At 66.6% G+C, this 54988-nt stretch carries 52 protein-coding genes and 2 tRNA genes (2 of these 54 only partly in view); 33 read left to right on the top strand and 21 right to left on the bottom strand.

Going from position 1 to position 54988, the window contains the following annotated elements; all coding sequences use genetic code 11:
- From ABNQ38_RS30130 to ABNQ38_RS30110, 5 genes are all read left to right on the top strand, one after another.
- Window positions 1–929, top strand: partial view of a 2-dehydropantoate 2-reductase gene (locus ABNQ38_RS30130; protein WP_377810975.1) — the 3' portion only. 100 nt of this gene lie to the left of the window's left edge; only the last 929 of its 1029 coding nucleotides appear in the window; the start codon falls outside the window, past its left edge; it ends in the stop codon at window positions 927–929.
- 73 nt (window positions 930–1002) lie between these two features.
- Window positions 1003–1497, top strand: coding sequence for a CBS domain-containing protein (locus ABNQ38_RS30125; protein ID WP_377810974.1), 495 nt, complete (start codon window positions 1003–1005; stop codon window positions 1495–1497).
- A 152-nt stretch (window positions 1498–1649) separates the two neighbouring features.
- The gene (locus tag ABNQ38_RS30120) at window positions 1650–2819 is read left to right on the top strand and encodes a Re/Si-specific NAD(P)(+) transhydrogenase subunit alpha (protein ID WP_377810973.1); all 1170 of its coding nucleotides are present in this window, start codon (window positions 1650–1652) and stop codon (window positions 2817–2819) included.
- A gap of 13 nt (window positions 2820–2832) precedes the next feature.
- Window positions 2833–3252: an NAD(P) transhydrogenase subunit alpha gene (locus ABNQ38_RS30115; protein ID WP_377810972.1), complete on the top strand. Its 420-nt coding sequence runs from the start codon at window positions 2833–2835 to the stop codon at window positions 3250–3252.
- A gap of 4 nt (window positions 3253–3256) precedes the next feature.
- A complete protein-coding gene (locus tag ABNQ38_RS30110) occupies window positions 3257–4651 on the top strand; it encodes an NAD(P)(+) transhydrogenase (Re/Si-specific) subunit beta (RefSeq protein ID WP_377810971.1) in 1395 nt (464 codons plus the stop codon).
- Between the two features lie 71 nt (window positions 4652–4722).
- Here ABNQ38_RS30110 and uraD read toward each other — a convergent pair whose 3' ends face one another.
- On the bottom strand, window positions 4723–5235 hold the full coding sequence (gene uraD, locus ABNQ38_RS30105; protein WP_377810970.1) for a 2-oxo-4-hydroxy-4-carboxy-5-ureidoimidazoline decarboxylase: 513 nt from the start codon (window positions 5233–5235) through the stop codon (window positions 4723–4725).
- An 11-nt stretch (window positions 5236–5246) separates the two neighbouring features.
- The gene (gene puuE / locus ABNQ38_RS30100; RefSeq protein WP_377810969.1) at window positions 5247–6164 is read right to left on the bottom strand and encodes an allantoinase PuuE; all 918 of its coding nucleotides are present in this window, start codon (window positions 6162–6164) and stop codon (window positions 5247–5249) included.
- Window positions 6165–6352: 188 nt separating this feature from the next.
- Here puuE and uraH point away from each other — a divergent pair, with 188 nt between their 5' ends.
- A complete protein-coding gene (uraH, locus tag ABNQ38_RS30095) occupies window positions 6353–6703 on the top strand; it encodes a hydroxyisourate hydrolase (protein ID WP_377810968.1) in 351 nt (116 codons plus the stop codon).
- A gap of 123 nt (window positions 6704–6826) precedes the next feature.
- Window positions 6827–8596 (top strand): glyoxylate carboligase, encoded by a 1770-nt coding sequence (gene gcl / locus ABNQ38_RS30090; RefSeq protein ID WP_377810967.1) that lies wholly within the window; start codon window positions 6827–6829, stop codon window positions 8594–8596.
- Window positions 8597–8678: 82 nt separating this feature from the next.
- Here gcl and ABNQ38_RS30085 read toward each other — a convergent pair whose 3' ends face one another.
- Entirely contained in the window at window positions 8679–9503 is an 825-nt protein-coding gene (locus ABNQ38_RS30085) for a hypothetical protein (RefSeq protein WP_377810966.1), read from the bottom strand.
- 262 nt (window positions 9504–9765) lie between these two features.
- On the opposite strand from ABNQ38_RS30085, the gene ABNQ38_RS30080 reads away from it, so the two are divergent.
- Together ABNQ38_RS30080 and ABNQ38_RS30075 are read left to right on the top strand one after the other, a co-directional pair.
- Window positions 9766–10686, top strand: coding sequence for a LysR family transcriptional regulator (locus ABNQ38_RS30080; RefSeq protein WP_377810965.1), 921 nt, complete (start codon window positions 9766–9768; stop codon window positions 10684–10686).
- A 215-nt stretch (window positions 10687–10901) separates the two neighbouring features.
- A complete protein-coding gene (locus ABNQ38_RS30075; RefSeq protein WP_377810964.1) occupies window positions 10902–12617 on the top strand; it encodes a PAS domain S-box protein in 1716 nt (571 codons plus the stop codon).
- Between the two features lie 40 nt (window positions 12618–12657).
- On the opposite strand, the gene ABNQ38_RS30070 is transcribed toward ABNQ38_RS30075, so the two are convergent.
- A complete protein-coding gene (locus ABNQ38_RS30070) occupies window positions 12658–13491 on the bottom strand; it encodes an IclR family transcriptional regulator (protein ID WP_377810963.1) in 834 nt (277 codons plus the stop codon).
- Between the two features lie 129 nt (window positions 13492–13620).
- On the opposite strand from ABNQ38_RS30070, the gene ABNQ38_RS30065 reads away from it, so the two are divergent.
- From ABNQ38_RS30065 to ABNQ38_RS30035, 7 genes are all read left to right on the top strand, one after another.
- A complete protein-coding gene (locus ABNQ38_RS30065) occupies window positions 13621–14475 on the top strand; it encodes a GntR family transcriptional regulator (protein ID WP_377810962.1) in 855 nt (284 codons plus the stop codon).
- Between the two features lie 43 nt (window positions 14476–14518).
- A complete protein-coding gene (oxc, locus tag ABNQ38_RS30060) occupies window positions 14519–16282 on the top strand; it encodes an oxalyl-CoA decarboxylase (protein ID WP_377810961.1) in 1764 nt (587 codons plus the stop codon).
- 45 nt (window positions 16283–16327) lie between these two features.
- Complete coding sequence (gene frc / locus ABNQ38_RS30055; protein ID WP_109048363.1) at window positions 16328–17602, top strand: formyl-CoA transferase; 1275 nt, start codon at window positions 16328–16330, stop codon at window positions 17600–17602.
- Between the two features lie 260 nt (window positions 17603–17862).
- Window positions 17863–19062 (top strand): ADP-forming succinate--CoA ligase subunit beta, encoded by a 1200-nt coding sequence (gene sucC / locus ABNQ38_RS30050; protein WP_377810960.1) that lies wholly within the window; start codon window positions 17863–17865, stop codon window positions 19060–19062.
- 1 nt (window position 19063) lies between these two features.
- Window positions 19064–19954, top strand: coding sequence for a succinate--CoA ligase subunit alpha (gene sucD, locus ABNQ38_RS30045; RefSeq protein ID WP_377810959.1), 891 nt, complete (start codon window positions 19064–19066; stop codon window positions 19952–19954).
- Between the two features lie 124 nt (window positions 19955–20078).
- Complete coding sequence (locus ABNQ38_RS30040; protein ID WP_109050104.1) at window positions 20079–20996, top strand: IclR family transcriptional regulator; 918 nt, start codon at window positions 20079–20081, stop codon at window positions 20994–20996.
- A 422-nt stretch (window positions 20997–21418) separates the two neighbouring features.
- Complete coding sequence (locus tag ABNQ38_RS30035) at window positions 21419–22417, top strand: NAD(P)H-quinone oxidoreductase (protein ID WP_377810958.1); 999 nt, start codon at window positions 21419–21421, stop codon at window positions 22415–22417.
- A gap of 18 nt (window positions 22418–22435) precedes the next feature.
- On the opposite strand, the gene ABNQ38_RS30030 is transcribed toward ABNQ38_RS30035, so the two are convergent.
- The 3 genes from ABNQ38_RS30030 to ABNQ38_RS30020 form a co-directional block, all read right to left on the bottom strand.
- Window positions 22436–23920, bottom strand: a complete 1485-nt coding sequence (locus ABNQ38_RS30030; RefSeq protein ID WP_377810957.1) for a hypothetical protein — start codon at window positions 23918–23920, stop codon at window positions 22436–22438.
- Window positions 23921–23932: 12 nt separating this feature from the next.
- Complete coding sequence (locus ABNQ38_RS30025) at window positions 23933–24652, bottom strand: BON domain-containing protein (RefSeq protein WP_377810956.1); 720 nt, start codon at window positions 24650–24652, stop codon at window positions 23933–23935.
- A gap of 108 nt (window positions 24653–24760) precedes the next feature.
- Window positions 24761–25603, bottom strand: a complete 843-nt coding sequence (locus tag ABNQ38_RS30020; RefSeq protein ID WP_377810955.1) for an N-acetylmuramoyl-L-alanine amidase — start codon at window positions 25601–25603, stop codon at window positions 24761–24763.
- Between the two features lie 257 nt (window positions 25604–25860).
- Between ABNQ38_RS30020 and ABNQ38_RS30015 the strand changes: the two genes are divergently transcribed.
- Window positions 25861–26028 carry a hypothetical protein gene (locus tag ABNQ38_RS30015; RefSeq protein ID WP_199235334.1) on the top strand — a complete coding sequence of 56 codons (168 nt, stop codon included), beginning with the start codon at window positions 25861–25863 and terminating at the stop codon, window positions 26026–26028.
- A gap of 197 nt (window positions 26029–26225) precedes the next feature.
- Here ABNQ38_RS30015 and ABNQ38_RS30010 read toward each other — a convergent pair whose 3' ends face one another.
- Entirely contained in the window at window positions 26226–27056 is an 831-nt protein-coding gene (locus tag ABNQ38_RS30010) for a class I SAM-dependent methyltransferase (protein WP_377810954.1), read from the bottom strand.
- 168 nt (window positions 27057–27224) lie between these two features.
- Window positions 27225–27611 carry a hypothetical protein gene (locus ABNQ38_RS30005; protein WP_109449699.1) on the bottom strand — a complete coding sequence of 129 codons (387 nt, stop codon included), beginning with the start codon at window positions 27609–27611 and terminating at the stop codon, window positions 27225–27227.
- Window positions 27612–27833: 222 nt separating this feature from the next.
- Here ABNQ38_RS30005 and purU point away from each other — a divergent pair, with 222 nt between their 5' ends.
- Complete coding sequence (gene purU / locus ABNQ38_RS30000; protein WP_098737504.1) at window positions 27834–28700, top strand: formyltetrahydrofolate deformylase; 867 nt, start codon at window positions 27834–27836, stop codon at window positions 28698–28700.
- Between the two features lie 28 nt (window positions 28701–28728).
- Here purU and ABNQ38_RS29995 read toward each other — a convergent pair whose 3' ends face one another.
- Window positions 28729–29532, bottom strand: a complete 804-nt coding sequence (locus ABNQ38_RS29995; RefSeq protein ID WP_377810953.1) for a response regulator — start codon at window positions 29530–29532, stop codon at window positions 28729–28731.
- 948 nt (window positions 29533–30480) lie between these two features.
- Between ABNQ38_RS29995 and ABNQ38_RS29990 the strand changes: the two genes are divergently transcribed.
- Window positions 30481–30984 (top strand): hypothetical protein, encoded by a 504-nt coding sequence (locus ABNQ38_RS29990; RefSeq protein WP_376962661.1) that lies wholly within the window; start codon window positions 30481–30483, stop codon window positions 30982–30984.
- Window positions 30985–31339: 355 nt separating this feature from the next.
- A complete protein-coding gene (locus tag ABNQ38_RS29985) occupies window positions 31340–32974 on the top strand; it encodes an AMP-binding protein (protein ID WP_377810952.1) in 1635 nt (544 codons plus the stop codon).
- Window positions 32975–32979: 5 nt separating this feature from the next.
- On the opposite strand, the gene ABNQ38_RS29980 is transcribed toward ABNQ38_RS29985, so the two are convergent.
- Together ABNQ38_RS29980 and ABNQ38_RS29975 are read right to left on the bottom strand one after the other, a co-directional pair.
- Window positions 32980–33843: a ChbG/HpnK family deacetylase gene (locus ABNQ38_RS29980; RefSeq protein WP_377810951.1), complete on the bottom strand. Its 864-nt coding sequence runs from the start codon at window positions 33841–33843 to the stop codon at window positions 32980–32982.
- Between the two features lie 84 nt (window positions 33844–33927).
- Window positions 33928–34878 carry a DMT family transporter gene (locus tag ABNQ38_RS29975; RefSeq protein ID WP_377810950.1) on the bottom strand — a complete coding sequence of 317 codons (951 nt, stop codon included), beginning with the start codon at window positions 34876–34878 and terminating at the stop codon, window positions 33928–33930.
- A gap of 399 nt (window positions 34879–35277) precedes the next feature.
- On the opposite strand from ABNQ38_RS29975, the gene ABNQ38_RS29970 reads away from it, so the two are divergent.
- From ABNQ38_RS29970 to ABNQ38_RS29940, 7 genes are all read left to right on the top strand, one after another.
- A complete protein-coding gene (locus tag ABNQ38_RS29970; protein WP_377810949.1) occupies window positions 35278–36876 on the top strand; it encodes an ABC transporter substrate-binding protein in 1599 nt (532 codons plus the stop codon).
- A gap of 238 nt (window positions 36877–37114) precedes the next feature.
- Window positions 37115–38125 (top strand): ABC transporter permease subunit, encoded by a 1011-nt coding sequence (locus tag ABNQ38_RS29965; RefSeq protein ID WP_109050116.1) that lies wholly within the window; start codon window positions 37115–37117, stop codon window positions 38123–38125.
- Between the two features lie 9 nt (window positions 38126–38134).
- Window positions 38135–39058 (top strand): ABC transporter permease subunit, encoded by a 924-nt coding sequence (locus ABNQ38_RS29960; RefSeq protein WP_377810948.1) that lies wholly within the window; start codon window positions 38135–38137, stop codon window positions 39056–39058.
- Between the two features lie 4 nt (window positions 39059–39062).
- Window positions 39063–40052 (top strand): ABC transporter ATP-binding protein, encoded by a 990-nt coding sequence (locus tag ABNQ38_RS29955; protein WP_377810947.1) that lies wholly within the window; start codon window positions 39063–39065, stop codon window positions 40050–40052.
- Complete coding sequence (locus ABNQ38_RS29950) at window positions 40052–41065, top strand: peptide ABC transporter ATP-binding protein (RefSeq protein WP_377810946.1); 1014 nt, start codon at window positions 40052–40054, stop codon at window positions 41063–41065. The genes ABNQ38_RS29955 and ABNQ38_RS29950 overlap by 1 nt, the downstream gene beginning before the upstream one ends.
- Before the next feature lie 105 nt (window positions 41066–41170).
- The gene (locus ABNQ38_RS29945; RefSeq protein WP_109050120.1) at window positions 41171–41659 is read left to right on the top strand and encodes a YajQ family cyclic di-GMP-binding protein; all 489 of its coding nucleotides are present in this window, start codon (window positions 41171–41173) and stop codon (window positions 41657–41659) included.
- A 182-nt stretch (window positions 41660–41841) separates the two neighbouring features.
- Window positions 41842–42249 carry a hypothetical protein gene (locus ABNQ38_RS29940; RefSeq protein ID WP_377810945.1) on the top strand — a complete coding sequence of 136 codons (408 nt, stop codon included), beginning with the start codon at window positions 41842–41844 and terminating at the stop codon, window positions 42247–42249.
- Window positions 42250–42303: 54 nt separating this feature from the next.
- Here ABNQ38_RS29940 and ABNQ38_RS29935 read toward each other — a convergent pair whose 3' ends face one another.
- The gene (locus ABNQ38_RS29935) at window positions 42304–42519 is read right to left on the bottom strand and encodes a hypothetical protein (RefSeq protein ID WP_377810944.1); all 216 of its coding nucleotides are present in this window, start codon (window positions 42517–42519) and stop codon (window positions 42304–42306) included.
- A gap of 386 nt (window positions 42520–42905) precedes the next feature.
- Here ABNQ38_RS29935 and oxlT point away from each other — a divergent pair, with 386 nt between their 5' ends.
- Window positions 42906–44201 carry an oxalate/formate MFS antiporter gene (oxlT, locus tag ABNQ38_RS29930; RefSeq protein WP_377810943.1) on the top strand — a complete coding sequence of 432 codons (1296 nt, stop codon included), beginning with the start codon at window positions 42906–42908 and terminating at the stop codon, window positions 44199–44201.
- A gap of 13 nt (window positions 44202–44214) precedes the next feature.
- Here oxlT and ABNQ38_RS29925 read toward each other — a convergent pair whose 3' ends face one another.
- From ABNQ38_RS29925 to ABNQ38_RS29915, 3 genes are read right to left on the bottom strand one after another with little or no spacing between them, the layout of a single operon-like run.
- On the bottom strand, window positions 44215–45105 hold the full coding sequence (locus ABNQ38_RS29925) for a S49 family peptidase (RefSeq protein ID WP_377810942.1): 891 nt from the start codon (window positions 45103–45105) through the stop codon (window positions 44215–44217).
- A 58-nt stretch (window positions 45106–45163) separates the two neighbouring features.
- A complete protein-coding gene (locus ABNQ38_RS29920; protein WP_377810941.1) occupies window positions 45164–45934 on the bottom strand; it encodes a tRNA1(Val) (adenine(37)-N6)-methyltransferase in 771 nt (256 codons plus the stop codon).
- Window positions 45931–46137 carry a DUF2007 domain-containing protein gene (locus ABNQ38_RS29915; protein WP_109449728.1) on the bottom strand — a complete coding sequence of 69 codons (207 nt, stop codon included), beginning with the start codon at window positions 46135–46137 and terminating at the stop codon, window positions 45931–45933. Before ABNQ38_RS29915 ends, ABNQ38_RS29920 begins: the two co-directional genes overlap by 4 nt.
- Before the next feature lie 117 nt (window positions 46138–46254).
- On the opposite strand from ABNQ38_RS29915, the gene ABNQ38_RS29910 reads away from it, so the two are divergent.
- The 3 genes from ABNQ38_RS29910 (at window position 46255) to ABNQ38_RS29900 (ending at window position 47791) form a co-directional block, all read left to right on the top strand.
- Complete coding sequence (locus ABNQ38_RS29910; protein ID WP_377810940.1) at window positions 46255–47271, top strand: polyprenyl synthetase family protein; 1017 nt, start codon at window positions 46255–46257, stop codon at window positions 47269–47271.
- 145 nt (window positions 47272–47416) lie between these two features.
- Window positions 47417–47493 (top strand) — tRNA-Pro (locus tag ABNQ38_RS29905).
- 221 nt (window positions 47494–47714) lie between these two features.
- Window positions 47715–47791: transfer RNA gene (locus ABNQ38_RS29900), tRNA-Pro, on the top strand.
- 73 nt (window positions 47792–47864) lie between these two features.
- On the opposite strand, the gene ABNQ38_RS29895 is transcribed toward ABNQ38_RS29900, so the two are convergent.
- The 3 genes from ABNQ38_RS29895 to ABNQ38_RS29885 form a co-directional block, all read right to left on the bottom strand.
- Entirely contained in the window at window positions 47865–48269 is a 405-nt protein-coding gene (locus tag ABNQ38_RS29895) for a carboxymuconolactone decarboxylase family protein (RefSeq protein ID WP_377810939.1), read from the bottom strand.
- A 172-nt stretch (window positions 48270–48441) separates the two neighbouring features.
- Window positions 48442–49230, bottom strand: a complete 789-nt coding sequence (locus ABNQ38_RS29890) for a metallophosphoesterase family protein (RefSeq protein WP_377810938.1) — start codon at window positions 49228–49230, stop codon at window positions 48442–48444.
- Window positions 49231–49328: 98 nt separating this feature from the next.
- On the bottom strand, window positions 49329–50783 hold the full coding sequence (locus ABNQ38_RS29885) for a tetratricopeptide repeat protein (protein WP_377810937.1): 1455 nt from the start codon (window positions 50781–50783) through the stop codon (window positions 49329–49331).
- Window positions 50784–50937: 154 nt separating this feature from the next.
- On the opposite strand from ABNQ38_RS29885, the gene ABNQ38_RS29880 reads away from it, so the two are divergent.
- Window positions 50938–52200, top strand: a complete 1263-nt coding sequence (locus tag ABNQ38_RS29880) for an ABC transporter substrate-binding protein (RefSeq protein WP_377810936.1) — start codon at window positions 50938–50940, stop codon at window positions 52198–52200.
- Window positions 52201–52376: 176 nt separating this feature from the next.
- On the opposite strand, the gene ABNQ38_RS29875 is transcribed toward ABNQ38_RS29880, so the two are convergent.
- On the bottom strand, window positions 52377–53021 hold the full coding sequence (locus ABNQ38_RS29875; RefSeq protein WP_377810935.1) for a trimeric intracellular cation channel family protein: 645 nt from the start codon (window positions 53019–53021) through the stop codon (window positions 52377–52379).
- Window positions 53022–53106: 85 nt separating this feature from the next.
- Window positions 53107–53667 carry a hypothetical protein gene (locus ABNQ38_RS29870; protein ID WP_377810934.1) on the bottom strand — a complete coding sequence of 187 codons (561 nt, stop codon included), beginning with the start codon at window positions 53665–53667 and terminating at the stop codon, window positions 53107–53109.
- A 178-nt stretch (window positions 53668–53845) separates the two neighbouring features.
- On the opposite strand from ABNQ38_RS29870, the gene ABNQ38_RS29865 reads away from it, so the two are divergent.
- On the top strand, window positions 53846–54988 hold the start of the coding sequence (locus ABNQ38_RS29865) for a heavy metal translocating P-type ATPase (RefSeq protein ID WP_377810933.1). It continues 1299 nt past the right edge of the window; 1143 of the gene's 2442 nt are visible here — the first part of the coding sequence; the start codon lies at window positions 53846–53848; the stop codon falls past the right edge of the window.

The raw sequence follows: 54988 nt of genomic DNA, 5'->3' as shown, positions 1-54988 counted from the left end.
ATCTGGCGGCGATGCGCGAAAACGGCGTCACCTTGCTGATGGGGGAGGAGAAGACCGTCGTCCACCCCCGCTGCACTGACAACCCGGCCGAACTCGGCCCGCAGGATTATGTGATCGTCGCGTTGAAGGCCCACTCCGTCCCCGGTGTCGTGCCTGCGATGCAACCGCTTCTCGGTGACCACACCGCCGTCGTCACCGCGGTCAACGGCATTCCCTATTGGTATTTTTACGGCACCGGCGGCGAGTTCGACGGCCGCACGCTGGAAACCGTCGATCCGGGTTCGGTCCAATGGAACGGGCTGGGTCCCCAGCGCGCCATCGGCTGCGTCGTCTATCCGGCGACCGAGGTGGTGGAGCCGGGCGTCATCCAGCATGTCTATGGCGACAAATTCTCTCTCGGCGAGCCGGACGGGTCGAAGTCGGACCGCGTCGTCGCCCTGTCGAAGGCGATGGAGGCCGGCGGCCTGCGCGCGCCGGTGCTGGACCGCATCCGCGACGAGATCTGGCTGAAGTTGTGGGGCAACCTCTGCTTCAACCCGATCAGCGCGCTGACCCACGGCACGCTGGAGGTCATCTGCGGCGATGCCGACACCCGCGCCGTCGCCAAGGCGATGATGCTGGAGGCCAAGGACATCGGCGACAAGCTGGGTGTCCATTTCCGCGTCGATGTGGAGCGCCGCATCAACGGCGCCGCCGCGGTGGGTGCGCACAAGACCTCGATGCTCCAGGATCTGGAACGCGGCCGGCCGATGGAGATCGACCCGCTGCTGTCGGTGGTGCAGGAGATGGGCCGCATGGTGGGCGTGCCGACGCCGACCATCGATGTCGTGCTGGCGCTGGTGAAGCAGCGCGGCGAGACCGCCGGCTGCTACAGCCGGCCGCAGCCCGCGGCTGCCGCCCGCACGCCGGAAGCGGTGGCGGCCCAATAAGCAAGTCAGGCGACGCGGCCGGCGCAAACCCAGACAGGGTCCGCGCCGGCCGCCTCAAGGGGGGTGGAGCGTCATGAAGGTCGAGGACATTCTCCGCAAGAAGGGCACGCGCATCGGCATGGTGCGCATCAACGAAACGGTTTCCACCGCGCTGCGCCTGATGAAGGCGGAGAACACCGGCGCGCTGGTGGTCAAGGACGTCTGCCGCACCGAAGGCAACACGGTGGTCGGCGTCATTTCCGAACGCGATGTCGTCCGCGCCCTGGTCGACCGCGGTCCCGGCATCCTGGAGCAGGCGGTTTCGGCGCTGATGACGCGCGATCCCTATTGCTGCAGCCCGTCGGACTCTGTCCGTCATGTGCTGAGCCTGATGGACGAACACGGCATCCGCCATGTCCCGGTTCTGGAAGGCTCCACCCTGGTCGGCGTCGTCAGCGTCCGTGACCTGATCCGCCGCCAGTTGGAAGAGCTGTCGGGCGAGGGGCTGCCGGTGGCCGCCACGGCTGCTGCCACAGCCGCCGCCACGGCCGCCGAGAGCTGGGACTTCCCGGTCGTTGCCAACCAGTGAGTGCTGCGGGTGGGGCCGGCGCATGTCCGCTGCCCCACCTGCGTTGCCGCTTCGGCGCTTGCCCGCCCTGATCCGGCCCTGACCGGGAGCCTTGACCCAGGGGTGGGCCGATTATCGCCCGCCGCCAAGGCCGGCCTTCGAAAGCAAACGACATGAAGATCGCGATACCCAGGGAGCGCCGCCCGGGCGAGCGCCGCGTCGCCGCGTCTCCCGAAACCGTCAAGAAATTCAAAGCCCTCGGTCTGGACGTGGTGGTAGAGAGCGGGGCCGGTCTCGGCTCCAGCATCACCGATGCAGCCTATGAGGCGGCGGGGGCCGCCATCGCCGCCGATCAGGCTTCGGCGCTGGCCGATGCCGACATCGTCTTGAAGGTTCAGCGTCCGCTGATCGCTTCCGAGGGCGGTGAGGACGAACTGGCGCTGATCCGCAAGGGTGCGCTGCTGTTCGCCATCCTCAATCCCTACAACAGCCGCGACCATGTGAAGGCCTACGCCGATGCCGGCGTGAACGCCTTCGCCATGGAGTTCATGCCGCGCATCACCCGCGCCCAGGTCATGGATGTGCTGTCCTCCCAGGCCAACCTCGCCGGCTACAAGGCCGTCGTCGATGCCGCCAGCGAGTATGGCCGCGCCTTCCCGATGATGATGACCGCCGCCGGCACCGTGCCGCCGGCCCGTGCCTTCATCATGGGCGTCGGCGTTGCCGGCCTCCAGGCCATCGCCACCGCCAAGCGCCTCGGCGCCATCGTCTCGGCCACCGACGTGCGCCCGGCGGTGAAGGAGCAGGTCCAGTCGCTGGGCGGCAGCTTCGTCGCTGTCGAGAACGACGAGTTCAAGCAGGCCGAGACCGTCGGCGGCTACGCCAAGGAGATGTCGGACGACTACAAGCGCCAGCAGGCCGCCCTGGTTGCCGAACACATCAAGAAGCAGGATCTCGTCATCACCACGGCGCTGATCCCCGGCCGCAAGGCGCCGATCCTGGTGACGGCGGAGCATGTGGCGTCGATGAAGCCGGGCTCGGTGATCATCGATCTGGCGGTGGAGCAGGGCGGCAACGTCGAGGGCGCCAAGCTGGGCGAGGTGGTGACCACGGCCAACGGCGTGAAGATCGTCGGCCATGCCAACTATGCCAGCCGCATCGCCGAGAGCGCGTCGCTTCTCTACGCCAAGAACCTGCTGGCACTGCTGACGTCGCTGCACGGGAAAGACTCCGGCGTGGCCGTCAACTGGGACGACGAGATCGTCAAGGCCATCGCGCTGACCCGCGACGGCGCCATCGTGCATCCTGCCTTCGCGGACGCCCGCGAAGCGCAACCCGCGTGAGGAGGCGGATCCCATGGAACACCCGGATCCCGCAAGCAACATCGCCGCCTTCCGCCAGACCCTGGCGGCCCTGACCAACCAGGTCGACGCGCTGGCCGTGCAGGTGGCGCAGCTGTCGCCGGTCCCGGTTGCCGAGGCGGCCAGCCACGGCAGCTTCTTTGTCACCGGTTTGACGGTGCTCGTGCTGGCCTGCTTCGTCGGCTACTACGTCGTCTGGCGCGTCACTCCGGCCCTGCATTCGCCGCTGATGGCCGTCACCAATGCCGTGTCGTCGGTCATCATCGTCGGCGCGCTGGTCGCCGCCGGTCCGGCCGGTTTCGGCTTCTCCAAGGTCCTGGGCTTCCTCGCCGTCATCCTGGCATCCGTCAATATCTTCGGCGGCTTCCTCGTGACCCAGCGCATGCTCTCCATGTTCAAGAAGAAGGGCAAGTAAGACCATGGAAACCTTGTCGGCCCTTCTCTACCTCGTCGCCTCCATCTGCTTCATCATGGCGCTGCGCGGGCTCTCCAGCCCGGAGACCTCGCGCCAGGGCAACATTTACGGCATGGTCGGCATGACCATCGCCATCCTGACCACGCTGGCCTCGCCCATCGTCCAGTCCTACTGGATGATCGTGCTCGGCATCGCCATCGGCGGCGCCATCGGCTATGTGGTGGCCAAGAAGATCGAGATGACGGCGCTGCCGCAGCTGGTCGCCGCCTTCCACTCGCTGGTCGGTCTCGCCGCTGTCTTCGTGGCGCTCGCCGCCTTCTACTCGCCGGAGGCCTACGGCATCGGCATCCGCGGCGCCATCGCCAAGGGCTCGCTGATCGAAATGGCGCTCGGCACCGCGGTCGGTGCGATCACCTTCACCGGCTCCATCGTCGCCTTCGCTAAGCTCCAGGGCCTCGTCACCGGCAAGCCGCTGGTCTTCCCGATGCAGCATCCGCTGAATGCGGCGCTCGGCGTGCTGACCGTCCTCCTGATCGGCTGGCTGGTGCAGTCGAACGCCGATGCCGCGATGTGGCTGATCGTCGTCGTGGCGCTGGCGCTGGGCTTCCTGCTGATCCTGCCGATCGGCGGCGCCGACATGCCGGTGGTCATCTCGATGCTGAACAGCTATTCCGGCTGGGCGGCCTGCGGCATCGGCTTCACTTTGCAGAACAATCTGCTGATCATCACCGGTGCGCTGGTGGGCTCCTCGGGCGCGATCCTGTCCTACATCATGTGCAAGGGCATGAACCGCTCGATCTTCAACGTCATCCTCGGCGGCTTCGGCGGCGAGAGTGCCGCGGCCGGCGGTCCCGCCAAGGGTCCGCAGGGCTCGGTCAAGGCCGGCTCGGCCGAGGATGCCGCCTACATCATGAAGAACGCCCAGTCGGTGATCGTGGTGCCGGGTTACGGCATGGCGGTGGCCCAGGCCCAGCATGCGCTGCGTGAGATGGCCGACAGCCTGAAGCATGAGGGCGTGGACGTGAAGTACGCCATCCACCCGGTGGCGGGCCGCATGCCCGGCCACATGAACGTGCTGCTGGCCGAGGCCAACGTGCCCTACGACGAGGTGTTCGAACTGGAGGACATCAACCGCGACTTCGGCACGGCGGATGTCGCCTTCGTCATCGGCGCCAACGACGTGACCAACCCGGCGGCCAAGACCGATCCGACGAGCGCCATCTACGGCATGCCGATCCTCGACGTGGAGAAGGCCAAGACGGTGTTCTTCATCAAGCGCGGCATGGCTGCCGGCTATGCCGGCGTCGAGAACGAGCTGTTCTTCCGCCCCAACACCATGATGCTGTTCGGCGACGCCAAGAAGGTCACCGAAGAGGTCGTCAAGGCGATGGAAGCGTAACGACGGATTGCTAAAAGAAAGCGCGCCGCTCCGGCTGGGGCGGCGCGCTTTCTTCGTTTTCGGATCCGGCGTTATCCCGTCACCAAATCGTCCAGCCGGAAGCCGGCGATCTTGTAGATCTCCTCCAGTGCCCGGCCGAACTCCACCTCCGGCTCGTTCGCCACGCGCTCGCGCATCGCCGCCAGGATCTCCTGCTTGCTGCTGAAGCGCACCGCCATGATGAAGGGGAAGCCGAAGCGCTCGCGGTAGGCGCGGTTCAGGTCGCGCTGCTCCTGGGCCTCCGCCTCGGTCAACTCGTTCAGGCCGGCCCTGGCTTGTTCGGTCTGCGAGAAGGCGGTCAGGTTGGCCGGGCGGCTGGCGCGGTCGGCAAGGTCGGGGTGGGACAGGATCAGCGCGCGCTGCCGCTCCGTCCCTGCCGCGCGCACGATGCCGGTCATCGCCGCGCGCAAGCCGGCGGCATCGGCGAAGGGTCGTTTGTCCCAGGCGGTGTCGGCCACCCAGGGGCTGTCCTCGAACACGGCACCCAGCGCCGCGACGAATTCGGCGCGGTCCATCCGGTTCAGATTGTCCAAGCTGTAGGGCATCTGCTGCGCTCTCACTTCGCGGTGTAGGGGTGTTCGGCGATCCAGTGGCGGGCGATGTCGAGCCGCGTCGCCACCCACGCCTTGTCATGGCTGCGCACATAATCGAGGAAACGGGCCAGCGCCGCCGCGCGGCCTGGACGTCCGACCAGACGGCAGTGCAGGCCGATGGACATCATCTTCGGCGCCGTTTCGCCTTCCGCATAAAGCGTGTCGAAGCTGTCCTTCAGGTAGGCGAAGAACTGGTCGCCGCTGTTGAAGCCCTGGTTCGTCGCGAAGCGCATGTCGTTGGCGTCGAGCGTGTAGGGCACGATCAGCTGCGGCCGGCCATGGCTGTCGTCCCAATAGGGCAGATCGTCGGCGTAGGAATCGGCGTTGTAGAGGAAGCCGCCCTCCTCGGCGACCAGCCGCCAGGTGTTGGGGCTGCACCGCCCGAGATACCAGCCGAGCGGACGGGAGCCGGTCACGCGGGTGTGGACCTCGATGGCGCGCAGCATATGCTCGCGCTCCACCTCCGCCGGCAGATGCTGGTAGTCGATCCAGCGCCAGCCATGGGTGGCGATCTCCCACCCCGCGGCCTTCATCGCGGCGACGACTTCGGGATTGCGCTCCAGCGCCATGGCGACGCCATAGACGGTGACCGGCAGGTTGCGCTCGGTGAACAGGCGGTGCAGCCGCCAGAAGCCGGCGCGGGAGCCGTATTCGTAGATCGACTCCATGTTCATGTGGCGGGCGCCGGGGATCGGCTGGGCGCCGACGATCTCCGACAGGAAGGCCTCCGACGCGGCGTCGCCGTGAAGGACGCAGTTCTCGCCGCCCTCCTCATAATTGATGACGAACTGCACCGCCACCCGGGCGCCGCCCGGCCAGTTGGCCTGCGGCGGGGTGGCGCCATAGCCGATCATGTCGCGGGGATAAGCGGTGCCGGTCATCGTCGTCTCGCCCTTTTCGCGCTGCGGTCGAAGCGGAACCTACGCTAAGCCATTGGCGGCAGGGGGTTCAACCGGCCGATTGCCTTCCGGCGGCCGAAGACAGTTTCCGGATCTGGACGGGTGGGCAGGGCAGGGCGGATGCGCTTAAGCTGGGACTCCGAACTCGCACCGTCGCGGAGACCGCACCCATGGGCCGCCTGACCACCCACGTCCTCGACATCGCCGCCGGCCGTCCGGCGCCGGGCATGCGCATCCGCCTGACCTCGCTCGACACCGGTGCCGTTCTCGGCGAGTTCACAACGAATGCCGACGGACGGCTCGACGCCCCGGCGCTCCAGGGCGAGGATTTCAAGATCGGCCGCTACGAACTGCTGTTCATGGCCGGCGAATATTTCCGCCGCATCGGCGTGATAGTGGGGGATGGCCCGGACTTCATCGACGAGGTGCCGCTGCGCTTCGGCATCAAGGACGTCAGCCAACATTACCATGTGCCGTTGCTGGTTTCCCCTTGGGCCTATTCCACATATCGCGGCAGCTGAGGCTCCTCCCCATTCGGCACCGCTTTCCAGCCTGTGGAAAAGCCAACCCGTTGATTTGCCGTACCCACCATCCGCGCGCTTAGCTGTCTTCAGCAACAATCGCGTTTGGTGAGGAGTCGAGCGATGGCGAGAATGACGGCGGCGGAAGCGGCGGTGCGGGTGCTGGAGCGGGAGGGCATCGACGTCTGCTTCGGCGTCCCGGGCGCCGCGATCAACCCCTTCTATGCGGCGATGCAGCGGCGCGGCACGATGCGACATGTGCTGGCCCGCCATGTCGAGGGCGCCTCGCACATGGCCGAAGGCTACACGCGGGCCAATGCCGGCAACATCGGCGTGTGCATCGGCACTTCCGGCCCGGCCGGCACCGACATGATCACCGGCCTCTATTCGGCGATTGCGGACTCGATCCCGATCCTGTGCATCACCGGCCAGGCGCCGCGCGCCCGTCTGCACAAGGAGGATTTCCAGGCGATCAACATCGCCGACATCGCCAAGCCGGTCGCCAAATGGGCAGTGACCGTGCTGGAACCGGCGCAGGTGCCCTACGTCTTCCAGCAGGCCTTCCATCTGATGCGCAGCGGCCGTCCCGGCCCGGTGCTGATCGACCTGCCCATCGACGTCCAGATGGCCGAGATCGAGTTCGACGACGAGACCTACGAGCCGCTGGCGGTCTACAAGCCCGCCGCCACCCGCGCCCAGGTCGAGAAGGCGCTGGCGATGTTCGCGGCGTCGGAACGTCCGCTGGTCGTCGCCGGCGGCGGCATCGTCAACGCCGACGCCTCCGACAAGCTGGTGGAGTTCGCGGAACTGCTCGGCGTGCCGGTGATCCCGACGCTGATGGGTTGGGGCACCATCCCCGACGACCATCCGCTGATGGCCGGCATGGTCGGCTTGCAGACCGCCCACCGCTACGGCAACGCGACGATGCTGAAGTCCGACTTCGTGCTGGGCATCGGCAACCGCTGGGCCAACCGCCACACCGGCTCGGTCGAGGTCTACACCAAGGGCCGCAAGTTCGTGCATGTCGACATCGAGCCGACCCAGATCGGCCGGGTGTTCATGCCGGATCTCGGCATCGTGTCGGATGCCGGGGCGGCGCTCGACCTCTTCATCGAGGTCGCCAGGGAGTGGAAGGCCGAGGGGCGCTTCAAGGATCTCGGCGGCTGGGTCAAGGACTGCCAGGGCCGCAAGCGGTCGATGCACCGCCGCAGCGACTTCGATCAGGTGCCGATGAAGCCGCAGCGCGTCTATCAGGAGATGAACAGCGCCTTCGGCCAGGACACCACCTACGTCACCACCATCGGCCTGTCGCAGATCGCCGGCGCGCAGTTCCTGCACGTCTACAAGCCGCGCCACTGGATCAACTGCGGCCAGGCCGGCCCGCTGGGCTGGACCCTGCCGGCGGCGCTCGGCGTCCGGGTGGCCGATCCGAAGCGGCGCATCGTCGCGCTGTCCGGCGACTACGACTTCCAGTTCATGATCGAGGAGCTGGCGGTCGGCGCCCAGCACAAGCTGCCCTACATCCATGTTCTGGTGAACAACGCTTATCTCGGCCTGATCCGGCAGGCGCAGCGCGCCTTCCAGATGGACTTCCAGGTGCAGCTGTCCTTCGAGAACATCAACGCGCCGGAGATCGGCGTCTATGGCGTCGATCACGTCGCGGTGGCGGAAGGGTTGGGCTGCAAGGCGATCCGCGTCACCGAGCCGGACCGCATCCAGGAGGCGTTCACCCAGGCCCAGGCCTGGATGGACCAGTATCAGGTGCCGGTCGTCGTCGAGCTGGTGCTGGAGCGGGTGACCAACATCTCCATGGGCGCCGACATCGACAGCGTCACCGAGTTCGAGGAGACGCTGGACCTGCCGGTGGACGAGAGCGAGACCGTTCTGGTCTGACCGACCGGTCCTCTTGAACGGAAGGCGCGCCCGGCGGCGCGCCTTTCGCGTTTTCATGGTCCGCCCGCTCAAGCCCCACCGTTCAAGCGATGGCGAAGCAGCCGGGCCCGCTGCTGACACCGGTGTCGAGCGGGTAGCCGATCGCCGCCAAGCTTTCCGCCGAAAAGACCGCCGCCGGGTCAATGCCGTTCAACGTTACCGATGTTGGAATGGCGGAGATGTCGGCGTCGAAATTCACCGGCCCTTCGCGGAAGCGGCCAAAAAGGGCCACTGCCTGTCCGCCTTCCACCGGGATGAAGGTCGCTTCATCCTCCAGGTTCAAGCTGTCGACCAGCGTGCCGGCTGGGTCATTCAGATAGATCTGCGCCCGCAGCCACACCTCCTGTCCGTTCGCCGGGTCGGTCGAGGTGCCTGGGGCGATGACGGCGAGGAAATCCTCCGGTGTGCGCGGCGGTTCCGGGTCGTTCACGAACTCGCGATAGAGGGTACCGTCACCCACCACCAGCGTCGTCCCGTCGTTGGGCAGGACGCTGGCCTGGACGACATGCTCGATCTCCGTGTCGCCGACCCGGGCGGACAGCAGGAACTGGTTGGGCTGGTCGTTAAAATAGCGGCGGTAGGTGGTGCCGTCCGTGCCGATCACCGGGTCGTCGAAATTCATGGCGATGGTGATCCGGAACGGATCGCCGGTCTGCACGTCTTCATCCAGGAACGGGAAAGGTTGGTCGATGGTGCCCTGGACATCGACGACATACAGGCCCTCATAGGCGTCGCCGCCGTCACCATTCCCCCCTCCACCTCCATGATGGCCGTGTCCCCAGCCGTTGCCATGACCGCCATGGTGCCCGTGTCCATGACCATCGCCACGCCTGCCGCCGTATTTGCCGGACTGATCGCCCTCGAACATGCTGCCCTCCCGACTGATCGCTTGCGTTGTCAAAGGCCGCAAGGCGCGCGACCTTCCGTTGAAGATAGGCCGCTGCGGGACGGCCGGCCGGACGGGCATCCGTACATATCTCCGCCTGGATCGCCGGACGGATGGGTTTTGCACTGCAACGCTCCGAACGGGAGTGGCAAATTCACAGCGGCGGGTGAGGCGTGCTAGCGTCCGTCCCGATCCGTAAACCCATCGGTCCGGCCCGATCGTCCGGCAGGGAGTCCGCGCGAGCATGGCGTTGCTTGAGAACATGCGCATCTTCGTCCGCGTCGTCGAACTGGGCAGCCTGTCGGCCGCCGGGCGGAACCTGCGCATGTCGCCGGCCATGGTCAGCCACCGCATCCAGCAGTTGGAAACCCATCTCGGCGTCCGGCTGCTGAACCGCACGACGCGGCAATTGCAGGCGACCGAGACCGGCATGGATTTCTACCAGAGCTGCCTCGAAGTGCTGGAGGCGGTGGAGCGCGCGCACAGCAGCATCGCCGCCGGGTCGGGCGTGCCGTCGGGCAGCGTGCGGGTGACCGCACCGCTGGGCTTCGGCCGCCGCATCCTGTCGCCGCTGGTCCCCGACTTCTGCGCCGCCCACCCGTTGGTCGAGGTGCGGCTGCGCCTGTCCGACCATCTGCTCGACCTGCTGCGCGAGGCGGTCGACGTGGCGGTGCGGATGGCGACGCTGAAGGATTCCAGCTTCGTCGTGCGCAAGATCGCCGACGTGCGCCGCGTGCTGGTGGCGGCCCCCTCCTACCTGTCGGAGCGCGGCCGGCCTTCGATGCCGGCGGACCTGTCCGGCCACAACTGCCTGCTTCTGCGCTTTCCCGGCACCCAGCAATATCAATGGAGCGTGCTGGAGGGCGGCGAGCCGGTGAAGCTGCCGGTGTCGGGCCGCTTCGACGCCGACGACGGCGACGTACTGACCGGCTGGGCGCTCGACGGGCGCGGCATCGCCATGAAGCCGCTGTGGGAGGTGGCGGAACATCTGGCCAGCGGCGCCCTGGTGCCGGTGCTGCCCGATTTTCCGCCGGAGCCGGTGACGCTGGCCGTGCTCTATCCCCATCGCGCGCTGGTTCCGGCAAAGGTGAGAGCCTTTGCCGACCACATGGTGCCGAAGATCAAGGCGGCACTGTTGGGAATATCGCAGGAGTCGATCCTGTGATCGATGACTTTCGGCCCTAGGGATAATCCCGACTGGCCCGGTTGGATGCTTTGCCTATCCTGCGTGGCGCTGCCGTATGCTGAGGCCGTGCCGCTGAGATACTTTGTTTCCCAAGGCAGTTCCGTTCATGGCTCGCATCGGGGAATGAAGCGGTGATTTTGGAAGCCATGGCCCTTCCGCATCCGTCCGGCGCGACGAGAGGAGGGGAGGAGTCCATGTTTCTGTTCACCAAGGGTGTGAGCTGCGAGCGGGCCAAGCTGGACGCTCTCGACCGGTCGCAGGCTGTCGTGGAATTTACGATGGACGGCACGGTGGTGGATGCGAACAGGAACTTCCTGGAGGCGATGGGGTATCGCCTGGAGGAGGTGAAGGGCCGTCCCCACAGCATGTTCGTCCACCCCGACCATGCGAAGAGCGCCGAATACCGCCATTTCTGGGACGAGCTGCGGGCGGGCCGCTTCCAATCGGCGGTGTTCCGGCGCGTCACCAAGTCGGGCCGGGAAATCTGGCTGCGCTCCACCTACAACCCGATCCTCGGCGCCGGCGGCCGGCCGGTCGGCGTGGTGAAGTTCGCCACCGACATCACCGAGGCGAAGCTGCGGGAGGCCGATGCCAACGGCAAGATCGCCGCCATCGAAAGGTCCCAGGCGGTGATCGAGTTCGGATTGGACGGCACCATCCTGACGGCCAACCAGCGCTTCCTCGATCTGATGGGCTATCGGCTGGAGGAGGTGCGGGAGCAGCATCACAAGGTATTCCTCAATGGCGTGGATGTCGCCGATCCGGCCTACAGCGCCTTTTGGGAAAAGCTCGGCCGGGGCGAGCATCAGAGCGGCGAGTTCCGGCGCCTGACCAAAAGCGGCGCGCAGGTCTGGATTCAGGCAACCTATACGCCGATTCTCGACCCGACCGGAAAACCGTGGAAGATCGTGAAGTTCGCGACCGACGTGACCGAGCAGCGGGTTCGCAATGCCGATTTCCGCGCCCAGATCGAGGCGATCAACCGGTCGCAGGCGGTGATCCATTTCAAGCCGGACGGTACGATCCTGAATGCCAATGAGAATTTTCTCAAGGCGATGGGGTACCGGCTGGACGAAGTGGTCGGGCAGAACCATTGCATGTTCGTGTCGGCCGAACAGCAGGGCAGCGCCGAATACAGCCAGTTCTGGGAGATCCTGCGCAGCGGGAAATTCCACACCTCTCTCTACCGCCGCCGGGCCAAAACCGGGTCCGATATCTGGATCAACGCCAGCTACAACCCCGTTCTGTCCGATACGGGCGAGGTGCTGAAGGTGGTGAAATTCGCGACCGACGTAACCGACATGATCAGGTCGCGTCTGAAAGCCATCGAATTTTCCAAGCAGACCGTTCAGAAGGTCGCCGAGGTCGGCGATGCGGTCGAACGGATGTGCGGATCCGCGACGCAAATCTCCACCGACATCCTGACGTCGCGCAAGGTGGTGGACGAGATCGACCGCCGGACCTCCGCGGCGGACAGCGCCACCGGTCGGCTGAACGAAGCCGCGGCGGCGATGGACGGCGTCGCCAAATTCATCGACGCCATCGCCTCGCAGATCAAGCTGCTGTCGCTGAACGCCACCATCGAGGCGGCGCGGGCGGGCGAGGCCGGGCGCGGGTTCGCGGTCGTGGCGACCGAGGTGAAGTCACTGGCTGAACAGACCTCCAGCGCCACCGAGCGGATCGGCGTCGAGATCGTCGCCATGCAGGAGGTCGTCCGTCAGGTGGTGGAGGCGCTGGGCGGCATCGCCCGGTCGGTCGACAGCGTGAAATCGACCGTCCATGGGGTTGCCGCCGGCGCCGAGGAGCAGATGTCGCTCAGCGACGGAGTCGCGGCGAACATGCGGGAAGCCCGGAACGGGGTCGAGGCGATCAACCGCAATCTGCAAGAGATGCTGATAAAAGCACAGTAACTGGGCGAAGCGGAGGGCGGGCCGGTCCGGGTGGCCGGCCTCAGACCCCCCGCGAGCGCACCAGCAGCACACGCGCCTCCTCCGACGCGCGGTGCAGGTGGGGCAGGAACTGCACCTCCATCTCCGGGCAGGTGACGCGGGCGGCCTGGGCGCTGATGTTCATCGCCGCCACCACCCCGCCGGTGGCGGTGCTGATCGGCACGGCGATGGAGCGCAGCCCCAGCTCCAACTCCTGGTCCACCAGCGAGAAGCCGCGGTCGCGCACCCGTTCCAGCTCCCGCTTCAGCGCGTCGGGTGCGGTGATGGTCCGTTCGGTGAAGGGCTTCAGCGGCACCCGTGCCAGATAGGCGTTCAGTTCCGCCTCCGGCAGCGCCGCCAGCAGGACCCGCCCCATCGAGGTGCAGTAGGCCGGCAGGCGGCTGCCGACATTCAGCCCGACCGACATGATCCGCTTGGTCGCCGCACGGGCGATGTAGACCACGTCGTTCTCGTCCAGGACGGCGGCGGAGCAGGATTCCTGCACCGCTCCGCTGACCTGCTCGATCAGCGGGTCGAGAATCGTCGCCAGCGGGGCCGACGACAGGAAGGAATAGCCGAGCGCCAGGATCTTCGGTTTCAGATGGAAGGTCCGTCCATCCGACCCGGCATAGCCCAGTTGCATCAGCGTCAGCAGGCAGCGCCGTGCCGCCGCCCGCGGCAGGCCGGTGATCTTGGCGATGTCGGCGATGGTCAGGTTCGGTTCGCGCTCGGTGAAGGCGCGAATCACCGACAATCCGCGCGCCAGCGAGGTCATGAAGTTCGGATCAGACGCCTCTTCCGCCGCGCCGGAGGGTGTCTTGTCTGCGGTCCCGGCCAGATGCTGGGTTTCGGCCATGCGCGGCTTCCTTCGCGAAAAACGATCCTGAGGGGTCAAATTAGGGCGATTACCGCGCAATAGCCAGAAAATTCGAACAGAATCGGCCGCAACTCCGTCGGCAGCAGAAATAGTTCGAGGTGCCCGCAATTGGCCTTGCGGGTGTCTGGCATCTGGTATACCGTATCGATAATTCAAAAACGACGCGCCACTCAGTACCAAGGGCCAAGGGCGATCGTCCGAATGCTCGCACGAACAACGCTCACGACAACAAGCGGCGCCGATGGCGTCGGCGCGCAAAGGGTCGGAAACGTGATGAACCGGGAAAGATTCAGTGTCGAACCCCTCGAACAGGGGATGAGCTTCAAGGCCAAGGCCTACCAATCGCTGCGACAGGCCATCACGCAGATGAACATCTACGGCCAGAGCAACGAGATCAGGTTGGACGAACGCCGTCTGTGCGAGGCGTTGGGTGTCAGCCGCACCCCGGTGCGCGAGGCGATGGCGCTGCTGGAACAGGAGGGGTTCATCCGCTCCCAACCGCGGCGCGGGATCTTCGTGGTGCGCAAGACGAAGGCCGAACTGGTGGAGATGATCACGGTATGTGCCGCCCTGGAAGGCATGGCGGCACGCCTGTTCGTCGAAAACGCCACCACGGAGAAGCTGGAACTCCTGCACGCTGCGTTCGACAAATACACGAAAGCCGAGTTGGCGGAACATGTCGCGGAGTATTCCGACGCCAACATCGTCTTCCATCAAAGCATCGTCCAGGCTTCGGGCTCCGCTCTGATCTCGGACCTGACCGACCGCTTCTTCATCCATATGCGCGCGATCCGCCGCGCGACGATGGGCCTCGGCGACCGTGCCGACCAGTCCATCCACGAGCATCGGGACATCATCGAGGCGCTTGCCGCCCGCGATGCCGATCTCGCGGAACGCCGCGTCCGGGAACACACGCTCGGTCTCGCACAGTACGTGGAACGGCATTGCGCCTTCCTCGACTAACCAACTTTGAACCTTTTTGGAGCCTCGGGGAGGAGTCACCCATATGTCTACTGCGGCTGCAACGATCACTAAGAACCAGGCCACGGAAGCATCTGTTGTCGAAGACGCGCCGGCGCTGACCGACGGCTTCCAGCTCGTCATCGACGCGCTCAAGCTCAACGACATCAACAACCTGTATGTCGTCCCCGGCATTCCGATTTCCGACCTGCTGCGCATGGCGCAGGCCGAGGGCATGCGCGTCGTCTCGTTCCGCCACGAACAGAATGCCGGCAACGCCGCCGCCATCGCTGGCTTCATGACGAAGAAGCCGGGCGTCTGCATGACGGTGTCGGCGCCGGGCTTCCTGAACGGCCTGACCGCGCTGGCGAACGCCACCACCAACTGCTTCCCGATGATCCTGATCAGCGGCTCGTCGGAGCGTGAGGTCGTCGATCTCCAGCAGGGCGACTACGAGGAGATGGACCAGCTGGCCATCGCCAAGCCGCTGTGCAAGGCCGCCTTCCGCATCCTGCACGCCCAGGACATCGGCATCGGCGTGGCGCGCGCCATCCGCGCCGCCGTGTCGGGCCGTCCGGGCGGCGTCTATCTCGACCTGCCGGCCAAGCTGTTCTCGCAGGTGATGGACGCCGCGGAAGGCGCCAAGTCGCTGGTCAAGGTGGTCGATCCGACCCCGGCCCAGTATCCGTCGGCCGAGGCGGTCAACCGCGCGCTCGACCTGCTGAAGGGCGCCAAGCGTCCGCTGGTGATCTTCGGCAAGGGTGCGGCCTATGCCCAGGCCGATGAGACGATCCGCTCCTTCGTCGAGAAGAGCGGCATCCCCTTCCTGCAGATGAGCATGGCCAAGGGCCTGCTGCCCGACACCCATCCGCAGTCGGCCGGTGCCGCCCGCTCGCTGGTTCTGCAGGAAGCCGACGTGGTCATGCTGGTCGGCGCGCGGCTGAACTGGCTGCTGTCGCACGGCAAGGGCAAGACCTGGGGCAAGCCCGGTTCGAAGAAGTTCATCCAGGTCGACATCGAGCCCAGGGAGATGGACAGCAACGTCGAAATCCATGCGCCGCTGGTCGGCGACATCGCGTCCGTCATGGAAGTGATGCTGAAGGGCATCGACGGCGGCCTGACCCCGCCGACCGACTGGATGGCCACCGTCGCCGCCAAGCGTGAGCAGAACGTCGCCAAGATGGCGCCGAAGCTGATGAGCAACGCGTCGCCGATGAACTTCCACGGTGCGCTGGGCGCTCTGCGCCGCATCATCAAGGAGCGTCCGGACGCCCTTCTGGTCAACGAGGGCGCCAACACCCTCGATCTGGCCCGCGGCATCATCGACATGTACGAGCCGCGCAAGCGCCTCGACGTCGGCACCTGGGGCGTGATGGGCGTCGGCATGGGCTACGCCGTCGCTGCGGCGGTGGAGAGCGGCAAGCCGGTTCTGGCCGTCGAGGGCGACAGCGCCTTCGGCTTCTCCGGCATGGAGGTGGAGACGATCTGCCGCTACAACCTGCCGGTCTGCATCGTCATCTTCAACAACAACGGCATCTATCGCGGGACCGACGTCAACCCGACCGGCGGGAACGACCCGTCCCCGATGGTCTTCGTCCCCGGCTCGCGTTACGACAAGATGATGGAAGCCTTCGGCGGCGTCGGTGTCCACGTCACCAACCCGGACGAGCTGTACCGCGCGGTCAACGAGGCGATGGACAGCGGCCGTCCGACCCTGGTCAACGCCGTCATCGACCCGGCCGCCGGCACCGAAAGCGGCAACATCGGCAGCCTCAATCCGACCAGCTCGGTCCGCAAGATGCCGTCCTAAAAGAAACGCCGACCACACGACACTAAAAAGCAGGGGGAGAAATACATGGGCAAGGCACTTCAGGGCGTGCGGATTCTCGACTTCACACATGTTCAGTCGGGACCGACCTGCACCCAGTTGCTCGCCTGGTTCGGCGCCGACGTCATCAAGGTCGAACGGCCGGGCGAGGGTGACATCACCCGCAGCCAGCTGCGCGACCTGCCGGACGCCGACAGCCTGTATTTCACCATGCTGAACCACAACAAGCGGTCCATCACCCTCGACACCAAGACGCCCAAGGGCAAGGAGGTGTTGGAGGCGCTGATCAAGACCTGCGACGTGATGGTCGAAAACTTCGCCCCCGGCGTGCTTGATCGCATGGGGTTCACCTGGGAACGCATCCAGGAACTGAACCCCGCGATGATCGTCGCGTCGGTCAAGGGCTTCGGGCCCGGGCCGTTCGAGAACTGCAAGGTGTACGAGAACGTCGCCCAATGTGCGGGCGGTGCCGCCTCGACCACCGGTTTCGACGACGGCCCGCCCATGGTCACCGGCGCCCAGATCGGCGACAGCGGCACCGGCCTGCATCTGGCGCTCGGCATCGTCACCGCCCTCTACCAGCGCCGGGAGACCGGCCGTGGCCAGAAGGTGCTGGCCGCCATGCAGGACGCCGTGCTGAACCTGTGCCGCGTCAAGCTGCGCGACCAGCAGCGTCTGGCCAACGGTCCGATGAAGGAATATCCGCAATACCCGAACGGCGAGTTCGGTGACACGGTGCCGCGCGCCGGCAACGCGTCGGGCGGCGGCCAGCCGGGCTGGATCCTGAAGTGCAAGGGCTGGGAGACCGATCCCAACGCCTACATCTACTTCATCGCCCAAGCCCCGGTCTGGAAGTCGATCTGCAAGGTCATCGGCAAGGAAGAGTGGATCACCGATCCCGACTACGCCACCCCGGTGGCCCGCCTGCCGCGCCTGATGCAGATCTTCGCCACCGTCGAGGAATGGACCAAGACCCTGACCAAGTTCGAGGTCATGGACCTTCTCAACAAATACGACATTCCCTGCGGCCCGATCCTGTCGATGAAGGAAATCGCCGAGGACAAGTCGCTCTACGAGACCGGCACGCTGGTCGAGGTGGAGCATCCGACCCGCGGCAGCTACCTGACGGTCGGCAACCCGATCAAACTGTCCGACAGCCCGACGGAGGTCACCCGTTCCCCCCTGCTGGGCGAGCACACCGACGAAATCCTGCGCGACGTGCTGGGTTTCGGCGAGCGTGAAATCGTTGAAATCCGTGACAGCGGCGCCATCGGCGTCGTGGAGCGGCTGGCGGCGGAGTAACAGTTTCCGCCTCCTTCCCCAACCCTCCCCGCTTCGGCGGGAGAGGGTGGAGGAGGGGCCAACACCCGTTGTTTGAAAAGCCTGCCGATTTTTAAAATCCCCGCTTCCGCTCTCCCCGACCGTCCCCTTCCCGGTCGCCTGAGAGCCGAAGCGGGAGCCGAAGCCCGGACTTTTGAAAATCCGCCGCCCGTCAGCCGAAGAATTTCCGGCTCCCCGCGGTCTCCAAAAGACAATTCCCGACTGGGACAGAGACGAAAACCATGAACATTCACGAATATCAGGCCAAGGATCTGCTGCGGGGGTACGGCGTCGCCGTTCCGCGCGGCGGCGTGGCCTTCACCCCGGAAGAGGCTGCATCGGTCGCCCGCGAACTCGGCGGTCCGGTCTGGGTGGTGAAGTCGCAGATCCATGCCGGTGGCCGCGGCGCCGGCCGCTTCCAGGACAATCCGGGCGGCAAGGGCGGCGTCCGCGTCGTCAAGTCGGTCGAGGAGGTCGCCTCCAACGCCGCCGAGATGCTCAACCGCATCCTCGTGACCAAGCAGACCGGCCCGGCGGGCAAGGAGGTCAAGCGCCTCTATGTCGAGGAAGGCGCGGACATCAAGCGCGAGCTGTATCTCGGCCTGCTGATCGACCGCGCCACCGGCCGCGTCACCATCATGGCCTCGACCGAAGGCGGCATGGAGATCGAAGAGGTCGCCCACAACACGCCCGAGAAGATCATCAAGGTCGCGGTCGACCCGGCCACCGGTATCCAGGGCTACCACACCCGCAAGGTCGCCTTCGCGCTGGGCCTGGAAGGCAAGCAGGTCGGCGCCGCCGCCAAGTTCATCCAGGCCGCCTACAGGGCCTTCGTCGATCTGGATTGCGCCATCGTCGAGATCAATCCGCTGATCGTCACCGGTTCGGGCGACATCCTGGCGCTCGACGCCAAGATGAGCTTCGACGACAACGCGCTGTTCCGTCACAAGGATGTGGCCTCTCTGCGCGACGAGGCGGAGGAGGACCCGGCGGAAATCGAAGCCGCCAGGCACGAGCTGAACTACGTCAAGCTCGACGGCAACATCGGCTGCATGGTCAATGGCGCCGGCCTCGCCATGGCGACGATGGACATCATCAAGCTGTACGGTGCCGAGCCGGCCAACTTCCTCGACGTCGGCGGCGGCGCCACCAAGGAGCGCGTCACCGCGGCCTTCAAGCTGATCCTGTCCGACAGCGCGGTCGAAGGCATCCTGGTCAACATCTTCGGCGGCATCATGCGCTGCGACGTGATCGCCGAGGGCGTGGTCGCCGCGGCCCGCGACGTGAAGCTGCATGTGCCGCTGGTGGTGCGGTTGGAGGGCACCAACGTCGCGCTGGGCAAGAAGATCCTGGCCGAATCCGGCCTGCCGATCCTGTCCGCCGACAATCTGGACGACGCAGCCAAGAAGATCGTCGCCGCCGTGAAGAAGGAGGCCGCGTAACATGGCTGTTCTCGTCGATAAGAACACGAAGGTGATCTGCCAGGGCTTCACCGGAGCCCAGGGCACCTTCCACTCCGAGCAGGCCATCGCCTACGGCACCAAGATGGTCGGCGGCGTCACACCCGGTAAGGGCGGGGCCAAGCACCTCGACCTGCCGATCTTCGACACCGTCGCCGAGGCGGTCGAGAAGACCGGTGCCAACGCCTCCGTGATCTACGTGCCGCCGCCCTTCGCCGCGGACGCGATCCTGGAAGCCATCGACGCCGAGATCCCGCTGGTGGTCTGCATCACCGAAGGCATCCCGGTGCTCGACATGGTCCGCGTCAAGCGCGCGCTCAACGGCGCCAATAAGAATGGGATTGGCACCCGCCTGATCGGCCCGAACTGCCCCGGCATCATCACGCCGGACGAGTGCAAGATTGGCATCATGCCGGGCCACATCCACAAGCGCGGCAAGATCGGCATCGTGTCGCGTTCCGGCACGCTGACCTATGAGGCGGTGGCGCAGACCACGGCGGCCGGCCTCGGCCAGACCACCTGCATCGGCATCGGCGGCGACCCGGTCAACGGCACCAACTTCGTCGACAGCCTGGAGCTGTTCGTGAAGGACCCGGAGACCGAGGGCATCATCATGATCGGCGAGATCGGCGGCGACGCCGAAGTCCGCGGCGCCGAGTTCATCAAGGCCTCGGGCACCAAGAAGCCGGTCGTCGGCTTCATCGCCGGCCGCACGGCTCCTCCGGGACGCCGCATGGGCCATGCCGGCGCGGTGATCTCCGGCGGCAACGACACCGCCGACTTCAAGATCGACTTCATGAAGTCGGTCGGCATCGCCGTCGCCGACAGCCCCGCCAGCCTGGGCTCTACCATGCAGGCGATCTTCAAAGGGTAACCGTTCTCCCGCGGGATCGCCGTTCGCGACGGTCCCGCGGTCTTAGCCAAGCCTTCTGTCACTCACGCCATCAGCCGCAACAGACAGGCGCAACCAACGCGCCGGACCCCGAGGGAGATGGGACATGAAAGCGCAAGCCCAAAACAGCATCCTGGCCCGCCGCATCATCCACGACGACCCCAGCGAGGGCGCCGCGGCCATCATCAAGACCGCGATCATCGAGACGCCGCGGGTGAAGAACGACAACGGCAAGGAGGCCAAGGCCGAGCGCGGCCAAGTGGTCCAGTCGCTGTGCCGTGCCCTGAACATCCTGACGATCCTCGGTTCCAACGACGGTCCGATGACGCTGACCGAGCTGTCGGAGGCCGCGAACCTGTCGCCCTCCACCACCCACCGCCTGCTGACGACGCTGCAGTACGAGCGCTATGTGCGCTTCGACCAGAGCGCGCGCGGCTGGGTGGTCGGCGTCCAGGCCTACATGACCGGCGCCAATTTCCTGAAGACCCGCAATCTGGTCGATGTCGCCCGTCCCCGCATGCGCCGCCTGATGGAGGAGAGCAGCGAGATCGTCAATCTGGCGGTTGAGGAGAATGGCGAGGCGCTCTATCTGGCCCGCGTCGGCGGCCCCCGCGCCGCCCAGGTCGCGGTGCCGCAGACCGACCGCACGCTGCTGCACTGCTCCGCCGTCGGCAAGGCGCTCTTGGCCGGCATGCCCGAGACCAAGGTGCAGACCATCGTGACCCAGCGCGGCATGCGCCAGTTCACCCGCAGCACCCTGTCGTCGCTGCCGGCGCTGTACCGCGACCTGACGCTGGTCCGCACCCGCGGCTATGCCCTGGACCAGGAGGAGCGGGTGTCCGGCCTGCGCTGTGTCGCCGCTCCGATCTTCGACGAGAATTCCCGTGTGATGGGTGCCCTGTCGCTGTCCGGCTCCAGCCGGCGCATCGAGGACGCGCGGCTGCGCGCCCTGGGCGAGATGGTCAAGCGCGCCGCCGCCGCGGTGACGCAGGAGCTGGGTGGCCGCGTGCCGGTTCCCAACTGACCCGTCCCTCGCACGGACAAAGAGACGCATAAAGCAAGAGAACGCCAAGAGCTGACGGCAGGTGGTGCACGTTGGCATTCCTCCCTGGCGCACTTCGGGCCGCATTCCTCACGGAATGCGGCCCTTTTTCTTGAGAAAAAAGCCGTTTCCACGGAATGGAAAAGCGTCTTTTTTCTCGGGAAAATCGGCTTGGTCCGTGCGACTGTCTGTCTCGGGAAAGGCGTTCCTTTCTCATCGGGCGGATGTGTTGTTTTGCATGTTCGCGCTTCTCTCGGAGACTGGCCGTGCTGTGTGCAGCACGGCCATTTTTTTGTCTTTTCCGCAGGGCGAAATCGGATCCATCGCCGCGTGGACTGGCCGTCTACCGCGACGACAGAGTGCCCCCAGACCTTTCATGAGAACAGGGCAGGGGAGCGATCAGAATGGCAGAATCCAGACAGATGACGGCAATCGAGGTGAGCCAGCCCGGCAAGCCGGAGGTGCTGGTCCCGGCGCGCCGCCCGGTTCCCGATCCGGCGCCCGGCGAGATCCGCATCGCCGTCCAGGCCGCCGGCGTCAACCGGCCAGACGTGCTCCAGCGGCTCGGCAAGTACAACCCGCCGCCGGGCATCACCGACATCCCCGGCCTGGAGGTCGCCGGCACCGTCGATGCGCTGGGCGAGGGAGTCGACGGCTGGCGCATCGGCGATCCCGTCTGCGCCCTCCTGGCCGGCGGCGGCTATGCCGAGTTCTGCGTCGTGCCGGCGGCGCAGTGCCTGCCGATCCCCGACGGCCTGTCGATGGCCGAGGCGGCGGCCCTGCCGGAAACCTTCTTCACCGTCTGGTCGAACGTCTTCGAGCGCGGCGCGCTCCAGCCCGGCGAGGCACTGCTGGTCCATGGCGGCACGTCCGGCATCGGCACCACGGCGATCCAGCTGGGGGCCGCCTTCGGCGCGCGGGTCTTCGCCACCGCCCGCGGGGTCGAGAAATGCGCCGCCTGCGTCCGGCTCGGCGCCGAACGCGCCATCGACTATGCCGAGGAGGATTTCGTCGCGGTGGTCAAGGAGGCGACCGGCGGCGCCGGCGTGAATGTGGTGCTGGACATCGTCGGCGGCGATTACGTCGCCCGCAGCATCGACGCGCTGGCGGTCGAGGGCCGCTATGTCTGCATCGGCTTCGTCCGCGGCGCGACGGCCAACGTGAACTTCTTCCCGGTGATGACCAAGCGGCTGGTGCTGACCGGCTCGACCCTGCGGGCGCGGCCCATCGCCTACAAGCAGGCGGTTGCCGAGCAGCTGAAGGCGCGCGTCTGGCCGCTGGTGGCCGCCGGCACGGTCAAGCCGGTCGTCCACGAGGTCTTTCCGCTCGCCAACGCCGCCGACGCCCACCGGCTGATGGAGAGCAACCAGCACGTCGGCAAGCTGGTGCTGGCGGTGGGGTGAACTGAAACTCTCCTAAGTTCAATCCAGCATCGGCAGCCCGGTCTCGATGCGGACCAGCGCGGCCAGCAGCGGGGCGCCGATGTCGCGGCGGACGAAGTTGCTGGCCTTCTCCGCCGCGTTGATCGCCAGCTGGAAGGTCCGGCGCCAGCGGTCGTCGTTGTAGAAGACCTTCTCCGCCTTGGCCCGCTGCGCCAGCAGGCCGGGCCGGCGGCCGGCGGCCTCGTCCACCAGCTTGTTCAGGCGGTTCATCAGATCGTTGGCGATGGCCGGCTCGCCGCGCTTCATCGCCGCTTCGATCAGCTCGGCAAAAGCCTCGCCGCGGGTGTCGATGTCCGCCACCTGATCGGCATAGGCGACCGCCATGCCAGCCTCGCCCCGCTTGGCCAGCCGTCCCAGCACCGCCGGGATCGTCCAGGGATTCTCGTCCTGCACGGTGCTGAGTAGGCCCAGCGCCAGCTTCGGCTCGCCGATGTCGGCCGCCGCCACCGCCAGTTCCGGCGGGCAGCAGTCGCCGCGGGTTTCCTTGAATTTGGAAAACTGCGTCTCGACCGTGTTCAGGAACAGGGTGCGGGCCTGCGCCTCCTTGCCGGCACGCAGCAGCGTCTGGGCGACAAGCCCCAGCTCCCAGGCGCAATTGTGGCTGGAGGCGTAGCTCTTGGCCTCGTCGGCCAGCGCGTTGGTCAGGCCGCCGTCGCCGCGCCACGCCGCCGCCTTGGCGATGTCGGCAAGGTTGTAGATGCGGGTCGAGCAGTCGTTGATCTGCCGGGTGATGTCGAGCGCCAGCGGCGTTTGACCCATCAGCGACAGGGCGCGGGCGACGAACAGATCCTGGCCGGAGCTGTCGGCGACGCCGCCGCGGCGGACCGCGCTGACGAAGGGCGCCATGATCTCCTTGGCGCGGCCGGTGTCGCCCAGCTGCTGATAGGCGACGGCCAGCGACAGCCAGTCCCAGCGCGCCGCGTTGATCGGTGTCTCCACCGGCGGCAGCATCTCGCCGATGCGGTGGAGGAAGCACAGGCTGTTCAGCGCGTCGTTGCAGACCAGCGCACGGATGCGCGAGCGGAATTCGTAGAAATCGAAATCGCCGACGAACTGGTTGGTGACGAGCTGCACCGCCAGCGGGCTGTCGGGATATTTCGTCACGATGTCGTTGAACAGCTTGTCCGCCTCCTTCAGAAGGCGGCCTTCCTCGGCGACGTCATAGGTGTTGTCGGCCTGGCGGATCAGCTGCAAGGCCTGGACGAACAGGCGGTTGGCCGGGCCGGGAGTGCCGGAAGCCGGGTTGTCCGCCCCGCCGCCGTCCTGGTCCTGCGCCAGCACGGTCCGTTTCGCCCCATCCTGCCCAAGGATATCCTGCCCAGCCATATCCGGTGCCACCATGTCCTGTACCGCCGCGTCCTGCGCCAGAACGGGACCGGCCGCGAACGCCGCCGGCAGGCTCAAGGCTGCGGCGACGGCGGCGGTGCGGAGAACGGCGAGGACACGGGATAGGGCGGAGGCCATGGCGGTCGGGGTTCAACCCTGGATGTTTGGGTTCGGGAGCAGACGGACGTAGCTGACGACGCGTTGGACGTTGGGCACTGAACGGGCCTGCTGGAGCGCGCGGTCCAGCTCTTCCTGCGAACTGGCGACACCCATCAGATAGACAACGCCATCGACGGTATCGATGCTGTAGTTCTGGCTATGAATATCCGCATCGAACGTGATGCGGCTGCGGATCTGGGTCGAAATCCAGGTGTCGCGCGCGGTGTCCACGATGCTGGACCCGTTGTCGATCTGGATTTCGTTGATGACTTCCTTGACGCCCTGCGCCTGCCAGACGAGACGCACCGCGTCGAGACGCATCTGCGCGTCGGCGGCGCGGCCGGTCAGCAGGACACGACCCTGATCGACGGTCAGCCCGATGCGGTTGGTCAGGTCGATGGAATGCTGCAGCCACAGCGAATTGATGCGGGCGCGGATTTCGGTGTCGCTGACGAAGCCGCCGAAGCCGCGCTCCTGCGTCGCTACGACGGCGGTTCCGCCCGCGGCGCCCAGCACCAGCGGCCCGCAGCCGGCCAGCGAAACACCGGCGGTGCAGGCGAGTGCGAAGACTGTCCAAAGGCGGCTCGAACCCGTCACAGTGTGCCTCCCTTCGCCTGCATGGCCAGCGCCGGGCGGAATCGGCGCGCGGCCGGAAAAAGTCACGGCGGAACGGTCTTTGCAATGGGGAAATTCGAGGCTTTCACCAGTCATCGTCACTTTGTCCCGAGGTGATGCACGGATGTTGCAGTCGCTGCGAGTGCGAAGGGATGTCCGCGAAGCACAAGTCGCCGCGACGCCTTCGCCAGTCTCACGGCGAAATCAGGCGAAAGCTGGGCTGGAAAGCACGCCGGCGATTTCACGGGCCAGGACGCGGGAAACCACCCGCCGGGCCGTCGCGTCGCGCAGAATTTCCTCGTCCCTGGGGTTGGACAGAAAACCGGTTTCCACCAGCACCGACGGCACGTCCGGCGCCTTCAGCACCGCGAAATTGGCCGCGCGCATCGGGTTTTCGAGCAGGCGCAGCTCCTTGCCCGCCCCCTCCACCAGAATCTGGCGGGCGGCCAGCGAGGCATGGCGGGTGTGGCGCGCCGTCAGGTCCATCAGGATGTCCTTGACGATCCGGCCGCCGCCGACCGCTCCCGGCTTGCCGAAGCGGTCGGCTTGGTTCTCCTGCTGGGCGAGGCGGGAGGCGAAGGAGTCCGAGGCCTTTTCCGACAGGATGTATGCGGACAGGCCGCGGGCATCGGCATTGGGGGCGCTGTCGGCGTGGATCGACACGAACAGGTCGGCCCCGGCCTCGCGCGTCAGCGCAACCCGGTCGTCCAGCGCCAGGAAACGGTCGTCGCGCCGCGTCAGCCTGACGGCGACGCCATGCCTCTCGGCCAGGATGCGCGCCACGTCGCGCGCGATGTCCAGCGTCACCTCCTTCTCGAAAGTGCCGCGGGTGCCGATGGCGCCGGGATCGTTGCCGCCATGGCCGGGGTCGAGCATCACCAGCCGCGACCGCGACGAAGTGCCGCTGGCCGGTTTGCGGTCGGGCCGCCGGCCCGACGCCTGGGCGCTGCCCGAACCCAGAGGCTGGGCCAGCGCCAGACCGGCGGCGCCGAAGGCGGTTAACCAAAGCTTGCTGAGCCCGAGCCCAAGCAGCTGTCGTCGATCCATGGCCAAAAATACCGTGCTGCAAAGGAGGGAAGGCATCGGCACCAAGCCGTGCCATCCGTTCATCTAGCCTGAATCATTAACCAATGCGGCGGCGCAAAAGTATTGTCAAGGCCGGCCAGATTACCGTTTCTGAATATTTGTGGGCATTCGGTAACCGGGGCAGACTTGACGTGCCGAGGATTCGACAGAGGTCATTGGTTGCTTGATGGCGAATTGAAAAAGCGCTAAAATTTTAGCGATCAGCTCGGGAGGTGTCGATGTTGAGGAAAGCACTGTTCAACATCATCCGGCAAGAGCAGCGCGATATCGAGGACAAGCTCGAACGCGAAGAACAGCAGCAGAGTCCTGACGTCCGCCGGATCGTCGGCCTGCAACAGGAGGCCACCAGCCTGCGTCGTGAGTTGGAACATTTCCACGACGTTTGACCCCGGCCATCGGCTTTGGCCGACCGGCGTCTTTTGGGTGGGTCGCCACTGAATTTTGTGACCGATCGGTCGCGCCCCCTTCTCCGCAGGATCGCGGGGAAGGGGATTTTTGTTTCCGGCTCCATCGTTTCCGCAGTCAGGCAGGGGGCTCAAGCGCCAGCCTTGAAACGCCAGCTCCGAGTGTCGGCCCTGTCCAGTCAGACTGCCCGCCCGATGATCTCCGTTGGTGCGATCAATCCCCGTTCCAAGATGTCGCTCATGTTCGCGGCCTTCCGCTGGGCGGAATCACCCATCAGGATGTGCAGGCCAAGCGGCGGCGGACCTCCGCTTTGTGCGGCCTGGGCACGCATCCGGCGAAAGAATTCGATGGCGAACTCGCGGCGGCTGCGCTCCTTCTCGACAGCGAACCCGGCGCCTTTCAGCATTGCCCGGTAGGCGTCGGCGCTCTCGACGAAACTCGTCCCGGCGCTCGATGCCCACGGCAGCGGAAAAGTCAGGTCGCCTTCGCCCTGGCGCATCACGTCGTAGATCCCGATGACGCCGCCGGGCCGGAGCACCCGCCGGATTTCGGCGAACAGCCTCTCCTTGTCCGGGATGTTCATGCCGACATGAAGCATATACGCACCGTCGAAGGTGCCGGCCTCAAATGGCAGGGCAAGTGCGCTTCCTTGCCGGTAGGCCACCCGGCTCTCCACCCCAACGCGCCTCGCCAGGGCTTCGGCCACCCGGACATACTCGTCCGTCAGGTCGATGCCGTTGATTCGGCAGCCGCGTTCGGAGGCGAAATAGCGCGATGCCCCGCCCAGCCCGGAGCCGATATCTAGCAGATTGAGGCCCGGCGCCAGCCCCATCTGTTCCGCGAATTCGATGGTTGCCTGCCGTCCGCCAATGTGAAACTCGTCCACTGGCGCGAGGTCGGCGAGGGTGAGGTGTTCGATGTCCTTTCCCGAGGCGGCCAGCGCGGCAAGGATCGTCCGCTCCAGCGATCCATGACTGTAATGCTGTGCCACGGACTGTTCGATCTTCATTGCGCCGCCTCTGGACAATGCAATGTGTGCGGCCAACATACCGTTGATGCCGGATGGCTGACCATCGGCTATTCGGTGCGGGGGTCAGTTGAAATGGACAGTCCGGGGGGCAGGAGCCATCCGTTTGGAAAGAACCTCCGCTTCGTGTCGGCCCATTACCCCGGCCCCTTAACCCAGCTTGGCGTATCCGCGTTCGATCACCCGCTCCGCGGCCTCGTACACCGCCAGCATCTGCTCGTAGGCCGCGCGCAGACGGGCGAGGTCCGCGACGGCGGCAGCGTCCGGGTGCCGGGATTCCGACATCTTCAGGCCGGCACGGATATAGTCGGCGCGCAGTTCCGCCACCCGCACCGCCATGCGCAGGAAGGAGTCGCGGTTGAGGTTCGGCAATTCGCGTCCGATGACCTCGCAGTTGGCCTCTAGGATCGCGGCGTCCATATTTTCCAGGAAATGGCGGATGCGCTGGCTGCGGCTGCTGTCGGCGGCGTCCGCCGTCATCAGCTTGTCGACCTTGCCCTTGGTGTATTCACCGATGATCTTGCCGCCGGATGCCATGGGTGACTCCGTCTTCTTCCGCCGGCCGGTCCGGCCGCCGTTGCCGATTGTCGCACCGCCGGCCGGCCGATGCCAGAGCGGCGTGGACCGCCCGGCATCGGGGGCATCGCGCCGGACGGCACAGCCATGTGCGCACTCGCTCATGAAGCGGGTGCAACATCGCGGCGTTCGTGCTAGGGAAGCTTCCCCCTTTTCTTGCTGTTACGTCATGGTGGACGCGCGATGTCTGAGACCGGCTCCGACTATATCCTCACCGTTTCCTGCCCCGACACCGTCGGCATCGTCTTCGCGGTGTCCGGCTTCCTGGCGGAGCGGAGCTGCAACATCATCGACAGCGCGCAGTTCGGCGACCGCATCTCCGGCCTGTTCTTCATGCGTGTCAGCTTCAACGGCAACCCGGCCGGGCCCGGCAAGGCGCAGCTGGAGGCCGACTTCGCGGCGCAGGTGGCCGAGCGCTTCGGCATGACCTGGAAGATCCACGATGCCCGGCGCCGTCCGCGCGTGCTGATCATGGTGTCGAAGTTCGGCCACTGCCTGAACGACCTGCTGTACCGTTACCGCACCGGCTATCTGCCGATCGAAATTCCGGCCATCGTCTCCAACCACCGCGATTTCTATCAGCTGGCGGCGTGGCACAACATCCCGTTCCACCATCTGCCCGTCGGATCCGACAACAAGGCGCAGCAGGAAGCCCGCCTGCTGGAGATCGTCGACGAGGAGAAAATCGACCTCGTGGTGCTCGCCCGCTACATGCAGGTGCTGTCCGGCGCGCTGTGCGAGCGGATGGCCGGCCGGGTCATCAACATCCACCACAGCTTCCTGCCCAGCTTCAAGGGCGCCAAGCCCTACCATCAGGCCCATGCCCGCGGCGTGAAGCTGATCGGCGCCACCGCGCACTATGTCACCTCCAACCTCGACGAAGGCCCGATCATCGAGCAGGAGGCGGAGCGTGTCGACCATACGATGACGCCCGACGACCTGGTGGCCATCGGGCGTGACATCGAGAACATCGTGCTGGCCCGTGCCGTCCGCTACCACGTGGAGCATCGTGTGCTGCTGAACGGCAACAAGACGGTGGTCTTCCGCTAAAACCTCCCGAGTGAAGCAGCGCCGCCCCTCAATGGGGCTGCGCCGTCTCGCGGGCATCTTCCGGCTGCGGCATGAACACGGCGCGCGTGATCGCCTGTTCGATCTGGTCGCGGGTGAAGGGCTTCGGAATCACCGGGCCCAGATGCTCCAGCCCGTGCCTGGCCAGATCCTCTGGGAAGGCGGTGACGAAGATCACCGGCAGGAATCGGCGGGCCCGCAGCTCGCGCGCCACTTCCAGCCCGTTGTCGCCGTCGGCCAGCCGGATGTCCATCAGGGCCAGCGTCGGCCGGTGCTCGGCCGCCAGCGACAGCGCCTCGTCCATCGTCGCCGCGTTGCCGCAGACGATGTGGCCCATGCCGCGCACCGTCTCCGCCAGATCGTAGGCGATGATGGCGTCATCCTCGACGATCAGGATGGTGGCGGTCAGCCGGGCACGGACGCGCTCGCGGGCGTGGGTCAGCCGTTCCACCGCGTCTTCCGGGGCGAGACCCAGCACGGCGGCGGCCTCGCCGACCGGCAGATCCTCCAGGTTGACCAGCAGGTAGAGCCGACGGTCGGTCTCCGCCAGCGTCATCAGCGCCGATTCCACCGGATGGTAGGGCGCGACCGCCGGGGGCGAGCCGTCTTCATCCTGCAGTTTATGCAGATGGCGATAGAGCGTGCCGCGCGACGTGTCGTCGCCGCGGCCGCTCTCCGCCTCGCCCGCCTCCAGGTACCATTCCAGGGTGCGGGTCACCAAGGCGTCCCCCCGCCCGTTCGTCCCGGTCAGCGCGCGGGCGTAGCGGCGCAGGTAGGGCAAATGCTGCATGAAGTGACCGGTGTACTGCTCCATCTCTCTCCCCGTGCCTTTCTGCGGCGCGTGTTCCTGGCATCCACCCGATATGCCGTATCCAGGATCCCGGATACGGCCGGTGCAACTCGATCTCTCCCGGGCGCCTGTTCCCGGTCCGCATGTCCGGCGCTGAAATCCGGCGACCGGACCGCCTGGGCGGCCCTGCCGAAGATCACGACGCCATCGCCGCTGCTTCGATCAGCAGACTGACTCATCCCGAGCTGCAGCGGTGGAGTTCATATGGCGCAGTCCGCGGCCTAACGGGAGTGAACCCGAAAGATTTATTCGAGATACCGACAACGGGTTACTCAGCCTGAATACTATGAAGCAAGGCCGGCTACGGCCCTCCGGGCCTTGCGTGCGGCCTATGACCGGCATGGCATAGGGGATGCCGGAGGGGCGGACTTAACCGTTCGGAAAGGCTTATAAGCCTACTCTGTCTTTGCCCTCCGGTGTCGGTCTTTCCGCTGCCGTGCGAGGGCGAGGCGAGTGTTCCCGATCCTCGTGCGCGCCGGCCAACCCCCAGGCCGGCGCGTTTTTCTTTTCGGCCAAGGCAGCGATTCGAATCGCCGACTGTCCTGCTCGGGAACCAACCGTCAGCGGCGGTGTTGGACTTGGCATGGTGTGATTCCTCCCTGAACCGCCAATCCTAATCGCCGCCGGGCGCCGCCGCGACATCACGCGGGTGGCGCCGGCGGCGAACTTTTATCTGTCAAGATAACGGCCATGTCGCCGCTTCGCTTCCGTCAATCGGGGACTTTCACAAGCCGGCACTTGCAACGCGTTTAATCCAACGTTAAGGACATCGGCACACGGTTGGGGTACAGCGTCTTTGGGCGCACTCCGCCGTTTCAAAGCCGGCGGATTTGTGCCGGCCGGGGTATCGCGTGGGCTGCCGCATCGGGTCCGGGTTTGTGCATGGAAGACCAAGAGTTGGATCGGTCCCTGATGGACGGCATTCCGCCGGATGAGCTGGCCGACTTCGCCCGGTGGCGGGAACGCGTGCGCGGCACGAACATTTCCGAGAAGACGCTGCTGGCGACCGACTATCTCAATCACTTCAACGAAATCGTGATGCTGATCGAGATGATCCCGGACATGCCGGACATGCTGGAGGAATGCCGCATCTGGCAGCCCAAGAGCTATGCCGAGCATTTCCGCGACAGCGGCTTCTCCGACAAGGAACTGGCGATCGAGGCCTACGGCCATGTGCCGTCCAAATTCCTCCGTCCTTTCGAGGACACCATCGCCCAGGCCCATCAGGTGATCGCCCACACGCTGGAGCGGATCGGCACCGACATCGACAGCGGCGATCCCGACAAGCTGCGGATGGACTGCCAGACCTCCGTCGCGATGATCCACCGCATCATCCAGATCGCCAACGGCATCATCCACGGCACCGCCCACGTGATGGAGCAGGGCGAGATCGATCTTTACCTGCAGAACGGCTGACGATCGGTATGCCGACCCGTACTTTCGTTCCAAATCATGCGTCTTACCAACGAAAAACTGGCCTTTTCAGTCACTTGTCCCGGCACGAATGGCGATTGATGGTGCACCCACCATTCGTTCGTTGCATGGCTCACTTGCTCCCCCTGGCACTATAGTCGGATCATAAAAGATAAGACGGAGGCGTGTTCGTGCGTCCTCTGCGGGGGGAGATGGAGCATTGCCCATGAAGGGATGCGCATTCGCGCCGGCCGACGGTATGGCCGTGTCTGAACCGCGCGTGTGGCGGCCGGGTCCGCCCACCGATCACGCCGGCCCCGTTCTTCCCGTCCTGCAACGGGGGGAGATGACGCAGCGCATGATGCCATCCGGACATTTGGACAGCTTCACCCGTGATCGGCTGCCGGCGCCGTCGCAGCGCCCCGACCTGATCCTCGACCGTCCCGAACTCCAGTACCCGCAGCGCCTCAACGCCGTATCCGTCCTGATCGACGGCTGGCGAGAATGCGGCTGGGACGGCCGCCCCTGCCTGATCGGCGGCGATGGCGAGGTCTGGAGCTATGGTCGGATGCGCGACACCGTCGACCGCATCGCCCGCGTCCTGACCGAGGATTACGGGATGGTCACCGGCAACCGCGTCCTGCTGCGCGGCCCCAACACGCCGATGCTGGCCGCCTGCTGGCTGGCGGTGATCAAGGCCGGCGGGGTGCTGGTGCCGACCATGCCGCTGCTGCGCGCGCCCGAACTGGCCGACGTGCTGAAGCGCGCCTCCATCGACATGGCGCTGTGCGACACCCATTTCCTGGACGATCTGGAAGAGGCGGCGCTGCCGTCGCTGCGCATCGTCGGCTTCCGCGACGGGGAACTGGAACACCGCATCGCCACCAAGCCGCCGGGCTTCCAGGCCGCCGACACGGCGCAGGACGACGTCGCGCTGATCGCCTTCACCTCCGGCACCACCGGCACGCCGAAGGCCGCCGCCCATCTGCACCGCCATCTGCTGGCGATCTCCGACCTGTCGCCGCGGTCGGTGCTGGGGACGACGGCCGAGGATGTCTTCTGCGGCTCGCCGACGCTGGCCTTCGCCTACGGGCTGGGCGGGCTGCTGCTGTTCCCGCTGCGCATCGGCGCCTCGGTGATCCTGCTGGAGCGCGGGACCGCCGACCGGCTGATCGAGGCCGCCACCCGCCACAAGGCGACGGTGATGTTCACCGTGCCGACAGTCTATCGCGGCATGATCGGCCGCATGGCCGCCGACCCGGCGCTGGCGAAGGGGCTGTCCGGCCTGCGCCTGTGCATCTCGGCCGGAGAGCCGCTGCCGCAGCAGACCTTCGAGGGCTGGCGCGACGCCACCGGCCTGGAAATCCTCGACAGCCTGGGCACCACCGAGCTGCTGAACGCGGTGCTGCATGCCGTGCCCGGCAATGTGCGGCCGGGCTCCACCGGTAAGCCGGTGCCGGGCTATGAGGCGATGGTGGTGGACGACCAGTTCCGCCGGCTTCCCCCCGGTCAGGTCGGCCGGCTGGCGGTGCGCGGGGCGACCGGTTGCCTCTATCTCGACGATCCGCGGCAGGAAAGCTATGTCCAGCAGGGCTGGAACCTGACCGGCGACGCCTTCCACGTCGATGAGGACGGCTTCTTCTGGTATCACGCCCGCACCGATGACCTGATCGTCTCGGCCGGCTACAAGATCTCCGGGCTGGAGGTCGAGAACATCCTGCTGAGCCACGATGCGGTCCAGGAGTGTGCGGTGATCGCCGCGCCCGACCCCGTGCGCGGAACCATTCCCAAGGCCTTCGTCGTCCTGCGCGACGACGTCCGTCCCGACGAGCGTCTGGCGGAGGAACTGCAAAGCTTCGTCAAGGAACACATCGCGCCCTACAAGTACCCCCGCGCGGTGGAGTTCCTCGACGCCCTGCCGCGGACGGAAACCGGCAAGGTCCAGCGCTTCAAGCTGCGCCGCCGCGCCTGGCAGCCGGACGAGGCCGAGTAGCGCTCTTACCGGGGGAAGCCGGCGAAGCGGGTCAGCCGGATGTTGCGTGCCTCCAGCAGGGCGGCGAACTCCGGCCCGCGCAGATAGTCGTATTCGGCGCGCCGCGGCTGGACCAGCGTGTCGACGCGGCGCAATTCCTCATCGGGCAGGCCGGGGTGGACCATCACCAGCGTCTGGCCGCCGATCCCGTCGAGAAAACGGGACATCAGGTCGGCGAAGGGGCGGCTGCCGGCAAAGTCGTAGACGCCGGCGAAGCGGTCGTTGGCCGGAATGCCGCGGGCCTGCACCATGCGCCTCAGCCCACCGCCCAGCCCGCCGATCAGCAGCGTCTTCGGCACCGCCACGCCCCGGCGCAGCACCGCAGCCACCGGCTCGCCGCACAGGCGGACATAAGCGCCGGGCAGGGAAGCCAGCGCCTCCGCCACCGCATCGCGGACAACCGGCAACTGGTGGATGTGCTGGTGGCCGTCGATATAGTCGGGCGGGGCACCCCAGGCGTCGGCGAAGGCGGCGATCTGGCGCGACAGTTCGTCACGGATTTCCGCCTTTGCCGCCGGGCTGTTCAGCCTCCCGCGATAGGCCCAGCCCATCAGCCGTCCCAGCGGCGGCAGCCGTCCGTCCGGCGCCAGCGTCGGCATCGGCCCCAGCGGCGGCTGGTCGGTCAGGGTGAAATGCAGCCCGACGTCGGCCTTGTCCTTCAGCTCGCGCAGCGCATCCGCGCCGCTGCGCCAGTGCGGGCAGAGGCTCATGACCGAAGTGGCGGTCAGCCGGCCCTGGGCGATCAGGTCGCGGATGGCGGCGTTGACACCGGGCGCCAGCCCGTAATCGTCGGCGCAGAGCAGCAAGGGGGTGGATGCGGTATCGGTCATGGCCGGACGGATGCGGGTGGCGAAGGTCCGGCCAAGATGGGAGGACGGCCCTTGCCGATCAAGCGATACCGGTTGGCATGCCGCTCAGGCCGCTTTGCCTGCCGGTTCCGCCGCCGGCTTGCGGGCTTGCAGGGTGGCGAGCATCACGCCGGGCAGCACCAGAAACACGCCCATCAGGTGGAAGCCCTGCAACGGCTCGGACAGCATCGCCCACGAAGCCAGCGCCGCCCACAGCGGCGACACGTACAGCGCGGTGGAGGCGCGGGCCGCCCCCATCATCGCGATGGTCTTCTGATAGGCGAGCAGCGCCAGCACCGAGGCGAACAGCGCCACGGCGACGATCGACAGGACGGTGGAGACGGAAAAGGGGACCGGCCGCACCGCCACCGTCTCCCACGCATAGAAGGGCGCCAGCACCAGCACGCCGGCCAGCGCATTGGCGGCGAAGGCGGTGACCACCGGCAGGGGTGCGCCCGATTGCCGCAGCAGGATGGTGTAGACCGACCAGGACACCGCCCCGGTCAGCACCAGCAGGTCGCCGCCATTGAAGGACAGGTGCCGCAAAGCCTCCAGATCGCCGCGGGTCAGGATCACCAGCACGCCGGCCATCGCCAGCAGGATGCCGAGGATCTGCCGCGGCCGGATGGCGTCGCCCAGCCAGACCGCGGCCAGCGCCAGGATCATCGCCGGGCTGGTGGCATAGATCAGGCTGGCATTGGTGGCGCTGGTCCGCTCCAGCCCGTAATAGACGATGGCGCCCGAAATTCCCTGGCCCAGCACGCCCAGCAGCAGGTAGCGCCGCCATTGCGCCTTCAACTGCCCGCGGTGGGCCAGCAGCCCCGGCAGGGCGAAGGGCAACACGATCAGGAAGGCGATCAGCCAGCGCCAGAAGGCCAGTCCGATCGGTGGCACCACATGCGCCGCCGCCCGCCCGACCACGGGGTTGGAGGCCAGCAGCGCGGACCCGACGATGTAGAGGCTGTAGGCGGCCAGCGGTCCAGACCGCAGGGAGGACGGCAGAAGCGGAAAGGGCATGCCGGACCGGTATCCGAAAAATGGTTTCATAACAGGTGCAACCCAGCCTAGCATGGGGTTGGTCGCCGGACTTCACGGCGGGTGCGCATGACAGCCGACCGCCTCCATCGGCTGCGCGCATTTCCCCGGCGATACACCCGGAAGACCTGATTCGCCGGGGTAGGAAGCTGCCGGTTCGGTCAACCGGATGGTTGGCTTTGCAACTGTTTCGTTTTCGGGGGCGAAAATGTATCCATACGGACGTATTGGCGCCACGAATTGTGCCCTGCGCCACGGTATAGCCACGTATGCATGTAGGCGTTGACAGGCGCCTTGGGCTCGCGCCAAATGGCGACGCTATTTCCAAAGGCGTTCTGGCAAATTTGCATACGCTCCAATCGGAATCGGGAGGCAAGACGAATGAAGCGCATCCTGCTGGGTGCCGGGCTTGGTATGGCCGCGGCGCTGGCGCTGTCGGCGCCGGCCCAGGCGGCGAAGACCCTTGTTTATTGCTCCGAGGGTAGCCCCGAAAACTTCAACCCCATGTTGAACACGACCGGCACCAGCTTCGACGTTGCTCTTCCGGTCTACAACAACCTCGTCCAGTTCGAGCATGGCGGCACCAAGGTCGTTCCCGGCCTGGCGGAATCCTGGACCATCTCCGACGACGGGCTGGTCTACACCTTCAAGCTGCGTGCCGGTGCCAAGTGGCACAGCGTCGGCGATTTCAAGCCGACCCGCGATGCCAACGCCGACGACGTGATCTTCTCGTTCGAGCGCCAGTGGAAGCCGGATCATCCCTTCCACAAGGTCTCCGGCGGCGCCTACGACTACTTCAACGACATGGCGATGCCCAAGCTGTTGAAGTCGATCGAGAAGGTCGACGACCTGACGGTCAAGTTCACGCTGAACGCGGTCGAGGCGCCGTTCCTGGCCAACCTCGCCATGCCGTTCGCCCCGATCATGTCGGCCGAATATGGCGCGATGCTGCTGAAGAAGGGCACGCCGGAGAAGCTGGACCAGGTTCCGGTCGGCACCGGTCCCTTCCAGTTCGTCGCCTACCAGAAGGACGCCGTCATCCGGTACAAGGCGTTCGAGCAGTATTGGGGCGGCAAGCAGCCGCTCGACAACCTCGTCTTCGCGATCACGCCCGATGCGGCGGTTCGTCTGGCCAAGCTGAAGGCCAACGAATGCCAGATCATGCCGTATCCGAATCCGGCCGACATTGACGGAATGAAGAAGGACACCTCCATCGTCGTTCAGGAGCAGGAAGGCCTGAACGTCGGTTACGTCTCCTTCAACGTGACGAAGAAGCCGTTCGACGACGTGCGCGTCCGCCGCGCCGTCAGCATGGCGCTCGACAAGAAGGCGACGGTCGCCGCGGTCTATCAGGCCGCCGGCGTCCCGGCCAAGAACCCGATCCCGCCGACCATGTGGTCGTACAACGACGCCATCGAGGATTATCCCTACGACGTCGAGCGCGCCAAGAAGCTGCTCGCCGACGCGGGTTATCCCAACGGCTTCGAGACCGACCTGTGGGCGATGCCTGTGCAGCGCCCGTACAACCCCAACGCCAAGCGCGTCGCCGAGATGATGCAGGCCGATCTGGCCAAGGTTGGCATCAAGGCGAAGATCGTGCAGTACGAGTGGGGTGAGTACCGCAAGCGGATGCAGCAGGGCGAGCACCAGATGGGCATGCTCGGCTGGACCGGCGACAACGGCGATCCGGACAACTTCCTCTACACCCTGCTGGGTTGCGAGGCTGCGCGTCCGGGCGGCAACAACCTGTCGAAGTGGTGCAACAAGGAGTTCGACGACCTCGTCGTCCAGGCCAAGCGCACCACCGACATCGCCGCGCGCACCAAGCTGTACGAGCAGGCGCAGGTCATCTTCAAGGAAGAGGCCCCGTGGTACACCATCGCCCATTCGGTGGTTTACACGGGCCTCGCCAAGAACGTCGTCGGCTACAAGATGGACCCGTTCGGCGTCCATCGCTTCGAAGGCGTCGACCTGAAGTAATGCGCGACGCGCCCCTGAAAAAGGGGGTGCGGCGCCGGGTGTACCGGGTTGGAGGCGTGGGGTTCCACGCCTCCAACCCTTTGAACAGAGTGGCATTCCCAACCCTGTGCAAGCGGGGAAGGGCCGGAGTGGGGGCAGGTGCCCCTGATGGAACGGGGCGTCGGCCCAAGCGGTTTTTGTACCGGTTCGGCGCTCCGTTCCAGTTTTCACCGTAGTTTTAAAAAACGAGTACCCGTCGATGCTTCGCTTCATCCTGACGCGGGTAAGCTTGGTGATTCCGACTTTTCTCGGCATCACCTTTCTGACCTTCATCCTGATCCGGCTGGTTCCCGGCGACCCCATCGAGGTGCGCGTCGGCGAACGGGGTATCGCGCCCGAACGGCTGGCCGCCCTCCGCCATGAACTGGGTCTCGACCAATCGCTCTGGCAACAGTTCCTCGATTATGTCGGCAACGTGCTGTCGGGCGATTTCGGCCTGTCGCTGGTCACCCACAATTCGGTGCTGAGCGAATTCATCACCCTGTTCCCGGCGACGCTCGAACTGGCGCTGTGCGCCATGCTGTTCGCGACGCTGGTGGGCCTGCCGGCCGGCATCCTGGCGGCGGTCAAGCGCGGGTCGCTGTTCGACCACGGCGTGATGGGCGCCAGCCTGACCGGCTATTCCATGCCGATCTTCTGGTGGGGCCTGCTGCTGATCCTGTTCTTCTCGGTCGCACTGGGCTGGACCCCGGTCTCGGGGCGCCTGGATCTGGTCTATTACGTGGAGCCGGTGACCGGCTTCATGCTGATCGACACGCTGATGGCCGGCGATTACGAGGCGTTCCGCTCGGCGCTGTCGCACCTGATCCTGCCGACCATCGTGCTGGGCACTGTGCCGCTGGCCGTGGTGGCGCGCATGACGCGCTCGGCCATGCTGGAGGTGCTGGGCGAGGATTACATCCGCACCGCCCGCGCCAAGGGTCTGGACAGCGGCCGGGTCATCGGCATGCATGCGCTGCGCAACGCGCTGATCCCGGTGGTGACTGTCATCGGCCTTCAGGTCGGCACGCTGCTGGGCGGCGCCATCCTGACCGAGACCATCTTCTCCTGGCCGGGCGTCGGCAAATGGCTGATCGAATCGATCAACCGCCGCGACTATCCGGCCCTGCAGGGCGGCGTCCTGCTGATCGCCACCTCGGTGATTCTGGTCAATCTGCTGGTGGACGTGCTGTACGGCGTCCTCAACCCCCGCATCCGTCACGCGCGGTGAGGCCATTCCATGTCCGCTGAAACCTCGACCAATCCAGAGCCCGCCGTCCCGGAACCGATCGCCGTGTCGCGCCCGCCGCACCCGCTGACCGAGTTCTGGTATCATTTCAAGCAGAACAAGGGCGCGCTCGGCGGTCTGGTGGTGATCGCGCTGATCGCGCTGATCGCCATCTTCGCCGGGGTCATCGCCCCGCACAATCCCGACATCCAGTACCGCGACGCCATCCTGACCCCGCCGGTCTGGCAGGAGGGCGGAAGCTGGAGCTACATCCTGGGCACCGACGACATCGGCCGCGACATGATGTCCCGTCTGATGTACGGCGCGCGCCTGTCGATGATGATCGGCCTGATCGTCGTCACCCTGTCGCTGGCCGTCGGTCTGGGGCTGGGGCTGGTCGCCGGCTTCTTCGGCGGCATGGCCGACGTGCTGATCATGCGCGCCATGGACATCCTTCTGGCGCTGCCGTCGCTGCTGCTGGCCGTGGTGGTTGCCGCCATCCTCGGGCCGGGGCTGGTGAACGCCATGCTGGCGGTGTCGGTGGTGGTGATCCCGCACTATGCCCGCCTGACCCGCGCCGCCGTGCTGGCCGAGGTGAACAAGGACTATGTCGTCGCCTCGCGCGTTGCCGGGGCCGGGCCGCTGCGCCTGATGCTGATCGTGGTTCTGCCCAACTGCGTCGCCCCGCTGATCGTGCAGGCGACGCTGGGCTTCTCCACCGCCATCCTCGACGCCGCGGCGCTGGGTTTCCTCGGCCTCGGCGCGCAGCCGCCGACGCCGGAATGGGGCACCATGCTGGCCTCCTCGCTCCAGTTCCTCCAGCGCGCCCCCTGGGTCGTGACCTGGCCCGGCATCGCCATCCTGGTGACGGTGCTGGCCTTCAATCTGTTGGGCGACGGTCTTCGCGACGCGCTCGACCCCAAGCTGAAGCGTTGACCTCATGCCTCTTCTCGACATCAAGAACCTGTCGGTCGAGTTCACCACCCGCGCCGGCACCTTCCGCGCGGTGGATGGCATCGACCTGACCGTGGACGAAGGTGAGGTCGTCGGCATCGTCGGCGAATCCGGCTCCGGCAAGTCCGTCACCTCGCTGGCGGTGATGGGGCTTCTCGGCTCCAACGGCCGCGTCGTCGCCGACCGGATGATGTTCGGCGGCCGGGACCTGCTGACCATGTCCGCCGCCCAGCGCCGGAAGATCACCGGCAAGGACGTCGCCATGGTCTTCCAGGAGCCGATGACCAGCCTGAACCCCTGCTTCACCGTCGGTTTCCAGATCATGGAGACTCTGCGCGTGCATGAGGGGCTGTCCGGCAAGGCGTTGCGCAACCGCGCCATCGCGCTGCTGGAGCAGGTCGGCATCCCGGCGCCGGAAACCCGCCTGTCGGCCTTCCCGCACCAGCTGTCGGGCGGCATGAACCAGCGCGTGATGATCGCCATCGCCATCGCCTGCAACCCGCGCCTGCTGGTGGCGGACGAGCCGACGACGGCGCTGGACGTCACCATCCAGAAGCAGATCCTCGACCTGCTGGTCCAGTTGCAGCGCGAACGCGGCATGGCGCTGATCCTGATCACCCACGACATGGGCGTGGTGGCGGAGACGGCCCAGCGCGTCGTCGTCATGTATGCCGGCCAAGTGGCGGAAACCCGCCCGGTCCAGTCCCTGTTCGAACGGCCGCGCCACCCCTACACCGGCGCCCTGCTCGACGCGCTGCCGGAGCGGGCCCTGGGCAAGCGCCGGCTGCCGACGATTCCCGGCATGGTGCCGGGCATCGCCGACCGGCCGGCCGGCTGCCTGTTCAGCCCGCGCTGCCGCTTCGCCGACGCGCGTTGCCGTGCCGAACGCCCGGCGCTGTTCGATGTGGACGACGGGCGCGCGCGCTGTTTCTACCCGCTGCCGGACGGCCATCCCGCCGCCGGGGAGGCGCTGTGATGACCACCCAGACCGAACCCCACATCTTCGAGGCCTCGGCCGGCAATTCGGTCGTGCTGGAAGCCCGCGACCTGCGCAAGCACTATGCGGTCAAGCGCGGCGCCTTCAAGCCGATGGCGACGGTGAAGGCGCTGGACGGCGTGTCCTTCCGTCTTCAGGCCGGCAAGACGCTGGCGGTGGTCGGCGAGTCGGGCTGCGGCAAGTCGACGCTGGCCCGCTCCGTCACCATGATCGAGCCGCCCAGCTCGGGCGAGCTGCTCTATGACGGCCGCGAGGTCGTCGGGCGCAGTGCCGCGGAGATGAAGGAGCTGCGCCGCACGGTGCAGATGGTCTTCCAGAATCCCTATGGCTCGCTGAACCCGCGCAAGACGGTCGGCTCCATCCTGACCGAGCCGCTGGTCATCAACACCGCCATGGACAAGCACGAGCGGCGCGACCGTGCGGTGGCGATGATGGGAAAGGTGGGCCTGCGCCCCGATCAGGTCGACCGCTATCCGCACATGTTCTCCGGCGGCCAGCGCCAGCGCATCGCCATCGCCCGCGCGCTGATGCTCAGTCCGCGCGTCGTCGTCGCGGACGAGCCGGTGTCGGCGCTCGACGTGTCGATCCAGGCGCAGGTGCTGAACCTGATGATGGATTTGCAGGAAGAGCTGAACCTCGCCTACCTGTTCATCTCCCACGATCTCAGCGTGGTGCGCCACATCGCCGATTCGCTGATGGTGATGTATCTGGGCAAGCCGGTGGAGCATGGCGCCAAGGACGTGGTGTTCACCCGTCCGCGCCACCCCTACACCCGCATCCTGCTGGCGGCGACGCCGCGGGTGAACCCGGATCTGCGGATGGACCGGGTGGTGCCGAAGGGCGAGCTGCCGTCGCCGCTGAACCCGCCGCCCGGCTGCGCCTTCCACAAGCGCTGCCCCTTCGCCACCGAGCGCTGCTCCGCGGAGGTTCCGCCGCTGCGCACCGTCGATGAGCGGCTGGTGGCCTGTCACTACGCCGAACAGATGGACTGACCGGAGAGGCGATGGTTCGGGAAGGCGGCTGTTGAGTGCGGCGGCCGTATTCTTTACGGTTGGCCCGATTCGTTTCTCAGCAGTCCTATCAGGGAGAGTGCCGCCATGCCGTCGTTCGACATCGTGTCCGAGACGGACGTCCACGAGATCGACAACGCCCTCGCCGGTGTCCGCCGCGAGATCGAAACCCGGTTCGACTTCAAGGGCTCCAAATGCACGGTGGAGCGGACCGAGAACGAGATCGTTCTGCTGGCCGACGACGCGCCGAAGCTGGCGCAGATGCAGGAACTGCTGCGCGTCTATGTGACCCGCCGCAAGCTCGATGCCGCGGCGCTGGACTTCACCGCGCAGCCGCAGCGCGCCGCGGGCGATGCCCTGCGCCACACCGTGACGATCAAGCAGGGAATCGCGCAGGATCTGGCGAAGACCATCGTCAAAGGGATCAAGGACAGCAAGATGAAGGTCCAGGTCTCGATCCAGGGTGACGAGCTGCGGGTGACGGGCAAGAAGCGCGACGACCTGCAGGACGCCATCGCCCTGGTCAAGCGGATGGGCATCGAGCAGCCGTTGCAGTACCAGAACTTCCGCGACTGATCTCAAGCCGGCCCGGCAACGCTTGCCGGGCCGCTGGGAATCTTCTGCCGGGTGGCTGGGAAATTTTTGCCGGTCAAATCGTCGCAGGGGCGGTGCCGGCCCTTATGAATCGCCGGTTGTGTTGATGGCGTGATTTTTGCGTATGTCCCTGCGGTTCGCCACAAACCGCCGGGGATCGTCCCATGTCGATGATGGCCAACAGCGAGGCCACGCAAGCCATGCGCATCAGGGCGGAAGACGTCCTGGAGCGCAAAGGGACGTCCGCGTCCAGGCAGGCCGGGGCGCTGGCCGGCCAGTTCGCGGCGATGCTGGAAACTCTGAACGGGGTCGGGGAGGGCGACGCCTCCGGTGCCGGTGGCACGGGAGTGTTGCCGAACGCCCAGCCCTCCGTGCGCCTCGGCGTCGGTGCCGTCACCCTGTTCGCGCAGGAAGACGGGCAGGGCGGGGCCGGCATGGACTCCGCGTCCCCGGTGCCCGACCCGCAGGACCCTGCCACCGCGATGCAGGTGGTGGAAAGCGCCATCCAGACCGGCAACGGGGCCAATTTCCGCTGGCTGACCACCCTGCTGACGCAGAACTCGGCGGCCTGATCTCTGCAGCCTGATCTCCGCGGCCTGATCCGGGCCGCGTTCGGAAGAACCCACTCAGAACCCCCGGCCGAACTCGGCCCAGGACATCGCGACATCCGGCGATTCCGGCTTGCGCTTGCCGCCGCCATGGCGGGTGCGGAAACCCGCGAACAGATCCGGCAGGGCGATGTGCGGGAACGACGCGAGAGAGTCGATTCCCGCAGGAGCGAAGCCGGCGGGGGCCAGAGCGGCGGTGCCGGCGAACAGGCGGGTCAGGATGCTGGACATCATGCGATTTCCCCTGGCTGCGGCGCGGCTCGTCAGCGCCGTTGAACATGGCCGGATCATGCGCCTGCTGTCGCACCGCAACAAGATATTATGTATACCAGATACCGTATTTCAAATATGTGTGCGCCGCATGGCTCTGCCTTGACAGTTCTGTTCGCAAGACAAGCAATCGGTGCATGCCTGCCAACGTGGAAAAGCGAGACTTTTCAACGCATTCCACGATGTGAAAAAGAATAACGCATTCGGTATCCGGTATTTGGAATACGGATTGTTGAGGCGCACAGTCATGTCCGAACGGCGCTCGACGCGGTGCGATGCGGGTGGCCCGCCACAGCGGACAGCCACACCCCGCCGATCCTGCGCCCCCACGCTCAACGGGACTTTGGGGCATGACCACAGAGACGACCGAAGACCGCGGTCTTCTGCACAACAAATGGTTCCAGCTCAGCGTCGGCCTGCTGTGCATGGCGATGATCGCCAACCTGCAATATGGCTGGACGCTGTTCGTCGATCCCATCGATGCCAAGCATGGCTGGGGACGCGCGGCCATCCAGATCGCCTTTTCCATCTTCGTCTTCACCGAAACCTGGCTGGTCCCGGTCGAAGGCTGGTTCGTCGACCGCTACGGCCCCCAGGTGGTGGTTCTGGTCGGCAGCCTGCTGGTCGGCGGTTCCTGGGTGATCGACAGCCAGGCCACGTCGCTGCCGATGCTCTACACCGCGGCGGTGATCTCCGGCATCGGCGCCGGCTGCGTCTATGGTACCTGCGTCGGCAACGCGCTGAAATGGTTCCCGCAGCAGCGCGGCCTCGCCGCGGGTGTCACCGCCGCCGGCTTCGGCGCCGGTGCGGGCGCCACGGTCATTCCCATCGCCAACATGATCGCCTCCCAAGGCTACGAGCAGGCCTTCCTGGTCTTCGGCATCGGGCAGGGCGTGATGATCTTCGTGCTGTCCTTCTTCCTGCGCAAGGCGCCGAAGTCGAGCGGCCCGGTGCGCAAGAGCGGGCTTGCCCAGACCAAAATCGACCATCCGCCGTCCCGCGTCATCCGCACCCCGGTCTTCTGGCTGCTCTACGTCATGTTCGTGATGGTGGCCTCCGGCGGCCTGATGGCGGCGGCCCAGATCGCGCCCATCGCCCATGACTTCCATGTCGCCGATTCGCCGATCAACATGTTCGGCCTCGTCCTGCCGGCGCTGACGCTGGCGATCTCCATCGACCGCATCCTCGACGGCGCCGGCCGGCCCTTCTTCGGCTGGGTTTCCGACCGCATCGGCCGCGAAAACACGATGTTCATCGCCTTCGGCATCGCGGCGCTCGCCATCGTCCTGGTGACGCAGCTCGGCCGCAACCCGGTGATGTTCGTGATCTTCACCGCGATGTTCTTCTGCGTCTTCGGCGAGATCTACAGCCTGTTCCCGGCCACCGCCGGCGACACCTTCGGCTCGAAGTTCGCGGCGACCAACGCCGGCATGCTCTACACCGCCAAGGGCACGGCGGCGCTGCTGGTTCCGCTCAGCAGCATCATCGCCAGCCATTTCGGGTGGCACGCCGTGTTCTACATCGCCGCCAGCTTCAATCTGGTCGCCGCGGTGCTGGCATTGTTCGTCCTGAAGCCGCTGCGTGCGGCCTTCATCCAGGCCGACGATTACGGGCTTCAGGCGGCACCGGTCACCGCCGAGCGCTGACGGCGGGTTCTCCTCAAAGCCCCAGCTTCGCCCAGGCCGCCCAATCGTCGAGAGAGGTGCGGGCGGCCGCCACCAGGGCATCGGCGAAGGCCTCATGCGCCCCGGCTTCCAAGGCCGGGGCGTTGCCGTATCCGGCGCGCAGCCGCAGCCGCCGCAGCATGCCGCCTTCCTGCTGCACCACGCGCAGCCGGACCTTCTCGCCGAAGCGCCCGCGCATGACCGAGCGGAGGTCGCCCAGCCCGTCGATCAGCCCGAGCGCAAGCGCCCGCCGCCCGGCCCAGAAGGCGCCGGAGAACAGCTCCTCCTCCGGACCGGTCAGCCGGCTGCCGCGCCGGCTGCGCACCATCGCCTTGAACGCCTCGTGCACGTCGGCCTGGAGGGCCTTCAGATGGGCGACCCCGTCCTCCCGCTCCGGCGAGAAGGGGTCGAGCAGCACCTTCTTGTCGCCGGCGGTGTAGAGGCGCCGTTCGATGCCGTGGCGCTCGATCAGCCCATGCAGCCCGAAGCCGGACGACACCACGCCGATGGAGCCGACGATGGAGCTTTCGTCGGCCCAGATCTCATCCGCCGCGCAGGCCAGCCAATAGCCGCCCGAGGCCGCGGCATCCTCGCAGAAGGCGAAGACCGGCAGTTTCTTCTCTTCCGCCAGATCGCGGATCCGTTTGGCGATCAACGCCGACTGCACCGGCGACCCGCCCGGCGAGTTGACGATCAGCGCCACCGCCTTCTGGTCCTTGGGCGCGAAGGCACGCTCCAGCAGCGGGGCGACGCCGGCCAGCGTGAGGCCGGAGCGGAGCGGACCGCCCTGGCCGATGACCCCGGTCAGGCGGACGACGGACACCAGCGGCCCGGCCTTGCGCCAGGGGCCGAAGGGAAGTTTGGCGAGGAGGGATTTCAGGCTCATGCCGGCAGAGATGGGATTGAAGTCTCCCGATTGAAAGGCTCCGCCCCCGCTAAAAAAGCTAGACGAGCAACGCTTCCGCGTCGCGCAGCACCCGCTCTGCCGCCGGGCTGTAGCCGCCTTCGGCCTTGTGCACCGTCAGGCCGGCGGTCAGCCGGGCCGGCGCCCTGCCGCCCTTGCGGGCGACCAGCAGCAGACGCTTGGCCTCCATCCCCGGCTTGGGCCACAGCGGCACCAGGATCAGGCTGCCGAAGCGGCCGCGCAGCGCGTGCAGAATGTCGTCGATCCGGTCGGCGCGGTGGACCATGGTCAGCATGCCGCGCGGCTTCAGCATGCGGCCGGCGAAGCGCACCCAGTCGGCCAGCTGCGCCGCCCCTTCCACATTCGCCGCGGCCTTCCAGCCGTCGGGCGGGACGCTGGCGGCCCCCGTCTTCAGATAGGGCGGATTCATCATCACCCGGTCGAACCCGGCGCTGCCTAGCGCGTCGGGTGGGGCCAGCAGGTCGCCCTCCACCACCGTCACCCGCTCCGCGACACCGCTGAGCGCGGCATTGCGGCGGGCGAAGGCGCAGGCGTCGGCCCGCTGTTCTAGCCCGACCACCGCCGCCCCCGGCACCCGGACGGCGAGGCACAGTGCCGCAGCCCCGGTGCCGGTGCCGACATCCAGCACCCGCTCGCCGTCGCCGGCGGCGGTGATCGCGGCGAGGAAGACCGGATCGATGGCGGCGCGATAGCCGCCCTCGGGCTGGAGCAGCCTGACCCGGCCGTTCAGCAGGAAATCGGCGGGTGCTTCGAGACTTTGTTCCGAAGCCGGAATGATCGTGCCGGTCACGCCTCGCCGGCCTCGCGCAGGATGCGGACGGCCTGTGCGGCATCGTCCGTATCGACCATCAGCCGCCGGGGAATGGCACCGATGGACCCTTCGAGGATGCTGGTGTAGCTGTCCAGCACGATGGCCTCGATCCCGGCATCGGCCAGCAGGGCGACCAGCCAGGACAGGCGGACGGGATCGGTGGTGCGCAGCAGTTCGGTCATGGTTTCTCGAAAGGACGGGCGTCTCGAAATAACGGCCCCCTGCGGACTTGACCGAAGAGCCTAGGCCGTTATGCTCCCTAGCGCAAATTCTGACGTCAATCATCCGTGGAGTCGACCTTGGCGGTCGTGACCAACTTCGAGCCGAAACGGCGCAAGTCTACCCCGCTCGACGACCTGACCGCTTTGGTGGCCGAGGACCTCAGCGCCGTCAACCAGATCATCCTCGACCGCATGCAGTCGCAGGTCGAGATGATTCCCCAGCTGGCGGGCTATCTGATCGCCGCCGGCGGCAAGCGCCTGCGTCCGGTGCTGACTCTGGCGGCCGCCAACCTGTGCGGCTACCAGGGCGAGCATCACCGGCTGCTGGCCGCGGTGGTGGAGTTCATCCACAGCGCGACCCTGCTGCATGACGACGTGGTCGACGAGAGCGACCTGCGCCGTGGCATGGCCTCGGCCAACGCGGTGTTCGGCAACAAGGCCAGCGTGCTGGTCGGCGATTTCCTGTTCTCCCGCGCCTTCGAGATGATGGTGGAGGTGCAGTCGCTCGACGTGCTGCGCATCCTGTCCGGCGCGTCCGCCATCATCGCCGAAGGTGAGGTGCTGCAGCTGCGCACCACCAACGACACCGAGACCAGCGAGCAGGCCTATCTCGAGGTCATCAAGGGCAAGACCGCCGAGCTGTTCGCCGCCGCCTGCCGTGTCGGCGCCGTCGTCGCCAACCGCCCGCAGGCGGAGGAGATGGCGCTCTACGACTACGGCATGAATCTCGGCATCGCCTTCCAGCTGGTCGACGATGTGCTGGACTACTCGGCCTTGCAGGCGAAGCTGGGCAAGACGGTCGGCGACGATTTCCGCGAGGGCAAGATCACCCTGCCGGTCGTGCTGGCCTTCCGTCGCGGCAACGACGAGGAACGCGCCTTCTGGCGCCGGGTTATGGAGGAGCTGGACCAGAAGGACGGCGACCTGGAGCGTGCCCAGACGCTGATGGCCCGCCACAACGCCCTGAAGGACACGGTGGAGCGGGCGCGCCATTACGGCTCCATCGCCCGCGACAGCCTGGGCCTGTTCGCCGACGGGCCGGTCAAGCAGGCCCTGCTGGAAGTCATTGATTTCGTGATCGATCGCGATTTCTGACGAGGCAGCCGAGAGGGTGGATCGACGGTCCGGATCTTTTTGACGATGACGCATTTTTGCGTTGCGCCCCCGGTCCGGACCGTTTATACACCCCCTCCACCGGCGGACGGCGCACTTAAGAGTGAACGGCCGACGGTGACAGGACCGGAGAGTAGCTCAGCCTGGTAGAGCACTGCTTTCGGGAGGCAGGGGCCGGAGGTTCGAATCCTCTCTCTCCGACCATAAAGACAAGGGCTTCCGGAGAAATCCGGGAGCCCTTCGTCGTTTCAGGACTGCCGTCCGGTGCGGCGGAACAGCCGAATAAAATGCCCCTACAAAATGGCATGGCAAAAATGCAGCGGGCGGGCTGTGACTTTGCATTGCGTCGCCGGCCGGAACCGTTTATACACCCGCTCCACCGACGGACGGCGCACTTAAGAGTGACCGGCCGGCGGTGACAGGACCGGAGAGTAGCTCAGCCTGGTAGAGCACTGCTTTCGGGAGGCAGGGGCCGGAGGTTCGAATCCTCTCTCTCCGACCATAAAGACAAAGGCTTCCGGAGTGATCCGGAAGCCTTTCGTCGTTTCAGGGCTGGCGCCGTATTGGCGGCCTCGTCAGGCGGCGCGCTGCTGTTGCGACATCTGGCTCCGGACATGGTCGCAGGCCTGATCGACCTCCCGTGTGAAGGTGTCGTAATCCACCTGCATGCCGTTCAGATAGGCGCTCCAACCTGCGCTGGACTTCGCGTAATGGACAGCGGCCTCGATCTCGTCGCTGGTCGCGCCGAACAGCCTGGCGAGTGCGGTATGGTAAAAGACGCAGTACCGGCACTTTGTGATGGCGGCGATCCCGAGGCCGATCAGTTCGCGATATTTCTGTGGGATTGGCCCGTCATCGACCTGCACGGCTTTGAACAGGCGCCATTCGGCTTCGACGGTGGTGTCGGGCAATTCCTTGAAGAAGGATGGAACCAGTCCGAAGACGTCGGTGATCTCTCGGTATACGGCTTGACGATCCATGTGCCCCTCCCTGAGGTGAGGCGTGGGCGTGCCGCGGGATGCGCAGGCACACCCGCGTCGAAGGCGGTCATTATGCACCGTGAGACGTTGGCTGGACGTTTCCATCGGTACAGATGTGCTTTTTAGTTCTTGTCCCGGAATCGGCCTTCCCGGTTTCAGCCGGACGATTCCCTCACACCGTGCACAGGAAGCGCCGCTCCGTCCTTTCCAGCACCAGGGCGGTCAGGCGGTTGGTGGCGTAGGCGCCGGTGTCGATGCCGATGCGGTTGGGCAGCAGTTCCGGTTCCGGCGCGATGGTGTGGCCATGGACAACCATTTTGCCATGGTCGGCGCGCGACGCCAGGAAGGCTTCGCGGATCCACAGCCGGTCCTGGTCCTCCTGCCGGTCGAGCGGCACGCCGGGGCGGACGCCGGCATGGACGAAATGGTAGTCGCCGATGGTCAGATGGTTGCGCAGGCCCGTCAGGAAAGCGCGGTGATGGGCGGGCAGCAGGCTGTTCAGCATCAGCTGCGCCTGTTGCAGATGCTCCACCGGCGCGTCGGGATCGGGGGCCGGGATGCCGTAGCTTTCCAGGGTCGCGTCGCCGCCATAGGTCAGCCAGCCGGGGGCGACGCGCAGGTCCGACAGGAAGCCCAGCATCGTGTCCTCGTGGTTGCCGCGCAGGAACACGGCGCCGAAGGCCGGCGGCAGCCCGCAGGCCAGCCGTTCGATCACCAGCCGCGAATCCGGGCCGCGGTCGACGTAATCGCCGAGGAAGACGAGGTATTTCAGCAGGTTCGGCGCCTGGTCGGCATCGCGGGCGATCTGGCCCAGCATCTGGTCGAGCAGGTCGAGCCGGCCATGGATGTCGCCGACCGCATAGACGCGCATGCCGCGCGGTACCGTTGCCGGTCCCGTCCGCCCGGCCGGGGAAGCGCCCGACGTGGCATCAGCCCACAGTTTCCGTGCCAAGCTCAACACGCGGCAGTTCTCGTTTTTATCACAGTGCACCCACTCAGCTGTGGCCGGGCCGCCGGCTCTTCAAGGGGGCGAAGGGGGCTTCTTCTGTTGCACCGCATTCACGCCATTCGGGGCGATGGCGGAGGGGTGGCAAGGTCGCGCGACGACAGCAGCGGCCGGCGCAACCGTCCGGCGGCGATGTCGGCGCGCAGAGCACCACCGTCGGCGGCACACACGCGGTCCAACTCCGCCCGATTGGACGCGAAGAACGGATTCTGCTCCGACGAATTCGCCGGCCGCGCATGTTCCAGGTGATAGAGCGGACCGGGCACCCGCTCCACGCTCAGGCCCAGCCGGACGAAGCGTTCGACGATCTCGTCATCCTCGTATCCCCAGGACAGGAAGGCTTCGTTGTAGCCGCCATTGGCCTGCAGCCGCTTCCGGTCGAAGAAGGCGCTGCCGCCGGGAGAGTTGCGGTGGATCAGCGAAAAACGCGGACAGACGACATTCAGTGGGGCAGCCGACAGCGTATAGCCGAAGCGCTGAACCTCCTGCCCGATGATCCGGAAAAACAGCCCATTGTAGGGAAACACCAGCCCGCCCCCCTGCCGCACCCGGTCACGCGCCAGCGCATACTGAACCGGGTCCACCACGATGTCGGTGTCGTGCAGGGCGACGATGGGGGTTTCCGCCGCCTCGACCATGCGGTTGATCAGGTGGGCCTTGTGGGTGAAGGGCGTGTCGTTGCCGCACAGATGCAGATGGCGGCAGCGGGCGGCGAGATCGGGGCCGAGCGCATCGGGCACGTCGCTCGGCCCATCCTTGTCCTCGCCGATCAGCAGGGTGGCGTCGACATGCTTCAGCAGGAAGCCGGCGATCCAGCGCAGGTTGCGCTTGCGGTCGTCGCTGTCGGCGCGGAAGGGGATCAGGATGGTGGTGTCGCGCAGGTCGTGCCGCCCGTCCGGCAGCCGCGCCGCCATCGCCGCCTGCCGGGTGCGGAAGGCGGCCTCCTGCACCGCCACCCTCTCCTGCGACTGTTCGTCGGCGGGGTTCAGCGCCAGCGCCATCTCGTAGAAATGCACCGCGGCGCCGGGACGGCCCAGATCGGCCGCGATGTCGCCATGCTGGCGCCAGCCGGCGGGGAAATGGGGGTGGTGGCCCAGCAATATGTCCAGCGCCGCCAGCGCCTCCTCCAACCGTCCGGCACCTTGCAGGGCTTCGCTCAGATGATATTCGCAGTCGGGAAAATCGGGGCGCAGCGCCAGGGACCGGCGGTAGGTGACGATGGCCTCCTCGGTTCTCAGCGCGCGGTGATGGACGGTGCCGAGGTTGAACAGCGCGTCGGCATCGGGCGCCCGCTCAACCGAGCGGGTCAGCAGGTCCAGCGCGCGGTCCATGTCGCCCCGGCGGCCGGCGATGAAGCCCATCCGGTGCAGCGCCTCGGCATTGCCGGGGTCGGCATCGAGGATGAGGGCGTACAGGTCCCAGCCCTCGGCAAACCGGCCGGATTTGAGGTGGTCGAGCGCGATGGCGAGCGCTTCGTCGAGGGTGACGGTCCGGCCGCTGGCGGGCATGTGGTTTCAATCCCTTGCGGAACGAGGGCCATTGCGAAACGAAGGGCTTCGGCGATTCCACTTTGACACGGAGGGGGGACGCGGTGAACTCTTCGGTCGATCAGAGCGGATCCGATCCGCAGTGCGTCCAGCCAAAAAAGGCCCCCGCAGCATCATGACCAACGACCATAAGAACCGTTCCACCGGAGGACTCGCCCTTAACCGCCGCACGCTGGGGCAGGCCGCCATTGCCGGTGGCGTGCTGGCCGGCTTCGGCCGTGCGCCGGTCTTCGCGCAGGACACCACGCTGAAGGTCGGCGTGCTGCTACCGCGTTCCGGCCTGCTGGCCCAGGCCGGCCAGGCCTGCCAGCGCGGCGCCGACATCGCCCCGGCGGTGCTGTCCGAACTCGGCTACAAGGTCGAGGTGTTGTCGGCCGACACCGAATCGAACGCCGACGTCGCCCGTTCGCGCACGGAAAAGCTGATCAACGACGGCGCCCACGTCATCGTCGGCGCCTTCGACAGCGGCCAGACCGCCGCCGCCGCCCAGGTCTGCGAACAGCGCGGCGTGCCGCTGGTGATGAACATCGCCGCCGCCGACAAGTTGACCGAGCAGGGCTACAAGACCGTCTTCCGCAACTTCCCGACCTCCACCATGCTGGTGTCGAACGGGATGTCGCTGATGAAGGACCTGTTCGCCGCCACCGGCACCACCCCGAAGACGGCCGTGTTCCTGCACGCCAACGACACCTTCGGCATGGCGAACAAGGCTGCCATCGACGCGCTGTTCCCCAAGCTGGACATGCCGTTCCAGATCGTGGAATCGATCTCCTACGATCCCAAGGCGCAGGATCTGGCGGTCGAGGTGGCGAAGGCCAAGGGCACCGGGGCCGAGCTTGCCATCGTCACCACCCGCGCCAACGACGCCATCATGATGGTGCGCGAGATGGTGAAGCAGCGCTGGGAGCCCAAGGGCATCGTCTCCCCCGGTTCGCCCGGTCTCTATGACGAGCAGTTCTACAAGGTGCTGGGCAAGTACGCCGACTACGCCATCACCAACCTGCCCTGGTACGACCCCAAGGCGGCGATGACCAAGCGGGTCGAGGCGGCCTTCAAGAAGCAGTTCCCGAACGACCGGTTCGAGGGCTATGCCTTCAACGTCGCCTTCACCTTCGAGGCGATCCTGATCGCCGCCGACGCCTTCAAGCGCGCCGGCACGGCGGAAGCGTCGGCGATGCTGGCGGCCCTGCGCCAGACCAACCTGTCGGACAAGCTGATGGTCGGCCCGGCGATCACCTTCGACGACAAGGGCCAGAACACCAACCTGATCTCCGCCTGCATCCAGAACCACAAGCTGCGCCCGACCGTGGTGCTGCCGAAGGCCTCGGCCGAAGCCGACCCGGTCTTCCCGATGCCGGGCTGGGGCAAGCGGGCTTGATGTGAAGCGTCCCTGACGCTCCCTCTCCCGTCCCGGGAGAGGGAAGCGGCCCATGCGGAGCATGGGAAGGGCGAGGGGTGTTCCAAGAATCGGAATCCATGTTCGGATCGCCCCTCACCCTCCCCACGCCTTCGGCGCGGGTCCCCTCCCTCTCCCGGGGCGGGAGAGGGCCTACCTCAACTCCCCGGCGCCCGCGGTGCGCTCCAGTTGCGCAGCACGCTGACCACGCGCAGCGCGAACACGGCGAGCGCGCCGACCACCGCGACCGGCACCGGCGGCAGGTCCAGGCGGTTGCCGGCAATCACCACCGCGGCTCCCAGCAGCGACGCCATGGCGTAGATCTCCTCGCGCAGCACCCGCGGCACCTCCGCCACGAGCAGGTCGCGCATCGCCCCGCCGCCGCAGGCGGTCATCACCCCCAGGAGCGCGGCCGGCAGCGGGCTCAACCCGAAGGCCAGCGCCTTGCCGCAGCCGGCGACGGTGAACAGCCCGAGGCCGGCGGCGTCCAGCACCATCACCGGCTTGCCCAGCCGGTTGATCGGGCCATGGAACAGGAAGGCGGCCAGCCCGGCGGCCAGTGCGACCATCAGATAGCGGTCGTCGCGCAGGCTGGCCGGAGGCAGCGCGCCGATCAGCAGGTCGCGCATCACGCCGCCCGCCAGCGCGGCGGCCAGCGACAGCACCATCACCCCGAACAGGTCCAGCCGCTTGCGCACCGCCAGCGTGCCGCCGCTGAGGCCGAAGACGAACACGCCGATGAAATCCATCACCGTCAGCAGGGCGGAGAGGTCGGTCGGCATCGGGATGGGAAGCGGCGGCATGGACGGGCTCTTGGTCGGGCTCTGCGAAGGGTGTTTGCCCACCGATTGAGCACAGCCGCCCCCGCCGCGCCAAGCGAAACCTCCGCTACACCGTGTCGGGCGCCGACAGCCGGATGCCCATCCGCCGCGCCTCCAGCATGAAGGCGCGGGTCATCTGCAACAGGTCGGTGCGCCAGTAGAGTTGGGTCAGCGGTTCGTCGAGGAAGTCTTCCGGCAGCATGGCGTAGCAATAGGTCTCCACCACCCGGATGTCCTGCCTCCACGGATCGACGCCGTCGCGCCAGCCGATGGTCCAGCCGGCATGGCCGGCGCCGATGGCCCAACGTTCGAAATGGGGGGCGATGGTGTTGCTGTCGATCGGGTCCTTCACCGGCACCTGATAGAGCGCGACGAAGCGCCGGACATTCAGCTGAAGCCGCATCAGCAGCGAATCGCCGAAGGCACCGATGCGATACAGGCAATCGGGCGAGCCGGGGGCATGGCTGAACGTGACCTCCGCCCGCCGCAGTTCGCTCAACGGCGTGGCGGACGGGGCATCGGCCAGCGGCGGCGTCTCATACTCGACGGCCCGCAGATCCTCGACTACGTCATGGGTCAGCATGTGGGAAACGCGGCTCTGCGCCTCGGCGATGGTCAGGCGGGTCAAGGGGCTGATCCCTTCGGGCAAGTTGCGCGGTGGTCAGGAGACGAACGCCCTCTCTGGCGGTTTGTTCAGGAGCTTTTTGTTCGGGACCTTGCCGATCTGCGGCGATCCGCCCCTTGACCTTCCAATCGCTGGAAGCCCCATATCCCGTCATGCCGAGCGGAATCGAAGGAGAACCGGCATGACCATGACCCAGCACGACAGCAGCCCTGCGACGACCGCCGATCTCGACCTCGGCGTGTCGGGCATGACCTGCGCCTCCTGCGTCCGCCGGGTGGAGAAGGCGCTGGGCCGGGTGCCGGGCGTCACCGCGGTCTCGGTCAATCTGGCGACGGAGCGGGCGCGGCTGAGCTTCGCCGGTCCGCCCGACGCCAAGGCCGCGGCTCAAGCCGTCGAGGCCGCCGGATTCCATGCCGAACGGCGGGAGTTCGACCTGTCGGTGACCGGCATGACCTGCGCGTCCTGCTCCGGCCGGGTGGAAAAGGCGCTGAACCGGTTGCCCGGCGTCGACTCGGCGTCGGTCAATCTGGCGACCGAGCGCGCCCATGTCGTCGCCTTCGCCGGCAGCCTCGACATCGCCGATCTGGTCGCCGCGGTGGAGAAGGTCGGCTATGGCGCCGCCCCGGTCGCGCAAGGCGGCGAGCAGGCGGAAGAGGAGCTGCGGGCCGACCGCAGCCGGCGCGAGCTGCACCATGTGCTGATCGCCGCGGCGCTGTCGCTGCCGCTGCTGGCCGGCATGGCCGGCGACCTGTTCGGGGCGGACTGGATGCTGCCCGGTCCGGTCCAGCTGGTGCTTGCCAGCGTCGTGCAGTTCTGGCTCGGCGCCCGCTTCTACCGCGCCGGCTGGAACGCGCTGCGGGCGGGGGCCGGCAACATGGATCTGCTGGTGGCGCTTGGCACCTCGGCGGCCTGGGGGCTCAGCCTCTACCTGATGCTGACCGCGCATGCGGGCCACGAACCGCACCTGTATTTCGAAGCCTCGTCGGTGCTGATCACCTTCGTGCTGTTCGGCAAATGGCTGGAGGCGCGGGCCAAGGGCCAGACCGCGGCGGCGATCCGCGCATTGATGGATTTGCGTCCGGCGACCGCCCGTCTGCGTCGCGACGGCGTCGCGACCGAGGTGCCGGTGGAGCGCGTCCGTGTCGGCGACCATGTGGTGGTCCGCCCCGGCGAGCGGGTGCCGGTCGACGGCCGGGTGGTCGAGGGTTCCGGCGGCGTCGACGAATCGATGCTGACCGGCGAGAGCCTGCCGGTCGACAAGGAGCCGGGTGCGCGCGTCACCGGCGGCTCGATCAACGGCGACGGCCTGCTGGTGGTGGAAACG

Origin of the sequence: Azospirillum sp. A29 (assembly GCF_042604625.1) — a bacterium.
In the GTDB taxonomy this organism is placed as follows: domain Bacteria; phylum Pseudomonadota; class Alphaproteobacteria; order Azospirillales; family Azospirillaceae; genus Azospirillum; species Azospirillum palustre.
Note: the sequence above shows the minus strand (reverse complement) of the source record. Positions and strands in the feature narration are given on the sequence as shown.

What these genes read in the sequence shown, in the direction of transcription:
- ABNQ38_RS30125 (WP_377810974.1), top strand. Translation starts at nt 1,003, where the DNA reads ATGAAGGTCGAGGACATTCTCCGCAAGAAGGGCACGCGCATCGGCATG.
- ABNQ38_RS30120 (WP_377810973.1), top strand. Translation starts at nt 1,650, where the DNA reads ATGAAGATCGCGATACCCAGGGAGCGCCGCCCGGGCGAGCGCCGCGTC.
- ABNQ38_RS30115 (WP_377810972.1), top strand. Translation starts at nt 2,833, where the DNA reads ATGGAACACCCGGATCCCGCAAGCAACATCGCCGCCTTCCGCCAGACC.
- ABNQ38_RS30110 (WP_377810971.1), top strand. Translation starts at nt 3,257, where the DNA reads ATGGAAACCTTGTCGGCCCTTCTCTACCTCGTCGCCTCCATCTGCTTC.
- uraD (WP_377810970.1), bottom strand. Translation starts at nt 5,235, where the DNA reads ATGCCCTACAGCTTGGACAATCTGAACCGGATGGACCGCGCCGAATTC.
- puuE (WP_377810969.1), bottom strand. Translation starts at nt 6,164, where the DNA reads ATGACCGGCACCGCTTATCCCCGCGACATGATCGGCTATGGCGCCACC.
- uraH (WP_377810968.1), top strand. Translation starts at nt 6,353, where the DNA reads ATGGGCCGCCTGACCACCCACGTCCTCGACATCGCCGCCGGCCGTCCG.
- gcl (WP_377810967.1), top strand. Translation starts at nt 6,827, where the DNA reads ATGGCGAGAATGACGGCGGCGGAAGCGGCGGTGCGGGTGCTGGAGCGG.
- ABNQ38_RS30085 (WP_377810966.1), bottom strand. Translation starts at nt 9,503, where the DNA reads ATGTTCGAGGGCGATCAGTCCGGCAAATACGGCGGCAGGCGTGGCGAT.
- ABNQ38_RS30080 (WP_377810965.1), top strand. Translation starts at nt 9,766, where the DNA reads ATGGCGTTGCTTGAGAACATGCGCATCTTCGTCCGCGTCGTCGAACTG.
- ABNQ38_RS30075 (WP_377810964.1), top strand. Translation starts at nt 10,902, where the DNA reads ATGTTTCTGTTCACCAAGGGTGTGAGCTGCGAGCGGGCCAAGCTGGAC.
- ABNQ38_RS30070 (WP_377810963.1), bottom strand. Translation starts at nt 13,491, where the DNA reads ATGGCCGAAACCCAGCATCTGGCCGGGACCGCAGACAAGACACCCTCC.
- oxc (WP_377810961.1), top strand. Translation starts at nt 14,519, where the DNA reads ATGTCTACTGCGGCTGCAACGATCACTAAGAACCAGGCCACGGAAGCA.
- frc (WP_109048363.1), top strand. Translation starts at nt 16,328, where the DNA reads ATGGGCAAGGCACTTCAGGGCGTGCGGATTCTCGACTTCACACATGTT.
- sucC (WP_377810960.1), top strand. Translation starts at nt 17,863, where the DNA reads ATGAACATTCACGAATATCAGGCCAAGGATCTGCTGCGGGGGTACGGC.
- sucD (WP_377810959.1), top strand. Translation starts at nt 19,064, where the DNA reads ATGGCTGTTCTCGTCGATAAGAACACGAAGGTGATCTGCCAGGGCTTC.
- ABNQ38_RS30040 (WP_109050104.1), top strand. Translation starts at nt 20,079, where the DNA reads ATGAAAGCGCAAGCCCAAAACAGCATCCTGGCCCGCCGCATCATCCAC.
- ABNQ38_RS30035 (WP_377810958.1), top strand. Translation starts at nt 21,419, where the DNA reads ATGGCAGAATCCAGACAGATGACGGCAATCGAGGTGAGCCAGCCCGGC.
- ABNQ38_RS30030 (WP_377810957.1), bottom strand. Translation starts at nt 23,920, where the DNA reads ATGGCCTCCGCCCTATCCCGTGTCCTCGCCGTTCTCCGCACCGCCGCC.
- ABNQ38_RS30025 (WP_377810956.1), bottom strand. Translation starts at nt 24,652, where the DNA reads ATGACTGGTGAAAGCCTCGAATTTCCCCATTGCAAAGACCGTTCCGCC.
- ABNQ38_RS30020 (WP_377810955.1), bottom strand. Translation starts at nt 25,603, where the DNA reads ATGGATCGACGACAGCTGCTTGGGCTCGGGCTCAGCAAGCTTTGGTTA.
- ABNQ38_RS30015 (WP_199235334.1), top strand. Translation starts at nt 25,861, where the DNA reads ATGTTGAGGAAAGCACTGTTCAACATCATCCGGCAAGAGCAGCGCGAT.
- ABNQ38_RS30010 (WP_377810954.1), bottom strand. Translation starts at nt 27,056, where the DNA reads ATGAAGATCGAACAGTCCGTGGCACAGCATTACAGTCATGGATCGCTG.
- ABNQ38_RS30005 (WP_109449699.1), bottom strand. Translation starts at nt 27,611, where the DNA reads ATGGCATCCGGCGGCAAGATCATCGGTGAATACACCAAGGGCAAGGTC.
- purU (WP_098737504.1), top strand. Translation starts at nt 27,834, where the DNA reads ATGTCTGAGACCGGCTCCGACTATATCCTCACCGTTTCCTGCCCCGAC.
- ABNQ38_RS29995 (WP_377810953.1), bottom strand. Translation starts at nt 29,532, where the DNA reads ATGGAGCAGTACACCGGTCACTTCATGCAGCATTTGCCCTACCTGCGC.
- ABNQ38_RS29990 (WP_376962661.1), top strand. Translation starts at nt 30,481, where the DNA reads ATGGACGGCATTCCGCCGGATGAGCTGGCCGACTTCGCCCGGTGGCGG.
- ABNQ38_RS29985 (WP_377810952.1), top strand. Translation starts at nt 31,340, where the DNA reads ATGATGCCATCCGGACATTTGGACAGCTTCACCCGTGATCGGCTGCCG.
- ABNQ38_RS29980 (WP_377810951.1), bottom strand. Translation starts at nt 33,843, where the DNA reads ATGACCGATACCGCATCCACCCCCTTGCTGCTCTGCGCCGACGATTAC.
- ABNQ38_RS29975 (WP_377810950.1), bottom strand. Translation starts at nt 34,878, where the DNA reads ATGCCCTTTCCGCTTCTGCCGTCCTCCCTGCGGTCTGGACCGCTGGCC.
- ABNQ38_RS29970 (WP_377810949.1), top strand. Translation starts at nt 35,278, where the DNA reads ATGAAGCGCATCCTGCTGGGTGCCGGGCTTGGTATGGCCGCGGCGCTG.
- ABNQ38_RS29965 (WP_109050116.1), top strand. Translation starts at nt 37,115, where the DNA reads ATGCTTCGCTTCATCCTGACGCGGGTAAGCTTGGTGATTCCGACTTTT.
- ABNQ38_RS29960 (WP_377810948.1), top strand. Translation starts at nt 38,135, where the DNA reads ATGTCCGCTGAAACCTCGACCAATCCAGAGCCCGCCGTCCCGGAACCG.
- ABNQ38_RS29955 (WP_377810947.1), top strand. Translation starts at nt 39,063, where the DNA reads ATGCCTCTTCTCGACATCAAGAACCTGTCGGTCGAGTTCACCACCCGC.
- ABNQ38_RS29950 (WP_377810946.1), top strand. Translation starts at nt 40,052, where the DNA reads ATGACCACCCAGACCGAACCCCACATCTTCGAGGCCTCGGCCGGCAAT.
- ABNQ38_RS29945 (WP_109050120.1), top strand. Translation starts at nt 41,171, where the DNA reads ATGCCGTCGTTCGACATCGTGTCCGAGACGGACGTCCACGAGATCGAC.
- ABNQ38_RS29940 (WP_377810945.1), top strand. Translation starts at nt 41,842, where the DNA reads ATGTCGATGATGGCCAACAGCGAGGCCACGCAAGCCATGCGCATCAGG.
- ABNQ38_RS29935 (WP_377810944.1), bottom strand. Translation starts at nt 42,519, where the DNA reads ATGATGTCCAGCATCCTGACCCGCCTGTTCGCCGGCACCGCCGCTCTG.
- oxlT (WP_377810943.1), top strand. Translation starts at nt 42,906, where the DNA reads ATGACCACAGAGACGACCGAAGACCGCGGTCTTCTGCACAACAAATGG.
- ABNQ38_RS29925 (WP_377810942.1), bottom strand. Translation starts at nt 45,105, where the DNA reads ATGAGCCTGAAATCCCTCCTCGCCAAACTTCCCTTCGGCCCCTGGCGC.
- ABNQ38_RS29915 (WP_109449728.1), bottom strand. Translation starts at nt 46,137, where the DNA reads ATGACCGAACTGCTGCGCACCACCGATCCCGTCCGCCTGTCCTGGCTG.
- ABNQ38_RS29895 (WP_377810939.1), bottom strand. Translation starts at nt 48,269, where the DNA reads ATGGATCGTCAAGCCGTATACCGAGAGATCACCGACGTCTTCGGACTG.
- ABNQ38_RS29885 (WP_377810937.1), bottom strand. Translation starts at nt 50,783, where the DNA reads ATGCCCGCCAGCGGCCGGACCGTCACCCTCGACGAAGCGCTCGCCATC.
- ABNQ38_RS29880 (WP_377810936.1), top strand. Translation starts at nt 50,938, where the DNA reads ATGACCAACGACCATAAGAACCGTTCCACCGGAGGACTCGCCCTTAAC.
- ABNQ38_RS29875 (WP_377810935.1), bottom strand. Translation starts at nt 53,021, where the DNA reads ATGCCGCCGCTTCCCATCCCGATGCCGACCGACCTCTCCGCCCTGCTG.